This is a genomic window from Brevundimonas sp. Br13 (genome assembly GCF_055391505.1).
Genome location: NZ_AP044008.1, coordinates 1048754 through 1103596 on the forward strand (window position 1 = coordinate 1048754; position 54843 = coordinate 1103596).

Here is a 54843-nt window from a genome sequence, read left to right on the forward strand (position 1 = left end):
GGATGCGGGCAACTACACCGTGACCATCCCCGCTACGGCCCTGGCCGACATCCTTCAGCGTGCGATCACCGCCAATGTGTCTGCGTCTAACAAGACCTATGACGGCACGACGGCGGCCGCGGGAACGGTGACATTGAACGGCGTGCTCGGCGGTGACAGCGTCGGCGCCACCGCCGGATCCTTCGCCTTCACCGACGCCAACGCCGGAACCGGAAAGACCGTGACGGTCAGCGGCGTCGGCCTGACCGGCGCCGATGCTGGCAACTATACTCTCACCGTGCCCGCATCGACTCTTGCGACCATCCTTCGACGGTCGATCACCGTGTCCGCCGACGCGGTTTCCAAAACCCAGGGCGCGCCGGATCCCGCGCTAACCTACGCCGTCACTACCGGCAGTCTTGTAACCGGCGATGCGCTGACCGGCGCGCTTACACGGTCCCCAGGCGAGGCGCCAGGCGCCTACGCCATCACCCAGGGAAGCCTTGCGGCCTCGGCGAACTACCAACTCACATTCATCGGCAACAGCTTGACGATCACGGCAGTCCCGGTCGCTCCGACCACGCAAACAGCGACCGTTCAGGAAATCCAGGGTCTCGTCGCCTATCTCGCCTCGTATGAGACGCCAGGCAGCCGCGAGGGTGCATTGAGTGTCGTAGACGAGCGCGGCGACTGCAATGGCGACCGGGGGACAAGCGACTGCGCGATTGACCCAACACGCTGACCCTGACCGCTGAAGGGTATCCAGGTTCTGCGGGATGCCTAGTCTGTTATTTTTATAGCGTCTCATGAGCGGCGCCTGTGGTGACACCGTCATGTTGCGCGGCCTTGCGGTGGCGGCTTTAACCTGGGACAGGGTCTTGCCGATCGCCCATCATTCAGGCGTGGCCGGGCTTATCCCACGACAGCCTTAACTTGGCCCGACAATGTCTGTTGACGATTACATACCCCGCCCACTCGGGAAAATCCTTATTGCGTGCAGGGTCTTTGGGTGAAACTGTCAGGCTAGGAGGAAACCTGACATGCACGACGGCGCCCGACTCGCCGCGCCAGAAGATCGACCCCTCGTCTGTGGCGATCCTGCGACCTGCGCAGGTCACCGCCCGGACGCGAACTGCGGCGACTGCGGCAAGGGCGACGCCGGCAACACCCTGGGGCTGACGGTTGCGATCCTGGCGCGGCGGTGGGCCGCCCACCTGGACGAGGTTTTGGCCGAAGCCGGCTTCGGCGTCGGCCAGTTGGCCGTGCTGACGCTGTTGCAGAACCGGCCTGCCGGCCTGACCCAGCGCGAGGCCGCCGACCTTTTGGCTGTGTCAGAGGCGGTCATGTCCACCCGCACGGCCGCCCTGCTGTCGGCGGGGTTGGTGAGCCGTCAGACCCTGATCGGCGACCGACGGGCGCATCTATTGCAGATCACCGCCGAGGGACGGTCGGCCCATGACGTCTGGTCTAAGTGCCTGTCCTGCGTTCAGGAGCAGATTCTCGAGTCTGTCGGCGCCGAAGACTTGGCCGTGACCCAGAGAACGCTCGAAAAGATCGGCGCGGCGGTCGAACGGCTGTCTGAGCAGGAGGGGCGCAAGCTCAAGCCCGCCCCGCGTCGACGCCCGCCCGCTGCGTCCGGTCCCAGGGCCTGATCGGCTGAAAATCCAAGCGAGCGCTTGACTGACGCTTTGGCCGGAACCGCTGCGCGGCGCCGGCCGAACGATCGGGTTCTAGAACTCTTCCCAGTCCGCCTCGACGCTCTGGGCGGCGGCGGTCTGACGGCCGGCGACGGCGGCCAGCTTCACCGGCGCGGGACGGGGCGGCGAGGCGGGGCGAGCGGCGGCGAGCGGGGCGGCGGCGAGCAAGTTTGATCCGGCGCCCAGGCGGAACCGCCCGATCATCGAGGCGAGGTTCTCGGTCTCCTGGCGAAGCGAATGGGAGGCGGCTGTCGACTCCTCCACCATCGCCGCATTCTGCTGGGTGACCTGGTCCATCTGGTTCACGGCGGTGTTGACCTCGGCCAGGCCGGTCGACTGTTCGCGCGCCGAGGTGGCGATTTCGGTGATCAGGCCGTCGATCTCGGCGACCCGGTCCACGATGACGGCCAGGGCCTGGCTGGTTTCGCCGACCAGTTTCACCCCCTTGCCCACCTGACTGGTGCTGCCGGCGATCAGACCCTTGATCTCTTTCGCCGCCTCAGCCGACCGCTGGGCCAGGGCTCTAACTTCAGACGCCACGACGGCGAAGCCGCGACCGGCTTCGCCCGCGCGCGCCGCCTCGACCCCGGCGTTCAGGGCCAGAAGATTGGTCTGGAAGGCGATTTCGTCGATGACGCCGATGATCTGGTTGATTTCGCCAGAGGAGCGCTCGATCTCGGCCATGGCGCCGATCGCTTCTTCCATGACGGCGCCGGACCGTTCGGCGTCGCCGCGCGCCCCGGCGGCGACGGTCGCGGCCTGCTGGGCGTTGGCGGCGCTGCGCTGGACGGTGGCGGTCAGCTGATCCAGAGCCGCGGCGGTCTCCTCCAGACTGGCGGCCTGCTGTTCGGTGCGGCGCGACAGGTCGTCGGAGGCCACGCCGATCTCGTCGGCGCCGGAACGGATGGCGCCCGCCGTCTCGCCGACGCTTTTCATCGTCGCCTGCAAGGCGTCGACCGCCGCGTTGAAGTCGGTTCTCAGCTTGTCCAGTTCAGGGATGAAGGCGGTGGTGATGCGGCGCTCCAGGTCGCCCTGGGCCAGGGCGGTCAGGGCGTCGCCGATCTGTTCCACCGCCTCGACTCGACGGGTCACGTCCACGGCGACCTTGACCACCTTGGCCACCTTGCCGTCCGGATTGACGATGGGGTTGTAGGAGCCCTGGATGATGACGGCCCCGCCGTCCTTGCGGACGCGCCGGAACTCGCCGGACTGGAACTGGCCGGACGACAGGGCGGCCCAGAACTGGCTGTACTCAGGACTGTCGCGATAGGCCGGCTCGGCGAAGATGGCGTGCTTGCGCCCGACGATCTCTTCTAACTGATAGCCCATGGCGTCCAGGAACAGGCGGTTGGCGTTGACGATGGTCCCGTCCAGGGTGAATTCGATCATGGCCTGAGATCGGCCGATGGCCTCGATCTGGGCCGCATAGTCCTCGCTGGCGAGCCGATAGCGGGCGTCCGCCCATTCCACGACGAAACCGGCGGCCTTGCCGCCCTGTTTCAGCGGCGTGACCAACAGGTCGAAGGCGCGACCCCCGACCCGGATGGTGGCCGAATGGGGTTCGCTCAAAGTCGCCAGCATCCGCCGCTGGTGGGCCGGGTTCTTGTGGAAGACGTCGATGTTGGAGCCGACCAGCCGATCAACGCTGAAGTTGGGCAGGTCTGACCGTAGCTCGGCTTCCGCCTCTTGCAGAAGATTGCGAACCGCCGGGTTCAGATAGGTGATGTTCAGGTCCTTGTCGGCCAACATGATGTTGGTGCGAAGAGCCTCTACAGCCGTTTCCAGCATGCCGCTCGCCGGCTTTTTCCCCTTGGCCCACATATCCGCTCTCGATGCTGCGGGCGTTCGTCGCCCTTTGGCTGCAGCGTTAGTGCTCACTCATTACTGGAAAGTGTACGGAATGTTTATCTGAACCCAACATCGCTGTGCTTTTCGGGGATACTAGTACTTTTACTTACAAACGAAGTTAAACTGGTAGTGGCATAGCGGCATCGACCAAGGTTGTAAAAGCTTCGGGCGCGAAGCATCGTATAGCGAAGCGGTAATGTGGGTCTGGGAAAAGGCGGCAAAGAAGAGAAAGCCACCCGAATGCGTAAGCTGTTCAATCGACCGCAGGCGGAAAGCGAGGAGCTCTTGGAGCTTCGCGCCATCGTCGCGGCCGTTCATTTGTCCCAGGCGGTGATTGAGTTCGATCTCGACGGCGTGGTGCTCGACGCCAACGCCAACTTCCTTGCGGTGCTCGGCTATGAACTGTCCGAGATCAAAGGCCGGCATCACCGGATGTTCGTCGATCCGGCCGAGGCCCGCTCGCCGGCCTATGCCGAGTTCTGGAAACGGCTGAACGCCGGGGAATTCGTCGCCGACAAGTTCGTCCGTTACGGCAAGAACGGCAAGCGGGCGGTGATCGAGGCGTCGTACAATCCGATCTTCGACGTCAACGGCAAGCCCTATAAGGTGGTCAAGTTCGCCATTGACGTCACCGCCGTCGAAGAGGAGCGCGAACGCCGCGCCGAGGCTGATCGTCAGGCGGCGGCCGTTCAGGCCATGGTGGTGCGAAATACGGGCCAGGGCCTGTCGGCCATGGCCTCGGGCGATCTGTCCTATCGGATCGAAGAGGATTTTCCGGGCGAGTACGCCGCTCTGCGCGAGAACTTCAACCGCGCCATGGCGGCGCTGGACCAGGCGATCGCCGTCATCGGCGGCAACGCCGAGACCATGCAGTCCGGCGCCAAGGAAATCAGTTCAGCGGCCGAAGATCTGTCCCGTCGCACTGAACGTCAGGCGGCCAGCCTGGAAGAGACGGCGGCCGCCCTGGATCAGATTACGGCCACCGTCCGCCGGACGGCCGAGAACGCCCAGGAGGCCGACAAGGTGGTCAGCCAGACCCGCGCCCAGGCCGAAACGGGCGGCGCCGTGGTCCAACGGGCGGTGGACGCCATGGGCGAGATCGAACGCTCGTCCGACCAGATCAGTCAGATTATCGGCGTCATCGACGAGATCGCCTTCCAGACCAACCTTCTGGCGCTTAACGCCGGAGTCGAGGCGGCGCGCGCCGGCGAGGCCGGGCGGGGCTTTGCGGTCGTGGCCTCAGAGGTGCGGGCCCTGGCTCAGCGGTCGGCGGACTCGGCCAAGGAGATCAAGACCCTGATCTCCGCCAGCGGCGCCCAGGTCAAATCCGGCGTCGTCCTGGTGCGTGAAACCGGCGAGGCCCTGACCGGCATCGCCGGTCGGATCGTCGAAGTCACTCAGCTGATGAGCGAGATTCGCGGATCGACCCAGGAACAGGCGGTCGGCCTGGCCGAGGTCAACACCGCCGTCAATGAAATGGACCAGGTGACCCAGCAGAATGCGGCCATGGTCGAGGAGTCGACGGCCGCCAGCGTGGCCCTGAGCCGCGAGGCCGCCGAACTGGCCCAGCTGGTCGGCCGGTTCACCACCAGCCAGGACGGCGGCTCCAGCCGACCTGCGCCGCTGCAAGAGGCCCATGGCCGGATCGCCGCCTTCGCGGCCGACCGCCCTGCGCCCCGACTGAAACTCGCCGCAGGCGGAGGCCGACAGGCCGCCGTTCACTCCGAATGGGAGGCCTTCTGATGTCCATGGCGCATACTCAAACTGACGCCTTTTCCGTCAACCGCGCCGGCTCCGGCCGTCGTGAGATGGTCGGTTTCCGGGTCGGGGACCAAGCCTTCTGCATCGACATCACCTCGGTGCTGGAGATCCGGGGCTGGACCCCCGCGACGCCCGTGCCCCAGTCGCCCCATTATATGAAGGGGGTGGTCAATCTGCGCGGCAGCGTCCTGCCGATCATCGACCTGGCCGCGCGCCTGGGCCTGCCGACGACCGAACCCTCGGCGCGTCACGCCATCATGGTCGCCAACTGCGGCGGACGGACCGTGGGCCTGCTGGTCGAGGGAGTGTCCGACATCGTCGAGCTGGACGACGCCGACCGCCAGGCGACGCCGGACATGGGCCATGGCCAGGGTGGGGTCGTCGCCGGAATCTTCGCGGTGGACGGCGCCATGCTCAGCCTGCTGGACCTGGACAATCTGCTGCCGCCGGACCGCAGCCGTCCCGCCGACGAGGCTTTCGATGCGATCGCCGCAGCTTGAGATCCCGGCCGCAGACGCCTCCTGGCCCCCGTACGGCGTGGCGGCCTGGCTGGCCGATGAGGTCGATGAGCGCGATCTGAGCCCTGTCATGCCGGACGGCTGCGACAGGGCCGGCATGGTCTCGGCCCTGCTTCAGATGGCCCTGTCGGTGTCTGAAGAGGGCGCGCCCTGGGCCGACGACGTCTGCGTCCTTCTTCTGTCGGGATGGGGCGCCTTGCAAACCGCCGCTTCGGCCAACGAAACCGTCTGACGGTCGCCGGAGAGCCGGGTGATCGAATTCGCCCCATGCACGTTGTCGTCCGACCAGGGACGAAGACGGGCGAGGCGGCGACATGGCGAACGGATTGGAAGCCTATCGGGCCAAGCGCGACTTCACCCGCACCCCCGAACCGGCCGGAAAGACCAAGGCCGGACGCAAGGGCCGGCTGACCTATCTGATCCAGCGCCATGCGGCGACCCGGCTGCATTACGACTTCCGCATCGAACATGACGGGGTCCTGAAGTCCTGGGCCGTCACCAAGGCGCCGTCGCGCGATCCGGCGGTCAAACGACTGGCGGTGGAGGTGGAGGACCACCCCCTGGCCTATGGGACGTTCGAGGGGACCATTCCTTCCGGCAACTACGGCGCCGGGACCGTCCAACTGTGGGACCGCGGCGAATGGGAGCCGCAGGAGCCCGACATAGAGGCGGCGCTGAAGCGCGGCTCGCTGAAGATGATCCTGCACGGCGAGCGGCTGAGCGGCGGCTGGGCCCTGGTGCGGCTGAAGTCCGATCGCGGCAAGCCGTCCAAACGCAACAACTGGCTGCTGATCAAGGAGAAGGACGAGGCGGCCGTGCCCGGCGAGGGCGACGCCAATATGGAGATCGACGCCTCCGTCGCCAGCGGCCGGAGCCTGGCCGAGATCGCCGAGGGCAAGACCCAATGGACCGCCTCTCGCCCCGTCGCGCGCAAGGGCCCCAAGCCGCCGAAGGCCAAGCCGCGCGAAGCCGACCTGGCCCAGCCGCCCGCCTTCCAGCCGATCCAGCTGTGCAAGGTGGCGGACCATCCGCCCGGGGGCGCCGGCTGGGTGCATGAGATCAAGTTCGACGGCTATCGCATCCAGATCGCCGTCGGCGGCGGGCGGGCGCGCCTCTACACCCGTCGAGGCCATGACTGGACCGACCGCTTTCCCGAACTGGCGGCCGATGCGGCCCAGTGGCCCGACGGGGTGGTGGACGGCGAACTGTGCGCCCTGACCGAGGACCATACGCCGGACTTTTCCGCCCTTCAGGCCGCCATAGCCGACGGAAAGACCCACGACCTGGTCTATTTCGCCTTCGACCTGCTGAAGGAAGGGCGGGACGATCTGACGGCCCTGCCCCTGTCGCACCGCAAGGCGCGGCTCCAGGCCCTGATCGACCGGATCCCGGCCAAGGCGCGGGGGAGGGTGCGCTATGTCGATCACTTCGCCTCCACCGGCCAGGCGGTGCTGGACAGCGCCTGCCGGATGGATCTGGAAGGGGTGATCTCCAAGACGCTGAACGCCCCCTATCAGCCGGGCCGGTCCTCGACCTGGGTCAAGTCCAAATGCCGCGGCAGGGACGAGGTCGTCATCGGCGGCTGGTCGTCGGAGGGCGGTACGCGCTTTCGCTCCCTCCTGGTCGGCGTGGCGGAGGAGGAGGGGCTGCGTTACCTCGGCCGGGTCGGGACCGGCTATTCCGCCCCCCTGCTGAAGACCCTGCTGCCGGCCTTGAAGGGGGCGGCGGCGGAGACCTCGCCCTTCGTCGGCAAGGGGGCGCCGCGCGGCGGCAAGGACATCCACTGGCTGCGGCCGGTTCTGGTGGCCGAGCTGGAACACGGCGGTCTGACCGAAGGCGGCTCCCTGCGCCATGCGGCCTTCAAGGGGCTGCGCGAGGACAAGCGGGCTCAGGAGGTGGTCGATGATCCGCAACCGCCGTCGCCGAAACAGGCGGAGAAGGCCGCGCCGACGCCGCGCCGAACGGGCAAGGACAAGGTGGTCGTCGCCGGCGTCACCCTGTCCAGCCCGGACAAGGTTCTGTGGCCCGCCGCCGGCGGCCGCCCGGCGATCACCAAGACGGACCTGGCCCGCTACTATGAACAGGCGGCCGAACGGATATTGCCCCATGTCGCCGACCGGCCGGTGTCGATCATCCGCGCGCCCGATGGGATCGAGGGCGAGACCTTTTTCCAGCGCCACGCCATGCCGGGGTCGAACCCGCGGCTGAAGCTGATCGACGTGCATGAGCGCAAACCCTATGTCGCCGTGATCGACGTCGGGGGCCTGGTCGCCGTCGCCCAGTCAGGCGGGCTTGAGCTGCACCCGTGGGGCTGTCGGCCCGGCGATCCGGAGACGCCCGAACAGGTCACCTTCGACCTCGATCCCGACGAGGGGTTGGATTTCGAAGCGGTCATCGCGGCGGCCAAGACGGTGCGAAAAACGCTGGAGGCCAAGGGGCTGAACCCCTTCGTCAAGACGACCGGCGGCAAGGGGCTGCATGTCGTGGTTCCGATCCGCTCGGACGGCCGCAGCCGGATCGAATGGGACCGATGCAAGGCCTTCGCCAAGGCCGTGGCCGAAGAGGTGCGCCGCGCCGATCCCGACCGGTTCACCACCACCCTGGCCAAGAAGGCGCGCGGCGGAAAGATCTTCATCGACTATCTGAGGAACGGTCGGATGGCGACGGCGGTCGCCCCCTGGTCGGTGCGGGCGCGGCCGGGCGCAGGCATCGCCTTCCCCCTGTCCTGGGGGCAGGTCAAGGCGGGCCTGGACCCCCGGGCCTTCACCCTTCACGACGCCCCGGCCCTGCTGAAGAAGTCCGATCCGTGGAAGGATTTCCGGGCCGGAGAGGTCAGCCTGCGGCCCGTGCTGAAGGCGATGGGGCTTTAAGAACGGTGGTGGTGATTAGTGCTAGTGCTAGTGCTGGTGAGCAAGGCATGAGCAGTGGAATTGTCCGCTGGTCCGCGCCCAGACCGCCTCTTGCTCACTAGCACTAATCACTAGCACCCCGCCCCCATCACGCCGCCGTCTTGCGCGTCGTCGGCTTCTTCTTGGCGGCAGCCTTCTTCTTGGGCTTGGCGCTGGTCGCGGAGCCCTTGAGGCTGTTGCGCAGAGCCTCCATCAGGTCGATCACATTGGTGTCGTCGGGCTCGGGCGCCTCGACCACCGACTTGCCGCCCTTCTGCTTGGCCTTGACCATCTCGCGCAGGGCCTCGTCATAGCGGTCCTTGAAGTCGGTCGGGTCGAAGTCCGTCTCCTTCTGGGCGATGATCCGGCTGGCGATCTCGACCATGTCCTTGTCCGCCTTGACCGAGGGAATGTCGTCGAAATAGTCCTCGGCGGGCCGCACCTCGTCATGCGCCCGCAGGGAATAGGCCACCAGCCCCTTGCCGCGCACCTCCAGGGCCAGCTGCCGTTCCCGCCCGCGCAGGACCAGGGTCCCAATCGCGATCTTGCCCGCCGACTTCATCGCGTCGCGGATCACGGCGAAGGCCTCGGCCCCCACGCCCTTTTCGGGCACGACATAGAAGGGGTCGTCCCAGTACAGACGGTCGATCTCGTCCTCGTCCACGAAGCTGTCGATGCAGATGGTGCGGGTGGTCTCCAGCTTGACCTTGTCGAAGTCGGCGTCGTCAAACAGGACATATTCGTCCTTGGCCACCTCATAGCCCTTGACCAGATCCGACCGTTCGATCGGCCCGGTGTCCGGGTCGGTCGGCACCATGCGGATGCGGTTGTTGGTCTCGGGATTGATCAGGTGGAAGCTGACGTGAGCGTTGGAGGCGGTGGCGGTGTAGAGGGCGACCGGACAGGTCACCAGCGACAGTTTCAGATGCCCCTGCCATGTGGGTCTTGCGGCCATGGTGCGTTCCTCGCCTTGGGTTCGGTGACCTAACGCCGCAGGGCTGCGGGCGTTTCCGCGCGGAACCGGCCGGCCTGTCGCACCTTTCCGATGTGAAGCTTGCAGCAAGGGCGGGGCGCATGCGGCCGACCAGACGATCCTGATGAACCAGAGCCTGACCCCCGTCTTGGGCTGGACGCCCTATTGCGGCCCCGCGCCCGCCGCCGGCGACTGGCGCTGGAACCTGGACCCCGTGCTGCTGCTGGTCATGGCCGGGGCGACGGCCCTGATCCTGATGCGGACGCGCGGCCGGTCGCGGGGCCTGGGCCTGGCGGCCATGGCGGTGCTGGGCGTCAGCTTCGTGTCGCCCCTGTGCGCCCTCAGCTCCGCCCTGTTTTCGGCACGGACCGTGCACCACGTCCTGCTGGTCACGGTCGCCGCGCCCCTGCTGGCCGAGATGGCGCCGCGACGGCGATACGGGTCTCTGGCCCTGGCGACCTTCGTCCAGGCGGCGGTGCTGTGGGTGTGGCATGCGCCCGCCGCCTATGGCGCCGCCCTGTCCAGCGACCTGGTCTATTGGATCATGCAGCTCAGCCTTCTGGCCTCCGCCGTCTGGTTCTGGGCGGCGGCGCGGGCGGCCAGCGCGCCTGCGGCCGTGGTCGGCCTGTTGGCGGCCATGCTGGCGATGGGGCTCTTGGGCGCGGTCCTGACCTTCGCCGGCCAGGCCGTCTATGCGCCCCACGCCTATACGACCCTGGCCTGGGGCCTGACCCCGCTGGAGGACCAGCAGGCGGCGGGGCTGATCATGTGGGCGCCGGCGGCGGGCCTCTATCTGCTGGCGGCCCTGTGGCGGCTGGGCCGGATGCTGGGGCCGGACCTTCCCGCCGAGGCCGGGGTGCGTCCGGCGTGATCGAGAAACTCTTCACCCAACTGCTGGAATGGGCGGCGGGCCACCATGACCAGGGCCGCTATTCGCCGGTCGGCATCCTGTTTCACTGGGTCATGGCCGCCCTGGTGATCTTTCAGCTGGGCTGGGGCTGGTGGATGGGGCGTCAGCCGGTCGGCGGTCAGATGCTGGCCGCCTATGATCTGCATTTCGCCGTGGGCGTCCTGATGCTGATCCTTGTGATCGGCCGCCTGTCCTGGCGGCTGCTGGCGCCGGACCTGATCAATGATGCGGACAAGCCGGGGTGGGAGAGCTGGGCCGCCCACGTCACCCACTATGTCTTCTACATCTGCCTGTTCGGCCTGCCCCTGTCGGGCTGGGCCATGATCTCGGCGACGGACCGGACGCGCGAACTGGAGACGCTGGGATTCATCCCCTGGCCCCTGCTGCCGTTCCAGGACCTGTCCAACAGTCAGCTATGGGCGATCGAGGCGGCGGCGGAATGGATGCATTGGGGCCTGGTGGTCACCCTGCTGCTGATGATCCCCATCCACGCCGGGGCCGCCCTCAAGCACCATCTGATCGATCGGGACGACGTGTTTCACGCGATGCTGCCGGTCGTGCCGCTGCGTCGACGGAAGCGGACCCGGTGGCAGAGGCGCTGGCGGGCGCTGGAGAAGCAGGTTGTTCGGACAGCCAAAGCCCTATGGCGCGGACTTCTGGGTCCGAAAGCGGTTTGACGGCGGCGGCCATGACGCCGCGCGGATCGTTGCGGCGTTCGCCCGACTTCCACCGCTCCATCTGTTCGACCAGATAGGGGTAGGGCTGGCCCGCGATCTGAGGATTGCCGCCCAGGCCGGTTCCTTCGCCGTTCAAGCCGTGACAGGCGGCGCAGGCCACCACCCCCCGCGCGGGATCGCCCCTCAGATAGACCGACGGCGCCGGGGCGGCGGCGGCGTTCAGCTCCGTCGGCGGGATCGGCAGTGCGGCGTAATAGGCCGCCACCTCGCGTCGGCTTCTCTGATCCAGGGCCTTGGCGATGCGCGTCATCTGGTCGTCGGCCCTGAGGCCCGAGGCGTAGTCCTCCATCTGTTTCTGCAGATAGCCGACGTGCAGGCCCGCCAGTCGCGGCGCGGCGGCCCCGTCGCCGCCGCCGTCCAGGCCGTGACAGGTGAAACAGGCGTTGGCCGCACCGCCGGCGCCGCCGCTGAGGGCGATGACTTCGCCGTTGGCCGAAAGAACGCGGTCGGTGTCGGTCGCCGCCGCCTCGCATCCGGCCAGCAGCATCAGGAGCATCAGAGGGGCAAGGGGCGCGCGCACCTGCATCCAACCCCCGCCTACGGCCCCGGTTCCGAAGGCGCCGCCCGACGGAGACGCCATGTCGCAGCCGGGGAACTTCCTCCTCCTGCGGGGATTGGTCTGGCGAAGCTTTCGAGGCCTGGCCCGAGGCGATTCAGGGCGGGGGACCGGGCGGCGATGAGATGGGGCGGACAGGGCGAGGCAGGGCGGACCGCCGCCGCGGCTCTGCTCGCGCTCGCCTCGGCGGGCCTTGGCGCCTGCGTCGACAAGGCGGATCAGCCCCGGCCGGTGGCCCAGGGCGATCCGGCGCGCGGCCTGGCGGTCATCGAGGCCGTCGGTTGCGCCGCCTGCCACACGATTCCCGGCGTCGCCTGGCCCGAAGGCCGCAGCGGCGGCGACCTGGCGGGCTTCGGGGCGCGCCCCTTCATCGCCGGGCGCCTGCCGAACCAGCCCGGCGTCCTGACCCGCTGGCTGATCGACGCGCCGTCCTTGGATCCCGGGACCGCCATGCCCCCCATGCCCCTGAACCAAGCCCAAGCCCGCGACGTCGCGGCCTATCTGTATACGCTCGATGAAGACTGAACCGACGCCGGGAACTGCGGGCTGGCCCCCGCCTGTGCTGGATCCGGCCGGCCCCTTCGCCGGGCCGATCGAGGTGGTGGCCTGGGTGCTGTTCGTCATGGCGGCGGTGGTGATGACCGTGGTGCTGATCGCCCTGGGCGTCGCCCTGTTCGGCCCCCGGCGGTGGAAGCGACGGGTCAGCGGCGAGCGTCTGGTCTGGATCGGCGGCCTGGCCTTTCCGATCGTGGTCCTGACCGGCCTTCTGATCTACGGCCTGACCACGACCACGCGGGTCGCCGAGGCGCCGCGACCGGGCGAGATGCGGGTCCGCGTCACCGGCGAGATGTGGTGGTGGCGGGTCGCCTATCTGGACGACCAGGGACGCGAAATCCTTCAGGACGCCAATGAGGTCCATATCCCCGCCGGTCAGCCCGTGGTGTTCGAGCTGGAAAGCGCCGACGTGATCCACAGCTTCTGGGTTCCGCGCCTGGGCGGCAAGACCGACATGATCCCCGGCCGGCGCAACTTCATGCGGCTTCAGGCCGATCAGCCGGGAACATATGGCGGCCAGTGCGCCGAATACTGCGGCGGGCCGCACGCGCTGATGGGGCTGGTCGTGGTGGCCCATGCGCCTCAGGACTTCGCCGCCTGGCGCGCGCGTCAGGCCGGACCGGCCCTGATAGCGGCGGCCCAGGGCGACGCCCTGATCGCGCGCGGCCGCGACGTCTTCGCCGCCTCCGGCTGCGGCGCCTGCCACACCATTCGGGGAACCGAGGCCAATGGTTTGGCCGGTCCCGACCTGACCCATGTCGGATCTCGCCAGACGATCGGGGCGGGCATATTGCCGAACAATCAGGGCACGCTGGCGGGCTGGATTTCGGACAGCCAAGGGATCAAGCCCGGCAACCGCATGCCCTCCTATCCGGTCCTTACGGGCCAGGACCTGCGCGCCGTCTCGGCCTATCTGGACAGTCTGAAATGAGTTCGGAAACCGGGTTCGATCCCGAACTCTACAAACGCTTGCCGACCCGCGACCCCCGCCCCGAGGGCGAGCTGGAGCAGCTGGAACAGGTCTGGTGCGCGCCGCGCAAGCCGTGGGAATGGGTCACGGCGATCAACAACAACTATATCGGCGTCTATTACGTCGGCGCGGCCATGCTGTTCTTCGTGCTGGCCGGGGTTCTGGCCCTGTTGATGCGGACCCAGCTGGCCCTGCCGATGACGGGCTTCTTGGCCCAGGAGACCTACAATCAGATCTTCACCATGCACGGCACGGTGATGATGTTCCTGTTCGCCGTGCCTGCGGTCGAGGCCCTGGGGGTGCTGCTGCTGCCCCAGATGCTGGGGGCGCGCGACCTGCCGTTCCCGCGTCTCAGCGCCTACGCCTTCTGGGCCTATCTGATCGGGGGACTGTGCTTCTTCTGCTCCCTGTTCTTCGGCCTGGCGCCGAACGGGGGCTGGTTCATGTATCCGCCCCTGACCTCCATGGCCTATTCGCCGGGGATCAACGCCGACTTCTGGCTCCTGGGCATCGGCTTCATCGAGATTTCGGCCATCGCCGGCGCCATTGAGATCATCGTCGGGGTGCTGAAGACGCGGGCGCCCGGCATGACCCTGGACAAGCTGCCGATCTTCGCCTGGGCCATGCTGATCTTCGCCTGCATGATCATCATCGCCTTCCCGTCGATCATCCTGTCGACGCTGCTGCTGGAGCTGGAACGCGCCCTGGGCTGGCCCTTCTTCGACGCGGCGCGGGGCGGGGATCCGATGCTGTGGCAGCACCTGTTCTGGTTCTTCGGCCACCCGGAGGTCTACATCATCTTCCTGCCGGCGGCGGGCGCCATGTCCACCATCATCCCGGCCGTGGCCCAGACCCGGCTGGTGGGACACAGGCTGGTGGTCCTGGCCATGCTGGCGACGGGCTTCATCAGCTTCGGCGTCTGGGCGCACCACATGTTCGCCACCGGCATGCCCCAGATTTCGATCAACTATTTCAGCGCGGCCTCGATGGCGGTCAGCGTGCCCGCCGGGGTTCAGGTCTTCGCCTGGATCGCCACCCTGGCGGCGGGGAAGATGCGGTTCAACACGCCGGGCCTGTTCGCCGTCGGGGGGCTGGTGATCTTCGTCATGGGCGGGCTGACGGGCGTCATGGTCGCCATGGTCCCCTTCGACTGGCAGGCCCACGACAGCTATTTCATCGTCGCCCACCTGCACTACGTCCTGATCGGCGGCATGGTGTTTCCGCTGTTCGCCGCCATCTACTATTGGACGCCGATGTCCAGCGCCCGGCCGCTCAGCGAGCGGTGGGGCAAGTGGGTGTTCTGGCTGATGTTCGTCGGCCACAACGTGACCTTCCTGCCCATGCATCTGACCGGGCTGATGGGGATGCCGCGGCGGGTCTACACCTATCTGCCGGATCGGGGCTGGGACCTGCCCAATATGATCTCGACCGTCGGCGCCTTTCTGTTCGGCCTGGCGGTGCTGATCTGGGGGGTGGACATGATCCGCAACTTCCGCCCCTTCGGGCGACGCGAGGCGGGCAATGTCTTCAATGGGCCGGGGCTGGAGTGGCTGCCGGCCGGCCTCTATTCGCTGCGCTCCATTCCGGTGATCAAGAGCCTCTATCCCGGTTGGGAGCAGAAGGGGCTGGCCGAGGACGTCGAGGCCGGCCGCTATTTCCTGCCCGGCGCCCCGCGCGGCGAACGCGAGACCATCGTCACCAGCCCGCTGAACGCCGAACCCCAGTATCTGCTGCAAATCCCCCGGCCCTCCAGCTGGCACGTCTGGGGGGCGGTGTTTACGGCGGGCTTTTTCCTGATCCTGACCATCCAGGCCTATCTGGCTTCGGTGATCAGTGGAATTCTGGCCGTATATTGCATCCTCAAATGGTGCTGGAAGCTGGACCGGCCGGACCGGCGCGAGGGCGGGGCGGCTGTGGTGGACGTCGGGGCGGGCGTGCGCCTGCCGACCTATGTCTCGGGCCCGACCAGCCACGGCTGGTGGGCCATGGTCATCACCCTGATCGTCGCCGGCATGGTCGCGGTAATGGCCGGCTTCTCCTACGTCTTCCTGTGGAGCCGTCGTCCCGATCTGTGGCAGGCGCCGCCGGAGACGGGGTCTCTGATCCAGGTCGTCGGCCTTTGCGCGGCGGCGGCGCTGCTGGCCTGGGCCGCGCTGAGGGTCCTGGCGCTGGACCGGCCGCGCAGCGGGGTGATCGCCGCCGTCCTGATGCTGCTGGCGGGCCTGACGATCGGGGCGGGCTGGGCGGTCGAGGCGTCCGCCTGGTGGGGGGCGGGCCTGCGTCCCCAGGCCAGCGGCCAGGGGGCGACCGTCTTCGCCCTGATCGCCTGGCAGGGGCTGTTCGCGGCCATCTGCGCCATCATGGCGGTCTTCGCCCTGATGCGCTGGGTCTTCGGCCTGCTGTCGGCCCGGAGGCCGGCGACCTATCAGCTGATCGCCCTGTTCATCGGTTTTTCCGCCGCGCAAGGGGCGGCCGCCGCCCTGTTGACCCATCTGTTCCCGGGAGGCTGACATCGGACGCTGGCTGATCCTGACGGGCGGGCTGCTGATCTGGGCGGCCCATTTCCTGGGCGTCTATCTGATCTCGTCCACGGCGGACGTGGTGGCGACGGCAGAGGCGCCCCTGTGGCGCCTGATCGGCGGGGGATTCAGCCTGGCCTGTCTGGCGGGCGAGGCGGGGCTCGCCCTGTTGATCCTGAAAACCCGTCGGGGATTCGAGCCGGCCATCGGCGTCGGCGGCTGTTTCATCGGCGGGGTCGGGGTGGTGTTTCAGACCCTGCCCCTGCTGCTGATCTGAGCCCTTCAGGGCTCCGACCAGCCCTTGACCCTCACCACCGCCGCGCGCGGATCGGCGTCGAACCGCATATAGGCGGTCGCATGGCCGCGGCCGGGCACATAGTCCAGGGTGGCGGTCGCCGTCTGGTCGCCTGCCACGGCCTCGACATCGACCCCGGCGGCGGTTTCGTCGCCGTCATTGACCACCTTGATCTCGGCCACATGGCCGTGGGCGGTGGTCTCGACCCTCTCGATCCGCGCGCTCAGGGTCGCCGGGGCGGCGGGGTGCACGGCCTCCCACACGATCACCCCGACGGCGGCCAGGGTCACCACCCCGCCCAGAGCGGCCATGGCGGTCTGCAAATGCGGGCGGGGCGGGGCGGCTTTTCGGCGCGTGGCTCGGTTCATCGGATCAGACCAGCAGACGGGCGGCGGCCGCGCCGATCGCGGCGGGAAAGCCCAGGACCGCCGTCGCCTGGACCACCCCGGCCAGAGAATGCCCTTCGATCCGCCCAAAGATGAATAGGGCGAACAGGCTGACCCCCAGGGCGATGGCGTAGCCGGGCAGGGTGAAGTGGAAGAAGGCGTGGGCCGGTCGATCCGCCTCTTCCTGACCGGCGAAGCCCGCGCGAAAGACGATGAGGTGCAGCAGCAGGATCGACACGCCCATCAGCCCCAGGACGTTGAGGGCGCCGGCCTTGTAGGCGATCAGGATCATTTCCTCGGTCGGGGCGACGTTCAGGGCGAAGAACAGGGCGCCGGCCGCCATCAGAAACAGCTCCCCGACATAGGAGGCCTGATCCTCCTGGGTCTCGCCGCCGCCGTCGCCGCTCAGCTGGCGGCGGGCCAGCAGGGCGCCCATGGCGCCCGGAACGGCCTGAAGCGCAATCATGCCCAGGGCTTCACGCGGGGGATCGCCCCATCGGACCACGCCGAACAGGCTCAACAGCACGCCGGCGGTCAGGAAGCCGACCGCCAGGGCGACGGCCGTGTCCATCAGATCGTTCACCAGCCCCCGCCGGTCGGAGAAGCCCGCATAATAGGCAAGGCCGTAAAGCAGGGGCAGGCCCGCGACGATGAAGGCCAGCAGCCGGCCCCGGTCCATGGCCACCCCCTGCTCCCACATCTCCATCGTCATCAGCAGGGGGATGCTGAACACCAGGGCGCCCCCGAACGCGCGGCCCAGGTCGCGCAGATAGGCGCGTTCTCGGCTCAGATCGATCAGGGCGGCGGCGCTCATCTTCCGCCAACGTCCGAAGCGGCGCCTTGGCTCCGAACGTCAGGCGTCAGCGCGCGCCCAGCCGCTCCAGCAGATCGGCGGCGAAGCTGGACAGGGTGTCGTCGCGCGCTCCCATGACCAGGACGCGGTCGCCGGGTCGGGCCATTTCGACGATGCGGTCGCCGCAGGCCGCGCGGTCGGGCAGGGCCTCGGCCTGACGGCCCGCCTCGCGCACTCCTTCAGCGATGGCCTCGCTGCCGACGCTGCGGTCGGTGGTGCCGCCGTAATAGACCGGCTCGGGCATCAGCAGGACGTCGTCCTCGCGCATCAGGCCGACGAAACCGTCGATGAACTCCCGTCGCATCAGTTTCAGGGGGCCGAAGCCGTGGGGCTGGAACAGGATCAGCAGACGCCCGTCGAAGGCGTGCAGCGTCTTCAGGGTGGCGGCGATCTTGTCGGGGTTGTGGGCGAAGTCGTCGATGACGGTGACGGCGTTGACGGTCCCGACCACCTCCATTCGCCGCCGAATGCCGGCGAAGCTTTCCAGCGCCTTGACCGCCTCGGCCGTCGAGACGCCCAGGGCCTTGACCGCGCCGAGCGCCGCAAGCGCATTGGCGACATTGTGGGCGCCGGGCACGTTCAGCCTGACGTCGAACTCGCTCCAGCCCTCGATCAGGCGGAACCGCATGCCGGTCGGCTGGGGCTGAAGATCGTGGGCGGACAGGTCGGCCGCCTCCTCGCCCAGGGCGAAGGTGATCGCCTTTCCGGGCGCCAGGTCCTGCGCCAGGGCCGCCGTTTCGGGATTGTCCAGGTTCAGCACCGCCGTGGCCGCCCGCTGGACGAAGCCGCCGAACAGGTCGCGCAGCTCCTCCATCGACTTGTGGTCAAGCGAGATGTTGGAGACGACCGCCACGGTCGGGACGTAACGGGCGATCGAGCCGTCCGATTCATCGACCTCGGACACGAACAGATCCGACCCGCCGATCAGGGCGCTGGCGAACGGATGGTCGGCGTCGGCGAAATTCTTCATCACCGCCCCGTTCATGACGGTCGGATCGCGGCCGGTCTGGTGCAGGATCCAGGCGATCATGCCGGTGATGGTGGACTTGCCGCTGGTGCCCGCCACCCCGATCGAGGTGGGGGCGGCGTTGAACAGTTCGCTGAGCAGTTCGGGGCGGGTCTTGATCGTCGCCCCGACCCGGCGGGCCGCGCCGATGTCGGGCACCGTCTCCTCGACCGCGCCGGTGGCGATCACGATCTGATCGGGCCGGGTGACGCCCGATCCGTCCTGGGGGTGCAGGGTGACGCCGTGGGCGCGCAGCCAGTCGAACTTTTCAGGCGTGCGGCCCTGGTCCAGCGCCCGGTCCGAGCCTTCGATCCGGGCGCCCTGGGCCTGGACGATCAGGGCCAGGGGCAGCATGCCCGACCCGCCGATGCCGCAGAAGAAATAGGAGGCGTCTTGGTTCATGCCCCCTTAGAACAGGGGATCGGGCCGATCCGCCAGAGGCGGACTGCAATTTCGACGAAGAAGACGACGTGACGAGCAACACCTTCAAGATCGGCGTGGTCTGCGCCAGCTCGCGTTTCTCAAAGGAGCGGGCCGAGGCGATCGAGGCCTGGATGGCCCAGCACCATCCGGACCGTGAGGTCTCGGTCGTGTTTCACCCCGCCTGTTTCCTGAAACACGGCCATTTCGCCGGCGACGACCGGGCGCGGGCCGACGCCTTCGTGGAGTTCGCCAACGACCCGCGCATCGACGCCGTCTGGTTCGCGCGCGGCGGCTATGGCTCGTGCCGCATCGCCGAGGCGGTGATCCCCCGGCTGAACGCGGTGGCGCGCAAGAAACGCTATCTGGGCTATTCCGACGCCGGCAGCCTGCTGGCCGGCATGTACAGGGCCGGGTTCGAACATCTGGCCCACGGGCCGATGGCGTCGGATTCGGTGCGGGACGACGCGACGGCCAAGGGCGCCCTGGCCTGGCTGACGACCGGCCGGACGGACTGGATCGAGCCGTCGCTGGCCGGCGACCCCCGACCCGCCGTCGCCTTCAACCTGACCATTATCGACCAGTTGGTCGGCACGGATCTGGAGCCCGATCTGTCCGGGCACGTGCTGATGCTGGAGGAGGTGTCGGAGGCCGCCTACAGGATCGACCGGATGATGTTTCACTTGACGGGTCAGGACTCCATCCGACGTGTTGCAGGAATTCGCCTGGGACGTGTTTCTGATGTCACGCCAAACGATCCCGACTTCGGCCAGACTCCGGAGGAGATCGTTCGCTACTGGTGTTTGAGGTCCGGCATAGAATTTCTCGGGTCGGCTGATATCGGGCATGATGTCGCCAACAAAATCGTGCCCTTCGGCCCCCATAGGTAAAAAGACGGCGCGACGTGAAAGACACAGTCCGGCCATGATCCGCATCACCTCGGTCGGCGCCCTCTCGACACAGCGTGCGAGTGAACGTCAGATGAAGGTCCGCGAGGCGTTAGGACTTCGTTAGCCAAGGCGTTGGGGGACGCTGCGGTTACGCCTTCTGCGATGCGGCGGTTCGTTCGGACCTCGGGGGATGCCCGGACGAACCGCCTGATCGTTCTGCGACAGTCATTCAGTCCTACTTCGCTCATCCAGATACGACATCCACGCTGCTCGTCCGGCGTCGGTCGGGACGACCCGGGTCCGCGGCTTGCGGCCGAGGAAGCCCCGTCGCAGTTCGACGTATCCGGCGTCCTCCAGCCGCGACAGGTGACTGGACAGGCTGTTGTTGGGGACGGCCAGGGCCTGGGCGAGTTCGGTGAAGTCGGCGGCCTCCGCGGCCGACAGATAGGCCATCACCCCGGTCCTTATCGGGTGAGCGAAAGCGGGATCGACGGCGGCGTGTGCAGTCACCTCCGCTTCTCGCGTATGAGAAGAACGGCCGGAACGAAGGCGAGGAAAATCAGGCTGGCGCAGATGATCGGCAGGGCGATCGGAGACTCTAGGCGGGACCAAGCCAAGCCTCCTGCCGCTGCGAAACTCCCGACCGCCACCAGAAAGAGCCATCGCCGATCGCTTGACAGGGCGGTGATCCACCACGCCGCGCCCCAAAGGACCAGTATGATCGACAGCATGACGGGGCTGGTGTGAACGGCGTCGGTAAAGGGCTCGTCGCGTGTGTAGATGCGGAAGACGATATAGGTCACGATCAGCGCCACGAAGCTGGCGGACCATGTCGTGGAGGCTGTTCGGCTAAGGCGAACCCGGTTCGGACCGAGGGTGCGCCAGGCGGTCCAGATCAGGGTTCCAAAGAAGGCCAGGTGGGACGTAATGATGGCCCAACGGCCTACGAAGTTGGAGATTGGTCCTTCGACAGGAGAGCCGGGCTTGGGCAATCCCTCGATCATGACGCCCGCCAGGATCGCCAGAAGCGCAAAACCATAGGCGCCGCCGAATACGGCGATCAGCAACAGGAAGGGCGCCGGTTCTCCACGACCCGCAACCGCCAGTCGTTTGAGGTAGGCGAGATCGTCGTCTTGGCGAGAAGGGGCATCGGTCATGAACTGTCTCCATTGCGACGTGACTACTTTAAATATTAAACTAGTCCAGTCAAGCGCCGCAGCCGTTTGACGAGAGTCGCTTGTGAGCGCTGCGGGCGCTATGGATCGCCGGGTGCGTTTCGACGAAAGATTCATTGATGAACTGAAGGCTCGCCTTCGGCCGTCCGACGTGATCGGGCGGACGGTGAAGCTCAAGCGGCAGGGGCGGGAATATGTCGGCCTGTCGCCCTTCTCGAAGGAGAAGTCGCCGTCCTTCTTCGTCAATGACGACAAGGGCTTCTTCCACGACTTCTCGTCCGGCAAACACGGCGACATCATCTCCTTCCTGCAGGAGACCGAGCGGCTGAGCTTCGTCGAGGCGGTGCAGCGGCTGGCGGGCGAGGCGGGCATGCAACTGCCGGCCGAAGACCCCAAGGAGGCCGAGCGCGAGCAGAAGCGCTTAGGCCTGTCCGAGTGGATGGACCTGGCCCAGAAATGGTTCGCCGCCAATCTGCGCCGCACGCCGGGCAAGGCGGCGCGCGAATATCTTGAGAAGCGCGGCCTGCCCGAGGATCAGTGGGAGCGGTTCGGCCTGGGCTATGCGCCCAATGACCGCGAGGGGCTGAAACAGGCCCTGGTCCCGCGCGGGGCGCGGCCGGCCGAACTGGTCGAGGCCGGGCTGCTGATCGCGCCGGACAGCGGCGGCCAGCCTTACGACCGGTTCCGCGACCGGCTGATCTTCCCCATTCTGGACGCGCGGGGGCGGATCGTCAGTTTCGGCGGCCGGGCCATGAACCCCGACGACCGGGCCAAATATCTGAACGGGCCGGAAAGCCCGCTGTTTCACAAGGGGGCGACGCTCTACGGCCTGCCCGAGGCGCGGCGCATCCTGGGCGCCGAGAGCCGGAACGACCAGCCGATCATCGTGGTCGAAGGCTATATGGACGTCATCGCCTGCCAGCGCGCGGGCCTGCCGGCCGTGGCGCCCATGGGCACGGCCCTGACCGAAGAACAGATGGAGCGGCTGTGGCGTGTCAGCCATGAGCCGGTGCTCTGTTTCGACGGGGATGCGGCGGGCCTGCGGGCCGCCTATCGCGCCATCGAGCGGTCGTTGCCGCTGCTGAAGCCGGGGCGGTCGTTCCGTTTCGCCCTCCTCGGCGGAGGCCAGGACCCCGACGACATCCTGCGCGACAAGGGGGCGCCGGCCCTGCGCCAGGCCCTGGCCGAGACCCATGGTTTCGCCGAGGTTCTGTTCCGTCGCGAACAGGATGTGGAGCCGCTGGACACGCCCGAGCGCAAGGCCGGGTTCAAGGCGCGGCTGCGGGCGGCGGCCGGCGCCATTCAGGACAAGGATCTGGCGGAACAGTATCGCCGCGATCTGTTCGATCGGTTCGACGCCCTGTTTCCCCGCAACCCTCCGCGGGCGCCCTGGACGCCGGGGCAGGGGCGGGGCCGTTTCGGCCCGCCGCCGAAGCTGGGCCAGACGGTCGAGGGGGCCCAGGCCATGCAGTCGCTGTTCCGCGCCGTCAGTCCGGTGGCGGCGGCCCTGGCCTATGCCGCCATCGACGACATCGAGCGGCTGGACGATCATCTGGAAGAAGTCAGCGTCCAGGGATTTGGCGACGCAGCCCTGGAGGGGTTGGCCCAGGAGCTGGTGCGGCTGCGGCTGTCGGGTCAGGCGTCGGACGCGGCCGTGGTGCGGCATCGGCTGCGTGACTCCGGCTTTGATCCGCTGTTGAAAGAGATCGAGAAGGCGGCGTCCAAGTCCGGCGCCTCCTTCCTGTCGTCCGATCTCCCCGTGGCCGAGGCGCGCGCCCAATGGCTGAAGGTGTTCGGCCTGATGACCCATCTCGCCGCCCTGTCGCGCGCCATAGAGACGGCGAAACAGGACCTGGGCCAGGGGACGGGCATCGAGGCTCTGATCCGGCTGAAGGCCGAGCGGGACGCCATCACCCGCTCGTTCGCGGCCCCCGACTTCTGGACGACCCTGGTTTGAGCCGCGCCGATTGGCGGGCTTCACGATCTGGAGTAGTCTCGCCCCATGGATGGCTCCCAACCCGTCAGGATCACGCGCGAAGGCGATCATCAGGTCGTCCACCTGCCGAGCGGCGTCGCCGTTCCGGCGGACGCGGTGGTGCGTCAGGAGGGGGAGCGGCTGATCATCGAGAAGGCCGGGCCGTCGATGGGGTCTTCCGCCCGTCTTCTGGCGGTGCTCGCGACTCTGCAGCCGATCGATGAGCGTCTCGACCCCTTCGATGATCAACCGCCTGAACCGGTGGATCTTTGAGCGGCTATATGCTGGACACCAACGCGGTGTCGGACCTGATGTATGATCCGATCGGCCCCGTCGGTCAGCGACTGGCCCTTCTGGGCCCCGTGGACGTCTGCGTCAGTCTGATCGCCGTGGCGGAACTCCGCTTCGGGACTTGCAAATCCGGTTCTCCCAGGATCGCGATGCAGTTGGAGCGCGTGCTGTCAGGATTGGCGGTGAAGGCCTGGGACGCCCCGGCGGATCGCCTCTATGGGGAGGTTCGCGCGGAACTTCAGCGTTCGGGCCGCTTGATCGGCGCCAACGACCTGCTGATCGCCGCCCACGCCCTGGCGTTGGACTGCATCCTCATCACCGACAATGAACGCGAATTCTCGCGCGTTCCGGGTCTGCGCGTCGAAAACTGGTTGCGCGAGCCGTAGGGCGGCCTTGACTCCGCCGCCTTGCGACGCCATCTGGCGCAATCGGATCATGACGCCTTAGTGCGCGAGGTCGAGAAGGCGGCGGCGAAGTCCGGCGCGCCATTCCTGGCCGCAAATGCGCCCCTCGCCGAGGCAAGGGTCCGATGGTCGCAGGCGTTTGACGACGCCTCGGTCCCGGCGCGAGAGGCGTCGGGGCGGGATGAGGGGGTTCCGTCGGCGGCAGCTGCGCGGGATGCGCTTCGCCGTGTGATCAAAGCCGGGACGATTTGGGAAGACAGCGCGGGCGCGTAACCTTACGCCTCGCCAGGCATTGTATTTTCGCCGGGGTGGACTGATCACCCCTCCGGCCGGAGACAGACTGACTATGAATGCACAGACCGAGACGCAGGACGCCGAGGTTACGACCGACGGGCCCCTGCTCGATCTGACCGACGCCGGCGTCAAGAAATTCATCAAACAGGCCAAGGCGCGCGGCTATGTGACGATGGAGGAGCTGAACAAGGTCCTGCCGTCCGAGGAAGTCACCCCGGACGCCATCGAAGACACCCTGGCCATGCTGTCGGAAATGGGCGTCAACGTCGTCGAGGCCGAGGAGGACGCGCAGGAGCAGCAGTCCACCGACGTCGCCGCCGCCGCCTCCACCGGCGTGGCCGAGACGCCCGCCAAGGCCGCCTATGACCGCACCGACGACCCGGTGCGGATGTATCTGCGCGAAATGGGCTCGGTCGAACTGTTGAGCCGCGAGGGCGAGATCGCCATCGCCAAGCGGATCGAGGCCGGCCGCGACGCCATGATCTCGGGTCTGTGCGAAAGCGCCCTGACCTTTGAGGCCATCATGGTCTGGCGCGACGAGCTGGAGAACAACCGCATCCTGCTGCGCGAGGTCATCGACCTGGACGCCACCTACGGCGTGCTGAACCCTTCGTCCCTGCCGGGCGCCGCCCCGGCTGAGGGCGAAGAGGAAGAAGACGTCGAAGAAAAACAAGTGGCTGAGGATAAGCCGGAGTCCGATGACGAGGACGACGACGACTTCGACGACGGCGGCGGCATGTCGATCTCGGCGCTCGAGGCCGAGCTGCGCGACGGGGTGATGGAGGTTCTGAACGCCATCGCCGCCGACTTCGGCGCCTTCCGCGCGTTGCAGGACAAGTTGGTCCAGGCCCGGCTGAAGGGCGAGACCCTGAGCGCCAAGGACGAAAAGACCTATCAGACCCTGACGACGACCATTTCGGATCGTCTGAAGACGATGAAGTTGAACAACAACCGCATCGAGGCCCTGGTCGAGCAGCTGTATGCGATCAACAAGCGGCTGATCGGTCTGGAAGGCCGGCTGCTGCGTCTGGCCGACAGCTACGGCATTTCACGGCCCGAATTCCTGAAGGCCTATTTCGGCTCCGAGCTGGACCCCACCTGGACCGATCGGATCAAGGATCAGGGCGTGCGCTGGACCAAGTTCAGCGAGAACGAAGCCAGCCAGATCGCGACCATCCGCGCCGACGTCGCCGCCGTGGCCCTGGAGGCCGGCCTGCCGATCGACGACTATCGCCGCATCGTCCAGACGGTGCAGAAGGGCGAGCGTGAGGCCCGTCAGGCCAAGAAGGAGATGGTCGAGGCCAACCTGCGCCTGGTGATCTCCATCGCCAAGAAATACACCAACCGCGGCCTTCAGTTCCTGGACCTGATCCAGGAGGGCAACATCGGCCTGATGAAGGCGGTCGACAAGTTCGAATACCGCCGCGGCTACAAGTTCTCGACCTACGCCACCTGGTGGATTCGTCAGGCGATCACCCGCTCGATCGCCGACCAGGCGCGCACTATCCGTATTCCGGTGCATATGATCGAGACGATCAACAAGATCGTCCGCACCAGCCGCCAGATGCTGCACGAGATCGGCCGCGAGCCGACCCCGGAGGAGCTGGCCGAAAAGCTGGCCATGCCGCTGGAGAAGGTGCGCAAGGTCCTGAAGATCGCCAAGGAGCCGATCAGCCTGGAGACCCCGATCGGGGACGAAGAGGATTCGCACCTGGGCGACTTCATCGAGGACAAGAACGCCGTCCTGCCGATCGACGCCGCCATCCAGTCGAACCTGCGCGAGACCACCACCCGCGTCCTGGCGTCCCTGACGCCGCGCGAGGAACGGGTGCTGCGCATGCGCTTCGGCATCGGCATGAACACCGACCACACGCTGGAAGAAGTCGGCCAGCAGTTCTCGGTGACGCGCGAACGGATCCGTCAGATCGAGGCCAAGGCCCTGCGCAAGCTGAAACACCCCAGCCGGTCGCGCAAGCTGCGGTCCTTCCTGGACAGCTGAAGACGATCAGGGGCGGCGCCGAAAGCGCCGCCCCTTTTTCGTTCAGCGGGCGGGCTCGACCAGGGCTGCGACGATGCGCCGGACCAGGGGCAGGATCAGCAGCAGGACCGGGAAGGCGATCAGCCAGGACAGGCCCCAGGCCTGCATCCACGCGCTGGGAAAGGCCGGGGCGAAGCCCAGGGTTCGAGCGGTGGCGATGGCTGAGACCACAAAGGTCATGATCAGCGACAGGATCAGCGGCATGACCAGTCCGGCGTAACGCGCGGGCAGGCGTCGGAACCGGACGACGGCGGGATGAGGGTGCATGGTTTGCGTCTCTCTTTAAACTCAGGTCTTCGGCGCGGGCATCCGCCGGACGAACCGGCCCCGGCCGAAGACCGGGATGGATGCGTTGCCTGACGTGAGACGCTTACGGCCGCCGAGGCGACGTGCGCTCTGTAGCAAGGTTGAGAGTGTTTCGCAACAATGGCGGCGCGGTCCCTCGCCCGCCGTTTCAAATAGAGGACCGGATGGGCCGCAAACACGTCAATCTGGGCACGGCGCCGGCCAAGGCCGATCTGCCGCAGAAGGTCTGCGCCGCCTGCGGCCTGCCGTTCGTCTGGCGCAAGAAATGGGCGCGGGACTGGGATCGGGTGCGGTTCTGTTCCGACCGTTGTCGGGCCAAGGGCGTGTCGGAAGAGCGGCGATAGGCGGCTCTCCGCCTCGTGACCGGCGGACCCGGCGGGAATCGGCTAGGACCGGAGCCATGTCCTCGTCGCCTCGTCTGATGCGCCTTTGCGCCGGCCTTTCGGTCCTGCTGGTCTTGGCCGGCTGCGTCCGGCGCGCGCCGGAGCCCTTGCGGCCGTCGCCCTATCCGGGCCAGACGGCGGCGCCTCTCGTCGGGGGGCTGATCGACCGGCCGATCGACGGGGGCACCCAGGCGGCGGTGGTGCGCGAAGGCTCCGAGCTGGGGCGGTGCATGGCCCAGCTGACCGCGGCGCGGGTGCGGTTCAGCCCCGTGCCGGATCGGCAGAACTCGGCCGTCTGCGGCCTGAGACAGGGCGGGGTGCTGGGGCCGGACCTGGGGACGGTGGCGCGGATGGCGCCCGGCGACGTCGAGATGACCTGCCAGACCGCCCTGGCGCTGAGCGTCTGGCGGCGTCAGTCGCTGGAACCGGCGGCGCGCGAGATCCTGGGGTCGGACGTGGTCCAGATCGACCATATGGGCGCCTACGCCTGTCGCAATGTGAACAACGGCGTGGGCTCCAGCCGGATCAGCGCCCACGCCCAGGCGGCCGCCCTGGACTTCGCCGGGGTGCGGCTGAGGGACGGGCGGCGGATCACGGTGACGAAGGATTGGAGCGGCGATGCGCCCGAGGCCCGATTCCTGCGCCGTATCCGCGACGACGCCTGCCGCATCTTCGGAACGGTGCTGAGCCCAGACTACAACGCCGTCCATTTCGACCATCTGCATCTGGAAGCGACCGACACACGTTTCTGCCGCTGAGACGGCGCCGAGTCGGGCCGTCGGCCGGGAGAGGCGCATGGCGAAACGGTTGAAGGTCTTCACCTGGTCGGACGGGTTTCACGCCTTCACGGTCGCGGTCAGCTCGCGGCCCAAGGCGCTGGAGGCCTGGGGCTCCAAACAGGATCTGTTCGCCACGGGCCTGGCCAGCGAACTGAGCGGCGGCCCCGACTATGAGGCGGCCTTAGCCGCTCCAGGCGAGGTGATCGAACGCGGCCTGGCCATCGACGTCGGCAAGATCAAGAAGGCGGCCGGACCGAAGAAGGCCGCCGGTCCGTCCAAGGCCCGGCGCGCCAAGATCCAGCGGCTGGAAGCCGAGCTTGAGACCCTGGACGCCGAACATCAGCAGGCGATGGCGGATCTGGCGGATCGGCTGAAGGCCTTGGAGGACGAACAGGCCGAGCGGGAGCGGACCCATGCAAAACGCCGCAAGGCCCTGACGGCGGCCCTGAAGGCGGCGCGCCGCTGAGCCCCTATGACTGGAAGATGGTTTCGAAACCGCCCCACATCATCCGCTTGCCGTCGAAGGGCATGTCCATCTCGGCGAAGCCGGGGTCGGTCTCCATCTGCGCCCAGCAGGCGTCGGCGGTGGCGCGGTCGGGCCAGGTGACCCAGGAGAAGACCACCACCTCGCCCGGCTCCAGCTTTACGGCCATGGGAAAGCTGGTCAGCTTGCCGTCGGGCACGTCCTCGCCCCAGGTCTCGACCTGGGACAGGGCGCCGTATTTCTGAAACAGGGGCCAGGAGGCCTGGGCGGACTTGACGTAGCGCGCCTTGTCCTCGGATTTCACGGGGGTCAGGAAGCCGGTCACATAGGTCATGGGGTCGTCCTTTGCTGAGGGTTCAGAGGTCGGCGACGGCGCGTTCCAGGGCCGCGACGTCGATCTTGATCATCTCCATCATGGCCTGCATGGCGGCCTTGGCGCGGGCGGGATCGGGGTCGGTCGTCAGTTCCACCAGGCGCCGAGGCGTTATCTGCCACGACAGGCCCCAACGGTCCTTCAACCAGCCGCAGGCGTTCTCGCGGCCGCCGTCAGCGGTCAGGGCGTCCCACAGCCGGTCGGTTTCGGCCTGATCCTCGGTCATCACCATGAAGGAGACGGCCTCGGTGAAACGGAAGTTCGGCCCTCCGTTCAGGGCCAGATACTCACGGCCCGCCAGGACGAACTGCACCGTCAGGACCGAACCGGCCGGGCCGGACGGCGTGTCGACCGGCGAGCGGTTGACGGCGGTGATACGGCTGTCGGGCAGAAGCGACACATAGAAGGCGGTGGCGGCTTCCGCCTCGCCGTCGAACCACAGGCAGGGAACGATCTTGTCGGCCATCACGCCACGCCCTCGGCCAGTTCGGCCAGTTGATCGGCGACGGCGGCCCAGCCCTGTTCGAAGCCCATGGCTCGGTGCGCCGACATGGCCTTTTCGTCCCAATGGCGGGCGACGGCGGTGTAGAGGGTCGCATCGTCCTCGGCCTCGAAGGTGTCGATGCGGACGAAGTTCATCTCGCCGGCCTGGGGAACCCAGCCCTCGGTGAAGGCGCCGGTCGAGACCAGTCTGCGGCCCGGAACCACCTCCAGGAAGACGCCGGAATAGGGATGACGCTCCCCCTCGGGCGAGGCCATTTCGACATTGGCCCGGCCGCCGACGCGCAGGTCCCAGTCCACCACCGGCGTGGTCCAGGGGCGGGGGCAGAACCATTCGGCGGTGCGTTGCGTATAGACGTTCCAGACCGTTTCCGGCGCGGCCCTGATCAGGCGGCTGATGCGGAGTTCGAAAATCTCGGACATGACGATCTCCGCCTCAGGCCGGCGTCAGGTCATGGGCGGCGAAGGCCTCGGGCCCGGCGGCGACGGCTGTGGGGTCCATCCACATGACCTCCCAGATATGGCCGTCGGGATCGGCGTAGCTGCGGCCGTACATGAAGCCGTAATCCTGGGGGCTGTTCGGGTCGGGCAGACCCCCGGCGCCGGCGGCCTGGGCGACCGTCGCATCCACCGCCGCCTTGTCCTCGCGCGACAGGCACAGCAGCATCTGGGCCGAGACCTGGGCGTCGGGAATGGCCCGGTCGGTGAAGCTGCGCCACTTGTCGTGGGTCAGCAGCATGACGTGGATCACGTCCGACACCACCATACAGGCGGCCGTCTCATCGCTGAACATCGGGTTTTTCGTCGCCCCGACGGCTTCATAAAAGGCGATCGAACGGTCAAGGTCGGCGACGGGCAGGTTGATGAAGATCAGTTGGGTCATGCGGCGTTCCTCTCCCTCTTTGCGGACCGTGCCTTTGGTAGTTAGAATAGTCAATAATGAAGTTAGAAAAAGTAACTGCAAAGCCAGGGCGTCGTTATCATGACGCCTGCGGGGCCGCCCATGGGCTGGATCTGATCGGCGAACGCTGGGCCCTGCTGGTCGTGCGCGAGCTGATGCTGGGCCCGCGCCGGTTCGGCGATCTGAAGAAGGACCTGCACGGCATATCGGCCAATGTCCTGACCCAGAGGCTGGAGGGGCTGGAGGCGTCGGGAGTTCTGCGGCGTCGCAAACTGCCGCCGCCCGCCTCGGTCCAGGTCTATGAGCTGACCGACTGGGGGCTGGAGATCGAGCCGGTCTTCATCGTCCTGGGGCGCTGGGCGGCGCGGTCGCCCCAGCATGATCCGACCCTGCCGATCAGCGCCGTCTCGATCATGCTGTCGTTCAAGACCATGTTCGATCCCGCCCTGGCCGGCGACGCCGCCCTGGTCCTGGGCTTCGTCTTTGAAGACGAGACCTTCCGGGTTGAGATCCGGGACGGCGGTCTGGACGCGCGGCGGGGGCCGATCGACGACACCGCCGTGGTCCTGACCACCCGCCCCGAACTGGTGGCGGCGGCCGTTTACGGCAAGGTTCCGACGGCGGCGCTTGAGGCCGAAGGCGGGCTGAGGATCGTCGGCGACCGGGCGGTCTTCGAACAGTTCACTGGGTATTTCCACCTACCAGAAAAGGTCGGATTGGAAGCGTCGCCTTAGAAGGTTTGGTAAGGCTTGTCCGGTAGTTGCGACGGGTTAACCGCTTTCGGAGCCGGTCGTGTTCAAGTCCTTGTCCATATCCATCAAGCTGATGATCGCGCTCGGGGCGATGATGAGCGCGTGCGGCGTGGCGACCCTGGTCGTCCTGTTCAGCCTGGTGACGCTGCAACGGTCGGACACGGCCGAACGGTCCGCCTATCAGATCAGCGAGGCGGCCACTCTGACCCTGGCCGCCGCCGTCGAACAGCAAAACGCCCTGCGCGCCTATGTGGCGACGGGCCAGGAGACGGCGCGACGGGACTATCTGGCGCGCAAGGCCGCCTTCGACCAGGCGGCCCAGGCCTTGGACGCCAGCGACGCCGATCATGTCTACGCCGCCCAGCATCAGGCGCTGAAGGCCGCCAGCGACGCCTTTCACCAGCAGTCGCAGGGGCTGATAGCCCAGGCCGCCGATCCGGCGACCCGGCTCCAGGCCGAAGCGCGGCTGTTGCAGACGGCGGACCTGAAGGACATTCGCGCCGCCGTCACCGCTGTCGATCAGGCCGCCGATGCGGTGCTGAGTCAGAGAAGCGCCGCCAAGAAGGCGGCTTTCGGACGGGGCTATGCGGCCCTGGTCGTCGGCGGGATCCTGGCCCTGCTGGTCGCCGCCGCCATGACGGTCTGGCTGGTCCGGGCGCTCAGCCAGCCGATCGTCGCCATGACCCGCGCCATGGCGCAGCTGGCCGGCGGCGATCTGAAGGTCTCCATCCCGGCCCAGGAGCGTGGCGACGAGATCGGCCGGATGGCCGCGGCCGTCGGCACCTTCCGCGACAACGCCGTCGAAAAGGCCCGGCTGGAAGCCGAGGCCCAGTCGCAGCGGGCGGTCAGCGAGGCCGAACATCGCGCCAATGAAGCCGAAAAGGCCCGGATCGCCGAGGAGGATCGGATCGCGCTTACGGCCCTGGCCGAGGGGCTGTCGGCCATGTCCAACGGCGACCTGACCTATCGGATCGAAACCGAGTTCGCGCCCAAGGCCGCCCAGCTCAAGTCCGACTTCAACGCCGCCATCGCCCAGCTGCAACAGGCGATGGGCGTCGTCCTGGGCAATGTGGCGGGCATTCGTTCGGGCGCGGCCGAGATTTCCCAGGCCGCCGACGACCTGTCGCGCCGCACCGAACAGCAGGCCGCCTCTCTGGAAGAGACGGCGGCCGCCCTGGACGAGATCACCGCCACGGTGAACAAGACCGCCGCGGGCGCGCGCCAGGCCGCTGACGTCGTCGACGCCGCCAAGGGCGACGCCGAGACCTCGGGCGTCATCGTCCGCGACGCGGTCGAAGCCATGCAGGCGATCGAGTCCTCGTCCAGCCAGATCAGCCAGATCATCGGCGTCATCGACGAGATCGCCTTCCAGACCAATCTGCTGGCTCTGAACGCGGGGGTCGAGGCGGCGCGGGCGGGCGAGGCCGGTCGCGGCTTCGCCGTCGTGGCCTCCGAGGTCCGCGCCCTGGCCCAGCGGTCGGCGGAGGCGGCGAAAGAGATCAAGACCCTGATCTCGACCTCCACCAGCCAGGTGGGCACCGGCGTGACCTTGGTCGGCCAGACCGGCGAGGCTTTGCAACGGATCGTCGACCGGGTGGCCGAGATCGACGGTCTGGTGTCGGAAATCGCCGCCTCGGCCCAGGAACAGGCCATCGGCCTGGCCCAGGTGAATACGGCCGTGAACCAGATGGACCAGGTCACCCAGCAGAATGCGGCCATGGTCGAACAGTCGACCGCCGCCAGCCACGCCTTGGATCAGGAAGCCCAGTCCCTGCAAGCCTCTGCGGCCCGGTTCAAGGTCGGGACCGTGGGTCAGGCCTTCCCCGCCAAGTCCGCGGCGCAACGTCCGGCGGCGCCGGCTCCGGCTTCGGCGCGGGCGTCTACGCCCCATATGGCGGCGGCCTTGAAGACCCTGGGGCGCGGCGGCGCGGCCCTTGCACCCAAGGCTGCGCCCGAAGCCGACGGCTGGGAAGAGTTCTAAGCGGCGACGCGGCTCAGGCCAGGATGTCCAGCAGGGTCGCCGTCATTTCGTCGGCGGTGCGGACCACGGCGGCGTTGGCGCTGAAGGCGGTCTTGGCCTGGAGGCGTTCGACGGTTTCCTCGGCGAGGTTGTCGAGCGGCGCGGTCGCAGTGCGGCGCGCGCTGTCGTCGAACCGCATCTGGGCGCTGGTCATTCCGGCGGCGGCGATGGAAAGCGCTTGCATGATGAAGCTCCAGGCGAGGTGGGTTCGATCGCCAGACTGCGTCTCTCCGGTCAACGTCGCCTGAAGGAACAGGGTGAACGGCGTTTTCCGCCCCGCTTCAGCCTTTATCCGTGTATAGAGCGCCCATCATTCGCCCGGCCTGAGGTCTGTCCTCGGCCGGGCGCGGTCGTTTCGACGACCGCCTCGTCCGTCATTCCAGGTAGCCGATGCCCTTTCCCGCCGTTCACCCCGCGCTCGACCGCGCTCTGATCAACAAGGGCTATGCCGAACCGACCCCGGTTCAGGCCGCCGTGCTGGAAGAGGGCCATGCGGACCGCGACCTGCTGGTCTCGGCCCAGACCGGATCGGGCAAGACGGTGGCCTTCGGCCTGGCGGCGGCGCCGACCCTGCTGGGCGACAGTCCCCAGTTCGGCCCCGGCGGCGCGCCCCTGTGCCTGGCCATCGCGCCCACGCGGGAGCTGGCCATGCAGGTCGCCGCCGAGCTACAATGGCTGTACGCCGACTCCGGCGCCAAGATCGCCACCTGCGTCGGCGGCATGGACGCGCGCCGTGAAGCGCGTGCCTTAAGCTTCGGCGTCCACATCGTCGTCGGCACGCCCGGCCGTCTGAAGGACCATATCGACCGGGGCAATCTGGACCTGTCCGAGCTGAAGGTCGCGGTGCTCGACGAGGCCGACGAGATGCTGGACATGGGCTTCCGCGAGGACCTGGAGCACATTCTGGACCAGGCGCCGGAAGGCCGCCGCACCCTGCTGTTCTCGGCCACCCTGGCGCGCGAGATCGTGACCCTGGCCAAGCGCTACCAGAAGGATGCGGTGCGGATCGACGCGACCGACAAGTCGCGCCAGCACGCCGACATCGAATACAGGGCCTATCGCATCGCGCCCAATGAGATCGAACATGCGGTGGTCAACACCCTGCGCTGGTTCGAGGCGCCGCGGGCCATGGTCTTCTGCTCCACGCGCGACAGCGTGCGGCATCTGCAATCGTCGCTTCTGGAGCGGGGCTTCTCCTCGGTCAGCCTGTCGGGCGAAATGGGCCAGCGCGAGCGGACCGACGCGCTTCAGTCGCTGCGGGACGGTCGCGCCCGCGTCTGCGTCGCCACCGACGTCGCCGCGCGGGGTCTGGACCTGCCCGACCTGGGCCTGGTCATCCACGCCGAACTGCCGATGAACCGCGCCGGCCTGCTGCACCGTTCGGGCCGGACGGGCCGGGCGGGCAAGAAGGGCGTCTCGGTCATGCTGGTGCCCCACTCGCGTCGCCGCAAGGCCGAGCGTCTGATGGACGAGGCGGGGATCGAGGCCGTCTGGTCCGGCGCCCCGACCTTCGACGAAATCCGCAAGGCCGACGAGGATCGGCTGCTGTCGCCCGCCCATTTCGAGGCCGAGGTGTCGGACGAGGACATGATCGTCGCCAAGCGGATGATCGCCGAACGCACGCCGGACGAGATCGCCGCCGCCCTGGTGCGCCTGTTGCGCAAGGAACAGCCGGCGCCGGAAGAACTGTCCGATCCGGGCGCCGATCGCGGGCCGGCCAAACGCGACCGCGCCGCCCGCAACGACGACGGCACGGCCGCCCAGCCCTGGCCCGGCGAACGCCTGGGCGCCGACGAGGTGGTCTGGTTCCGCCTGGACGTGGGCCGTAACAAGAACGCCGACCCCAAATGGCTGATCCCCCTGATCTGCCGCATCGGCGGCATTTCCAAGCCCCAGATCGGCTCGATCCGCACCTTCCCCGAAGAGACCCGGTTCGAGATCGCCAAGACCCATGAAAAGGCCTTCCGCGAGGCGGTCGCCGCCTCGAAGGAAGAGGTGAAGATCACGCCGTCGGAAGCGCCCACGCCGGGGTCGATGAAGGCGTCGCGCTTCGCCGGCAAGCCGCGCGAGGACGGCGACCGCCCCTTAAAGAAGACGCCCTACAAGCGTGCCGAAGGCGGAGAGGGCGACGCCCGTCCGCCGTTCAAGAAGAAGCCCTGGGCGCCCAAGACCGACGGCGCCGCCAATCCGCGGTCGAATGCGGCGGGCGACAAGCCCTTCGCCAAGAAGCCGTTCAAGGCCAAGCCGGGCTTCAAGAAGGACGGGTTCAAGAAGGACGGCTTCAAGGGCAAGCCCAAGGGCTGAGACTTGATTGATCCTGGGCGGAGGCGCACCCTTCGCCCATGAGCACGCCGTCCGAACCCCAGGGCCGATACGCCTCGTTCGAGGCCTTCTACCCCTATTACATCCATGAGCATTCCAACCGGACCTGTCGGCGCATCCACGTCGTGGGCACCGGACTGGTGATCCTGGCCCTTCTCGCCTTCGTCGTGACCCTGAATCCCTGGTGGCTTCTGGCCATGCCCCTGGTCGGCTACGGCTTCGCCTGGGTCGGACATTTCTTCTTCGAGAAGAACAAGCCTGCCACCTTCAAATATCCGCTGTGGAGCCTGATGGGCGACTTCCGCCTGTTCTTCGAGACGGTGTCCGGCAAACGCAAATTCTGACCGCGCGCCCTCGGTTTCGGAAGCTGCGCCTTTCTGGAAAATGGGTTATGCAGAAGGTGCGGCGGGAGGCCGCAGGGAAGGGGAAACGCTTCATGAAACGCATCGCCGCCGCGGCCGTCGCCGCCCTCATGCTCACGCCGGGCGTGGCCCTGGCCCAGAAGTCGGGAAGCCGCCCGGACTTCACCCTGTCGCCCAACTATGGGGAGGTGGAGCTGGAAAGCGGCTTCACCCCCGATCCCTGGACCAAGTCCATCCTGGCCGGCGGTTCCGTGGCCGCCTCGGCCGCCCGTTCGGGCTGCGAAGGTTCGGTCAGCGCCGCGCCGGATCTGCAACTGACCTATGAGGCCGGCGAACTGGACCTGACCGTCCGGGCCACGGCCTCGGAAGACACCACGCTTCTGATCAATACGCCCGACGGTCAGTGGCTGTGCGACGATGACAGCGGCGGCGATCTGAACCCTCAGGTGCTGATCTCCGATCCGCAGAGCGGCCGCTACGACATCTGGCTGGGCACCTATAATGACAAGATGGTCCAGGCGACGCTGGAGGTCAGCGAACTGGGCGGCTCCAGCAGCGGCGGCGGCGAAAGCCCCGATACGGATAAGGAGCCGAACTACGGCTCGGTGCGCCTGCGCACCGGCTTCACCCCCGATCCCCACGAAAAGTCGATCCTGGCCGGCGGCTCGGTCCCGGCCGCCAACGCCAAGGCGGGCTGTGAAGGTTCGGTCAGCGCGGCGCCCGACTATCAGGTCTTCTTCGAGGCGGGAAATCTGGACCTGACCTTCCTGGTCGAGGCGTCGGAAGACACCACCCTGTTGATCAATACGCCGAACGGCCGCTGGTACTGCGACGACGACAGCGGCGGCAGTCTGAACCCCAAGGTCCAGATCACCAATCCGCAGAGCGGCCGCTATGACGTCTGGGTCGGCACCTATGGGGACGACATGGTCCAGTCGACGCTGAAGGTCAGCGAACTGGACTGAGCCTTCGCAAATCCCGCACATGAAAACGCCGGCCCCTGACGGAGCCGGCGTTTTTCACGTCTTGAAGGTGATTTAGCGGGCGGCGCTTTCCCAGGCCGGCGGGCAGCCGTCGAAACGACCGGCGTCGGCGATGGTCAGGGTCCGCATGTTCAGACGGCGCGCCTGGGCCATCGAGCCGCGGCCGTTCCCGGTATAGAGGTCGATCTTCTGACCCTTGATCGCCCCGCCGGTGTCGGAGGCGTACCAATAGCCGTCATGGATCGAACCGTCGGCCAGACGCATCCCCACGGTTTCGCGGATGAAGAGTTTGGTGCGACGCGGAATGACGCGGGGATCGACCGCCACGGTGCGCATGGCGATGGGACGGCAACCCAGGGAATCATTGCCCGTCGCCCCGCCGCCGCCCGCATGATAGAGCCGGGCTGAGGCGCGCCAGTCGGGATCGCCGGCCATCAGCTCGGCCTGTTCCTCGGTCAGGGCCGCAGCCTCCAGATCGGGGGAACCGATGTCGTCCGCCGGGGTTTCAACCCTGGCTGCATCCGCCGCGACAGCGACATTGTAAGGGACTGGCTCGCTCGAAACCGAGGACAGAGCGGTCCACAACAAGGCGAAGGCAGCGGAGGCGCCGATCATCCGATTTGCTCATAGAGGCGCCGGCTCCCAACGCCGCCGGCGCGCGTTTTGTCGCCGGGACTTGTGGCCAGAAAGGGGCGCGGCTCAAAACGCCTTGATGACGACCGATAGGGCTGTCGCCAACAGATAGACTGCAAAGGCTTTTTTCAGGACGCGCCGATCCAGCCGGTGCGCCAGCCGCGCGCCCAGCGGCGCCGACAGGGACGTCATCGTCCCCATGATCACGGCGGCGGGCAGATTGACATAGCCGAGCGACAGGGGCGGGCGGCCCGGCGCGTCCCAGCCGAAGACGACGAAACCGGCCGCCGCCGCCGCTCCGATCGCGACCCCGAAGCCCGAGGCCGTCGCCACCGCCTGGTGGATCGGCCGGCCGAACAGGCTCATGGTCATGCCGCCCAGACTGCCGCCCCCCACGCCCATCATGGCCGAGAACAGGCCGATCAGGCTTCCCAGGACGCCTCGGGACCAGCCCGTCGGCATGTCCTTGCGCAGCACGTAGCGCTCTGGCAGCAGGCCCATCTGGGCCGCCACCAGGATCAGCAGGACGCCGTAGACCAGGGCCAGCCCCTCCATGGAGGTCACGCCGGCGATGGCCGCCCCCGCCACGGCGCCCAGGGCCACCCAGGGCGTCCAGGTCCGCAGCACCTGTTCGTCCACCGCCCCGTGCTTGCGGTGGGCGGCCAAGGATCGCAGGGCGGTGACCACGATGGTCGCCAGCGAGGTGCCGATGGCGGTGTGCAGATCGCCCTCTCCCCCGACGCCCAGGACGGTGAAGGCGTAGAACAGCACCGGCACCAGAACCGTGCCGCCGCCCACCCCGAACAGGCCGGCGATGATCCCGCCGAACAGCCCCGCCCCGATCAGGGCCAGAACCAGCAGGGCGATTTCAGACAGGGGCAGGCCGAACATGCCGCGCCCTTAGCAGGCGCGGGGCGCCTTCACCATCAGAACCGGTAGTTGAGCCCGATCTGCACGACGGGCAGGACCTTGTAGTCGTCGGCGTCGGCCTGAATCTCACGCTCCTCTTCCGCCAGACGATCCTGGAAGGCCGGCTGGTCGGACAGGGTCCCGCCCGAGGCGTTCAGATCGACCTGGGGCGCATCGCCGAAGGCCGCGCCGGCCAGCAGCCGCAAGCCCCAGCGCCCGTCATGGGTGAAGGTGTTGTCGAACCCGAGGCCGACGAAGGGGGCCGTGCTTTCCAGGTCGATGCGGCCGGTCAGGGTTCCGACCTGCTCAGGCGTGAAGACCAGGCCGCCGATATTGACCGGCTCGGTCGGGGTGGCGTTCAGATCGACCTTGCGCGTGCCGAAATAGGCGCCGGCCGAGACGAAGAAGGGGTTCTTGAACGGGTGCAGATCCACGAAGGCGCCCGGCGACTTGAAGTCGATATCGGCCTCATAGTCGATGCCGTCATAGGTGTCGTCGCGGTCCCATTGAAGCGCGTCATAACCGCCGCGCAGCACCAGATAGTCGTTCACGGCGAACTGGGCCTGAAGCCCGGCCCCCGGCGTGCCGACCTGGGCGCCCAGGGCGAAACGGCCCCGTTCCGCGTTTGCAACGGGCGTCTGGGCTGCGGCCTGGGCGGCGGGCAGGAGGGCGGCCGCGGCGGCGGCGGCGAGGGCGATGAACTTCATGGCGGGTTCCGGTCGAAGAGGTTTGACGCTGAAAGGCGCGACGCCCCGGACGGTTCCCAGCTCGGCGTGTTTCAGACCCGGCGTGTCTCAGGCCGCCGCGTCGCGCCGCGCCTCGGCCTCGCGCACCGCCTCGGCGGCGCGGTCCAGAACCTCCAGCCCCGCGCCCGGCCGGATGGCCTCGACCGTCAGGATGCGGCGGAAGGCCCGCGCCCCCGGCCGTCCGTGCATCAGCCCCAGCATGTGGCGCGTCATGGTCGCCAGCCGCACCCCCTCCGCCAGCCGGGCCGCCATATAGGGGCGATAACGGTCCAGGGCCGCAAAGGCGTCGACGTCGACCGTCTCGGCCCCGAACAGGCGCCGATCCGCCTGACCCAGGAGGGCCGGCTCATGATAGGCGGCCCGGCCCAGCATCACCCCGTCCAGCCGCACCCCGTCGGTGTCGTCCAGCAGGGCCTCGGCCTGATCCAGATCGGCGATCCCGCCGTTGATCGAAATGTTCAGCTGGGGCCGCTCGCGCTTCAGCCGGCGCACCAGTCCATAATCCAGGGGCGGCACGTCCCGGTTCTCCTTGGGCGACAGGCCCTGAAGCCAGGCCTTGCGCGCATGGACGATGAAGACCTCGATCCCGACGGCGGCGCAGGCGTCCACGGTGGCGAACAGGCTGACCTGGGGGTCCTGGTCGTCGACGCCGATCCGGCATTTGACCGTGGCGGGCACGGACACGGCCTCCCGGATCGCCGCCATACAGTCGGCGACCAGCGCCGGCTCGCGCATCAGACAGGCGCCGAACCGGCCCGACTGAACCCGGTCCGAGGGACAGCCGACGTTCAGATTGATCTCGTTATAGCCGTAGGCTTCACCGATCCTGGCCGCCTGGGCCAGCGCTTCAGGATCGGACCCGCCCAGTTGCAGGGCGACCGGATGTTCGACCGCGTCAAACCCCAGCAGATGATCCCGATCCCCATGCAGCACCGCCGGCGCCGTCACCATCTCCGTATAGAGCAGGGCCCGCGCGCTGAGGGCGCGGTGAAACGCCCGGCAATGCCGGTCGGTCCAGTCCATCATCGGGGCCACGGACAGCCTACGTGCGTGGGTTATAGGCATGGTTCAGTAATATCAAAACTTTGGTTGGCAGACTGTGCGCTCGATCTTGCGTCGGTTTGCGACGTTGTTTCCGGCTTTTCGACATCTCAGCGCACGCAGGGCGCACACGAAAATGGCGAGGTATTCGAAGCTCCCGTCCGGAACATCGCGGGTCCAGGTCAGGAGGAAGGGTCGCTATATAGGCGAGACCGTCCTCAAACGCGATGATGCGCGGCGGTGGGCGACTGAGGCCGAGGGCCGCATTGGCCGCGCTTAGCGAGGTTCCGTGGCGGCGCAGCCGTTCATTATGCGGAATCGGCTCGGCGATCCCAGTGCCTGGACGGCGCGCGCCCCCTCTCCTCGGGCGTTGGCGGTTCATCGACTGATGAGGCGCGGGACAGCGGCCGTCAGCGCCGTTTCGATCCCTGTCGAGCCGGACGATCCTGATCGGACCCGCGACGCTCGTGGGGAGACAGTCGCGTCCGGTGCATGTCGCAGATGTCCTTTATCCAGGCGTGAACAGCCTTGATCCGTGCACTGCCGTGGACCTCCCGGTGGGTGCTGAGCCAGAAACGACGCTCTATCCAGAGGTCTGGAAGCACGCGTTGGAGGCCGGTCGCCATGAAGCAGGGCAGGACGCCGATTCCCCCGTTCCCGGCGATGATTTCCCTCTGCGCGCGGATGGATGAAGAGGAAAGGACGGGCTTCAAACCCGGTGAAACCTCATCGAGATACCTGAGCTCCGGCGCATAGATCAGATCCTCGACATAGCCGACGATGTCGTGCCCGGTCAGGTCATTGGCGTCCTGGGGCGTCGGGTGTCGCTCGAGATACTCCGGCGAGGCGTAGAGCCCGAGCTGATAGGGCGTCAGCGGCTCCACGACCAGGCGAGCGCTGTCGGGCGCGCTCAGGGTGACGGCCATATCCACTTCGCGACGGCTGGGAGAGAGAAAGCCCGAACTGGCCGCCAGTTCTATCCGGAGATGAGGATGCTGTCGGCGAAGCCCGGAAAGGGCAGGCGCCAGGATGGTGGCGCCGAATCCCTCGGCGGCGCTGATCCGCACGGTGCCCGCAATGCGATCGGGATGGCCGACGCTCGCCGCAGCTTCCATCGCCACCTCGGCCTGGGCGCCCGTTTCGAGGAGGTAGGCGCCGGCGGCTGTCAGCCGAAGGCCGCTTTTGGACCTCACAAGCAAGGTGGCCTTCAGGGCCGACTCCAGCCTCGCGATCCGGCGGCCCACGGTCGCCGCGTCAATCCCGAGCCGGATGGACGCTGTCGAAAGGGAGCCGCTGCGGGCTGCGGCGAGGAACACTCGGAGATCGTCCCAATCAAACATGCGAAAATGCAATCTCAAACACGCAAAAACGCAGTTCAAGTCTGTAGATGAACAGTCTAGGGCTGGGCAAGATAAAAAAGGCAGGAACGCTCATGCGCGACATCAACCATTTCATCGACGGCGCCGTCTTCGCGGGCGCGTCGGGCCGGTTCGGCGAGGTGTTCGATCCCAATACGGGGGCGGTTCAGGCGCGGGTCCAGCTGGCCACGGCCGGCGAGGTCGATCGCGCCGTCCAGGCGGCCCAGAACGCTTTCGAGGGCTGGTCCAGCACCAATCCCCAGCGTCGCGCCCGAGTCATGTTCGACTTCAAACGCCTGGTCGAGGCGAACATGAACGAACTGGCCGAACTGCTGTCCAGCGAGCACGGCAAGGTCATCGCCGACTCCAAGGGCGACATCCAGCGCGGCCTGGAGGTGATCGAGTTCGCCTGCGGCATCCCCCATGCGCTGAAGGGCGAATACACCCAAGGGGCCGGGCCCGGCATCGACGTCTATTCGATGCGCCAGCCGCTGGGCGTGGTGGCGGGCATCACCCCGTTCAACTTCCCGGCCATGATCCCGATGTGGATGTTCGGCGTGGCGATCGCGGTGGGCAACACCTTCGTGCTGAAGCCGTCCGAACGCGATCCGTCGGTGCCGGTGCGGCTGGCCGAACTGATGCTGGAGGCCGGGGCGCCCAACGGCGTGCTGAACGTGGTGCATGGCGACAAGACCGCGGTCGACGCCATCCTGACCCATCCCCTGGTCCACGCCGTCAGCTTCGTCGGCTCGTCCGACATCGCCCACTATGTCTATCAGACCGGCGCGGCCAACCATAAGCGGGTCCAGGCCATGGGCGGGGCCAAGAACCACGGGATCGTCCTGCCTGACGCCGACATGGATCAGGTGATCAAGGATCTGGCGGGCGCGGCCTATGGCTCGGCCGGCGAGCGCTGCATGGCCCTGCCGGTGGTCGTGCCGGTCGGCAAGAAGACGGCGGACGAACTCCGTGAACGGATGGTCGCCGAAATCCCCTCGCTGCGGGTCGGCGTCTCGACCGACGCCGGCGCCCACTACGGTCCCGTCGTCACGGCCCAGCACCGCGAGCGCGTCGCCGGCTGGATCGAGAAGGGCGTTCAGGAAGGCGCCGAACTGGTCGTCGACGGTCGCGACTTCAGCCTGCAGGGGCATGAGAAGGGCTATTTCATCGGCCCGTCCCTGTTCGACCATGTGAAGCCCGAGATGTCGTCCTATCAGGAGGAGATCTTCGGCCCGGTGCTCCAGATCGTCCGCGCCGAAACCTTCGAGGAGGCCCTGGCCCTGCCGTCGAACCACCAGTACGGCAACGGCGTCGCCATCTTCACCCAGAACGGCCGCGCGGCCCGCGACTTCGCCGCCCGGGTCAATGTCGGCATGGTCGGGATAAACGTGCCCATTCCGGTGCCGGTCGCCTATCACACCTTCGGCGGCTGGAAGCGTTCGGCCTTCGGCGACATCAACCAGCACGGCATGGAAGGGGTCCGCTTCTGGACCAAGACCAAGACCGTGACCGCCCGCTGGCCCGACAGCGCCCTGGAGCATTCGGACAGCTCGTTCGTCATTCCGACGATGCGCTGACCCTTCGCCGCCGTCACCCTCGGGCTTGACCCGAGGGCCGGATTGTCCGCGGCTTGTGCGACGACGCGGACGCGCAGACGCTCCGGCCTCCGATCCTCGGGCAAGCCCGAGGATGACGGGGGAGGGGCGGGGAGTGATGACCTATGAACTTCGCCCTTACCGACGACCAACGCGCCATCCAGGATGCGGCCCGCGCCTTCGCCGACGCCGAACTGGCGCCCCATTCGGCGCGCTGGGACGAGGAGAAGCAGTTCCCCGTCGAAGTGATGAAACAGGCGGCCGAGATGGGCTTCTGCGGCATCTATACGGCCGAGGAACACGGCGGCATGGCGCTCGGCCGGGTCGAGGCGGCGCTGATCTTCGAGGAGTTGTCGCGCGGCGATGTGGCGACGGCGGCCTTCATCTCGATCCACAATATGGCGACCTGGATGATCGACCGGTTCGGATCGGACGCTCTGCGCGCGCGGTTCGTGCCCGATCTGGTCGGGATGGAGAAGATCGCTTCGTACTGCCTGACCGAGCCGGGCTCCGGCTCCGACGCGGCGGCGCTGCGGACCACGGCGGTGCGCGACGGCGACCACTATGTGCTGAACGGCTCCAAGGCCTTCATCTCGGGCGCGGGGACCAGCGACCTCTATGTCGTCATGGTTCGCACCGGCGGCGAAGGCCCCAAGGGGATCAGCGCCCTGGTGGTGGAGGCCGGCACGCCGGGCCTGTCGTTCGGGGCCCAGGAACGGAAAATGGGCTGGAACGCCCAGCCGACCGCCATCGTCCAGTTCGACGACTGTCGCGTGCCCGTCGCCAATCTGCTGGGCGAGGAGGGGGCGGGCTTCCGCTACGCCATGGCGGGGCTGGACGGCGGGCGTCTGAACATCGCCGCCTGTTCGCTGGGCGGGGCGCGGCTGGCCCTGGAGACGGCCCAGGACTATGTCGCCACCCGCAAACAGTTCGGTCGGCCGATCGGCGAGTTCCAGGCCCTTCAGTTCCGCCTGGCGGACATGGCGACGGATCTGGAGGCGGCGCGGCTGATGGTGTTGCGCGGCGCCTGGGCCATCGACGCCGACCATCCGGAAAAGACCAAATGGTGCGCCATGGCCAAGCGTCTGGCGACCGACGCCTGTTTCCAGATCGCCGACGAGGCCCTGCAACTGCACGGCGGCTACGGCTATCTGAAGGACTATCCGCTGGAGCGGATCGTGCGCGACCTGCGGGTCCACCGCATCCTGGAAGGGACCAATGAGATCATGCGGGTGATCATTGCGCGGGAGATGGGGCGGGGATGATGGCGGTCGGCGCCGCGATCTGTTATTCTGACCAGAATTCTGATCAGGAATTCGACCATGCGCTCCATCGGGGTTCTCGAGGCCAAGACGTCGCTGTCGGCCTTGCTGGACGAGGTTCAGACCTCAGGCGAGACCATCGTCATCACCCGACACGGGCGACCAGTGGCGCGGCTGACGCCCGAGCCGCGTCGTCGCCGACTGTCCGGCGCCGAACTGGCCGCACGGTCTCAGGCCTTTATGGCCGGGCAGGCGGCGGATGCGGACTGGGCGCAAATGAGCTGGGACCAGTTGAAGGCGATTGCGCGCGATGAAGACCCTGGTCGTTGACGCCTCGGCGGCGGCGTCCTGGCTGCTGGCGAGCCAATCCACGGCTCCAGCGCGTCGTCTGCTGGCGGCGCTGGACGACTATGAACTGATCGCGCCAGATGTCTTTCAGTGGGAAATCGGCAATCTGCTGGTCCGGCAATCGCGGCGCGACGCCGGGTTCGACCTGTCCCAAGCCTTCGCGCGGCTGGACGAGTATGAGATCGGTCTCGCCCCTGTCATGTCCGCTGCCGAGGTGCGGCGGATGGCCTTTCTGGCCCAGGGTCGGGGCTTGAGTCTGTTTGACGCGGCCTATCTGTGGCTGACGCTCGAAAGGGACGCCGGCCTGGCGTCGCGGGACGCCGATCTTCTGAACGCCGTGGCGGACGCCGGCCAGGATGTTCTCGATCTCAGGGAAAAGGAACGTCCATGACCGAAGCCGAAATCATCGCCCGCATCGAGAACGGCGTGGGCCGCATCACCCTGAACCGGCCCAAGGCGATCCACGCGCTAAACCGGCCGATGTGCGAGGTCATGACCCAGGCTCTGCTGGCCTGGCGCGACGATGCGGCGGTCACGTCGGTGCTGATCGACCATGCCGGCGAGCGCGGCTTCTGCGCCGGGGGCGACATCCGCACGCTCGCCGAGAGCGGGGCGGGGGATGCGTCGGAGGCCAGGGCCTTCTTCCTGGCGGAATATCGGTTGAACCATCTGATGTTCGACTATCCCAAGCCGATCACGGCGATCGTGGACGGGATCGTCATGGGCGGCGGCGTCGGGATATCGGAACCCGCCGCCATCCGCATCGCCACCGAGCGGACGACCTACGCCATGCCCGAGACGGGCATCGGCCTGTTCCCCGACGTGGGCGGCGGCTGGTTCCTGCCGCGCCTGCCGGGCCAGACCGGCGTCTGGCTGGCGCTGACGGGGGCGCGGCTGAAGGCGGCGGCCACCATCGAACTGGGCATCCACACCCACTATGTCCCGTCCGATCAGATCGAGGCGTTGAAGGCGGACATAGTGAACGGCGGCGAGCCGATCGCGGTCGCCGAACGTTACGATTTCCGCATTCCGCCGGGCCTTTCGGACCACCGCGCGGCCATCGACCGGCTGTTCGCCTTCGACACGGTCGAAGAGATCTTCGCAGCCCTGGAGGCGGACGGTTCGGACTGGGCCCTGGCTCAGCTGGCGGTTCTGAAGACCAAGTCGCCCCAGTCGTTGAAGGTCTCGCTGCGCCAGATCCGCACCGGGGCCAGGCTGACCGCCTTCGCCGACAATATGGCGATGGAATACGCCCTGGGCGGCCGGATGGTGCGGACCCACGACTTCCAGGAGGGTGTCCGCGCGGTGATCGTCGACAAGGACAATGCGCCGAAATGGTCCCCTGCGGACCTGTCGGGCGTTACCGAGGCGACGCTGGCCGCCCTGTTCGCGCCTCTGCCTGAACATGAACAATGGACGCCGCTGCCCTGACAGCGTCCCCGCTTTCGCGGGGATGAGCGGGCGACAATAGGGAAAGAGACCATGACCAAGATCGCCTTCATCGGCCTGGGCAATATGGGCGGGGGCATGGCCGCCAACCAGGCCAAGGCCGGCCACGCCGTCGCCGCCTTCGACCTGTCGCAGGCGGCCCTGGACAGGGCCGCCGCCGCCGGCTGCACGCCTGCGGCTTCGGTCGCCGAGGCCGTGCGCGACGCCGAGGTGGTGATCACCATGCTGCCCGCCGGCCCCCATGTGCATAAGGTCTATGCCGAACAGATCATCGGGGCGGCGCCGTCCAGCGCCCTGCTGCTGGACTGCTCCACCATCGACGTGGAGACGGCGCGCAAGGTGGCGGGCCTGGCCAAGGCGGCCGGCTACGCCTTCGCCGACGCGCCGGTGTCGGGCGGGACGGCGGCGGCCGATGCGGGAACCCTGGCCTTCATGGTCGGCTGCGACGAGGGCGATTTCGCCCGGGTCGAGGCGGCGCTGGAGCCGATGAGCCGGATCACCATCCGCGCCGGCGATCACGGCGCGGGCCAGGCGGCCAAGATCTGCAACAACATGCTCCTGGGCATATCCATGCTGGGCGCGTGCGAGGCGATCGCCCTGGCCGAAAAACTGGGCCTGGACCCGGAGCGCTTCTTCGAGATCGCCTCCAAATCCTCGGGCCAGTGCTGGAGCGTGACCAGCTATTATCCCTGGCCCGGCCCCGTACCCGCCGCCCCGTCCAACCGCGGCTATCAGGGCGGATTCGCCACCGCCATGATGCTGAAGGATCTGAAACTGGCCCAGGACGCGGCGGCCAAGTCCGGCGCCTCCACCCCCCTGGGCGCCCAGGCCGAGGCCCTCTACGCCCTGTTCGACGGCCTGGGCCACGGCGGCCGCGACTTCTCGGCCATGCTGCAGATGCTGCGCGGACGGCTGGACGCGCTGGAGGCCCAATGATGGCCGACACCCCGGCCCCAGGCGCTGAATGCGCTAAAACGGCCCTATGCCCGAGCTTTCGGTCAAGGGCTGCTGGCAGGGGTGCGATCCGGGCGGGTGTTCATAGACATCGACATGCGGGTTCTCGCTGTCGGGCCTGCACATCTAGAACCGCTTGCCCAGGGTGATCTCGATGCGGCGGCCGACGGGGTCGCGGCTGTCGCGGCCGTAGCCGGGGGCGGGGGCGCCGTCGGCGAGGCGGGCGGAGGGGCGTTCGTCGGTCAGGTTCTGGATCGACAGCTCCAGCCGCGCCCCTTCCGCCCGTCGCCCGGACACGTCCCGGAAGAGGCGATAGGTCGCCTTCAGGTCCAGGCGGGCGAAGTCGCTGATCCGCAGGTCGGCCGGGCCGTCTTCACCGATGGTCGCCCGGCTGCGATAGCCCGCCGTCCACCGGCCGGTGACGTCGATCTTCAGCGGCCCCTTCATCCGGCTGAGCGTCCATCCCAGGTCCTGGCCGGACACGCCGCCGCCGTCACCGGCCAGACGATCCAGGACCGGCAGGCCCCGGCCCAGCTCGGTCCGGTCGGTCAGCCGCCAGGTGTGAAACAGGCTGACCGTCCAGGTCGCGGCGGAGGCCTCCGGATCGACCGGCGGGTTCAGGCTCAGACTGGTGGTCAGAGACCGGGTCTCTGAAGCCGTGGCGTTGAAGGGGCGCAGGTCGATCCGAACGAGACGGCCCGACGCATCGCGCAGGAACCGGTCGGGATAGGCGGCCTCGGTCTGTGGCGTCGGCTGAAGAGTCGACGAAATCCCGTCGCGCGCGCGGGCCAGGGACAGGCCCTGGTTGAAGCCGACGCTCCAAGGGGTGAAGGGGCCCAGCGACAGGTTGAGAGCCGCGCCTTCGGACCGGGCGACGGTCAGGTCGGGATTTCCGCCGACCAGGGTCTGGACCTCGACCGCCTCACCGGTGCGGAAGTCATAGACGACGGCGTTCGGGCCCTGGCGCTGCGGGGCGAAGCGGTCCAGGTCGCTGGGCGCGGTCAGGGTGCGGTTCCAACTGGCGCTGAGGCTGACCTTGTCGCGCGGCTGCCAGGCGGCGCCCAGGTCCAGACTGTTTCCGCCCCCGGCGTCGGTGTCGCGGCCCCCCGCGCCCAGGCTGACGGACAGGCCGCCCAGGCTCACGCCCCCGATCTTGAGGGTCTTCGCCTCGTCCTCCAGACCAGGCGGCGGCGCAGGCTGGGACAGGGGAACGGTGATCTGCCCCTGCCAGGCGGAGGCCGTCGTGGCGCGCCGGTCCGCCTCTCCCACAGCCTCCGTCCGGGTTCGGTTCCGGTTCGCATCGGCGGACAGATTGACGGCGATCGGGCCGGCGCCCAGGCCCGGCAGGCTGCGGTTCAGGGCGACCGCGCCGCTCCAGCTCATCAGGTCGGTCTGGGAAGGCGTCGGGCCTTCGGCCTTTACGACATCGGCCGTGGCGAGGAGATTGACCTGGGCGATCCAGTCTAGAACCGAACCGCTGAGGCCGCTGCGCACCTCCCAACGGCGGGTGTCGGTGGAGAGAACCGTCAGGCCGTCGGCGTCCCGCGTGGTCGATCGGCTGGAGGTCTGGCTCGCCGAGGCGTTCAGGCTGGCGGCCCAGTCGCCCAGGCTGCGGTTGAAGGCGGCGTTGGCCGAAAGGAACCGGCTCTCGGGCGTCAGGCTGACGTCCGCGCTGTCGGGGTGATCACGCAGATAGGCCGGGCGATCGTCGGCGAGAAGGGCAGAGACGTCGCGCAGGGTCAGGGTCAGGTTGGTGATGTTGCGGTCCTGGAGCCGGGACTGGCGCGCCGTGGCGGAAAGCTCGCGGAATCCTCCGGCGGTCGGAGCGGCCGCCGTCAGGGCGCCGTCGCGGCTGGCGAAACTGCGCTGCAGGACCAGGTTGAAGACCCGGCCGGAGGGAGAGCCGCCGTATTCCGCCGCCGAACCGGCCGGCAGGACCTCCAGCCGCTCCAGGGCGTCGGACGGCAGGTCCAGAAAGACGGACGGGTCCGGCATGCGGACGCCGTTGATGATGACCACGGGCGGCTGGCCGGGGCTGAACTGACGCGCGGCCTGGCCCAGGACGTCGCCGACGCTGCCGCCGGCCAGGGCGTCGATGCGGGCGGCGTCATATTCATACTGGGGCGGGGTGCGCGCCGCCCCTCGCCGGGCGGCCACCTCCACGTCGGGCAGGACGGTCACCGGGGGCGGATCGGCCTGCGGCGCCGGCGTCGCCTGGACGGCGGCGGCGCTGAACCCGGCGAGCGTGAGACAGAGGGAGATCACAGGGACAATCTAGGAGCGAGCCGGACCGCGCGGAAAGAAAAAAGGCCGGGCGTCGCAGACGCCCGGCCAGGCTTTCAGGTTTAGGATCCGGGGACCAGCCGAGCCTAGAGGATTTGCAGACCCGGAATACGGATCGAGCCGCTGACGATGGTGCAGTTGCGACCGCCGGCGTTCACGGGGGGCAGGACGTTGTTGTTGAAGGTCGCCGTGCTGGTCGCATTGTTCCAGGCGACCACCACCGTGCCGTAGCAGGGATCGTTGGCCACGGTGTTGGCGCCGATGGTCAGGGCGATCGAGGTGGTCGATCCCGGCACCACGGCCGCGCTCCAAGCGCCGGACGGCGCAACGGCCAAGCAGGCGATGCCGCCGGGCGAGATGCTGCGAGTCGGGATGGGCGCGCTGGTCGCGCTCAGCGGGCTTGCGGTGATGGAGACGTTGCAGGTGACGCTGATCGTTTGCGACAGGGTCACAGAACCCGATCCGGATACGCTGCCCGAGCTGGGCGAGAAGGATTGGGCGAAGCTGGGGGAAGCGACGGCGACGGAAGCGAGCGCCGCAGCGGCGATGGAAAGCATCTTGATCATGGTAGTCCTCCCTTTGAGTGGGTCCTTGGTTGGACCCGTTGAGCGTGTGTTCACCCGCTAGGGGCGATGTACTTACAACGCGGAAGGTAGGTCGGAGTCAAGGAGAAATACGTATATTTTTCAATGATATAAAACGACATAAGGCCGTCCTGTCGGCGTCTCTTGACGTCGGGGACGGCCTTACAGGGTGGCCGGGAAGACCGGCCTGACGTCAGCCTCAGAACGACTTGGTCAGCCGCACGGCGAACAGCCGCGGGTCCAGGGTGAAGACATTGGTCGTCAGCCCGGTGTCGTCCGAGTTGGTGAAGGCGTCGACGATGGGCGCATCGTCGAAGACGTTCTTGACATAGGCCTGGAGCTTCAGGCCCCGCGCCTCATTGGTCAGGGACACCGACAGGTTCAGATTGTCCCAGCCCTCCAGCCGGTCGTATTCGGTGTTGTAGACGCGGAAGAAGCTCTCGCCCTGGCGATAGTAGTCGCCGCGCAGCGTCAGGTCCCAATCGCCCAGGAACCAGCTGTACTGGGCCCCGATGTTGGCGGTCCAGTTGGGCGAGTTGGGCAGTTCGTTGCCGCCCAGGTCGGCTTCGAACCCCCGTCCGCCGTTCGGCGCCTCGGTCAGGGGATCATAGGTGAAGCCGTACAGGGCCCAGAAGGGAAGGATGGAGTTGAAGTTGGGGTTGAAGGTGCCGAACCGCGACGAGCCGGCGCACAGGGCGCTCAGCGCCAGATTGGCCGCGTCGGGTCCGAAAGCGCTGTTGAGGATGGTTTCAGCATAGGCGCGCGGGGCGATGCAGTTCGACGGCACCTGGATCCAGGGACGGATGGTGATCCAGTCGGGGTCGCCTTGGGTGCGGTCCATGACGTTGATGGACCGCTCGCCGTCGGCGATGCGGGACTTCAGATAGCCGAGATTGCCGTCGATCTGGAAACTGGGCGTCGGCCGGTAGACCGCTTCAAGCTCCAGACCCCAGATTTCAGCGTCGAAATTCTCATTCAATGAGATGCGATCGACGATCTGGGAAACCTGATAGTCCTTGTAATCATAGTAGAAGCCGGTCGCGTTCAGCCGCAGCGCCCCGTCCATCAGCGTATTCTTGGCGCCGATTTCGAAGGCGTTGACGTATTCGGGATCAAAGGTGCTGGCCAGGGGCTGGTACTGGACGACCTTGGGGTCCAGCTCCAGGCGAGGCGGATTGGTGCCGCCCCCCTTATAGCCGCGGGAGAAGGAGGCGTAGACCAGGGTGTCGTCGGTGAAGGACAGATCGGGTGTCCAATCCAGCACGATCCGGCCGGTGACCGCCTCCCACTTCTGTTCGATGTCCGGCAGGGCGTAATAGCCCCGACGCACGAATCCGCCCGACCCCGGACCGGACCCGCCGCCGAGCGGCGCGCCCAGCAGCAGCTGGCTGGGATAGGGTGTCGTGTCCTTGCGGTCCTCGGTATAGCGCAGGCCGGTCGTCAGCCGCAGTTCCGGCGTCAGGTCCCAATAGCCCTCGCCGAAGACGGCCCAGGAGCGGGTGTGGACGACGTTCTTGCTGCGGAAATAGTTGTGACCTTCGCCGTTGATTTCGCTCAGCGGATTGGGGTCGACATAGACGCATTCGAACACGCGATCGTCATCGCAGGGTACGGTCTGCGAACTTCCGTCCGGACCCAGCTCGAAGTTGTAGAAATATTCGGCGAGGTAGGAGAAGGTGTTGTTGAAAACGTAGTAATCGTCCTGCGACTTGAAGTCCAAATAGTTGGCGCCGAGGCTGAAGTTGAAATCGCCCGCCATGTCGGACTGAAGGCGGAACTCCTGATACCATTGTCGATTGTCGGACTGGCTGATGTCGGCCGACAGGATCCGGTTTGACGGCCCCAGTTGCGGATCGGTGTAGACGCCGCCGGGCGCGGCCGGCGACGGAATCAGGTCGCCGAAGAAATCGAACACCTGGCTGCTGTCCGAGAAGGCGGGGTTGGAGACGTAGCGCGCATAGTCCTGCGACGCATAATAGTCGTCCTTGGCGTAGGCGGTCTGTGAGAACAGGGTCAGGGTGTCGGTCAGGTCGAATTCGAGATTGACCTGGACGACGTCGTTCTCGGCCCGGAAGACGGGATCGTAGTTGGTGGCGATCTCACGCAGGTCTCGCGACTGCACGACGCCCTCATAGGGGTCGAAGCCCTGTGGGATCGGATAGACGCTGGCGCCGTTTGCGTCGAAGCCGCCCAGGCTGAAGAAGCCGGACAGCAGCCGGATCGGCCCGAAGGAACCGCCGTTGGGCGCGCCATAGGCGGCGTCGGAATACAGTGAACCCGGCAGGCAGCCCTGGCTCAACTGATCTTGATTATATGGTGTGGTGATGGACGCCGATCCGACCTGGGTCGGACCCGGATCGGTGGTGCACAGCTGTTTGCCGGTGCGGGAGCGGTGGTCGTCTTCCTCGAAATGCTCCCAGATCGCATTGGCGCGGAACCGCGCGGTCGGCTCCCACCGGGCCGACAGACGGGTGGTGAACAGGTCGCGGTCGTTCACATGGGTGTCGTTGAAGCTGTTGTAGTCGAAGCCGTCGCGCTGGGTGAAGCCGAAGGCGCCGCGCACGGCGAACGTATCGCCGAAGGGGACGTTGAGCATGGCCTGGCCGCGCCGGCTGTCATAGTTGCCCAGTTCCCCGCCCGCGAAGCCTTCGGACCGGAACTTGGGCAGTTCGGGGAACATGTTGACGACCCCGCCGGTGGCGTTGCGGCCATATAGGGTGCCCTGCGGCCCGCGCAGCACCTCTACCCGGGCGACGTCCAGATACTCCTGCTCGAACAGGCGGTTGCGGATCAGGGGGGTGTTGTTGAAGCTGACGGCCACGGCCGGGTCGCTGGAGGCCGACACCGCTTTGGTCCCGATCCCGCGGATCGAGAAGTTGTACATGCTGAAGTTGGATTTCGAGAAGGCCACGTTCGGCACGGCGCGCAGCAGTTCCGATCCCCCCTCGATCTGGCGCGATTCCAGGGCCTCGGCCGACAGGGCCGAGACGGCGATGGGCACGTCCTGAACGGACTGTTCGCGCTTTTGGGCAGTCACGATGATGTCGTCCACCACGGCGGGAGACGCCTGACCGGCCTGCGGCGCTGGAGCTGCGGGCGGCGTCGTCTGGGCCAAGGCGGGGGCTCCAGCCATCAGCAGGGCTGTGGCGGAGACCGAGAGCGCAAGGCGCGCGCGAGTGCGGACGGCTGAAACCATGTGATCCTCCCTGAGCACGCCGACCGGAGACGGCGTCCTGATGTGCGTTTCCTCCCGCCTGATGTTTCCGCTCGGCGGGGCGGGGCCACCGGCGGTTGTCGCCAGCTTCGCACTACTCACTCTCATGTCAATACCTATTGACAATTGTGTCGGTTGACGGCCATCCGCAGACGGTGTGATTTCGGACTTTCGGCGAGGGCTGAGGGCGCGGATCGGGAGAGGGCGCGATGGACTGCGACGCCATAATCGTCGGGGCGGGGCTGGCTGGACTGGTCGCTGCGAACGAACTGGTCCAGGCCGGGCGCAAGGTGGCGGTGGTGGATCAGGAGAACGCCGCCAATCTGGGCGGCCAGGCCTATTGGTCCTTCGGCGGCCTGTTTCTGGTCGACAGTCCCGAACAGCGGCGTCTGGGGGTGCGCGACAGTTTCGACCTGGCCTGGTCCGACTGGCGCGGCAGCGCCGGCTGGGACCGGCTGGACGGCGCCCTGGCCGAGGACGAATGGGCCGCCCGCTGGGGCCGGGCCTATGTCGAGTTCGCCGCCGGCGAAAAGCGCGACTGGCTGCGGCGACACGGAATCCGGCTGACGCCCATGGTGGGCTGGGCCGAGCGGGGCGACGGCCGGGCCGAGGGGCACGGCAACTCCGTCCCGCGCTTCCATGTGGCCTGGGGCACGGGCACGGGCGTCAGCGGCCCATTCGCCGCCCGCGCCCTGGAGGCCCAGGCCCAGGGTCGGCTGACCTTCCATTTCCGCAGTCGGGTGGATCAGCTGATCGTCGAGGCGGGCCGTGTGACCGGCGTGTCGGGCGTCCGCCTGGCGCCCAGCGAGGCTCCGCGCGGCGCCCCTTCCAGCCGCGAGGTCGCGGGCGATTTCACCCTGCGGGCGCCGTCGGTCCTGATCGCCACCGGCGGCATCGGCGGGAACCACGACAAGGTGCGCCGCTTCTGGCCCGAGCGGCTGGGGCGGCCGCCGCGGACGATGGTCACGGGCGTGCCCGCCTATGTGGACGGACGGGGGTTGGATATCGCCGAGGCGGCGGGCGCCCGGCTCGTGAACCGCGACCGGATGTGGCACTATGTCGAGGGTCTGCGGAACTGGAACCCGATCTGGCCCGGACACGGCATCCGCATCCTGCCCGGCCCCTCGTCCCTGTGGCTGGACGCCCTGGGGCGGCGGCTGCCTTTCCCCGCCCTGCCGGGCTATGACACCCTGTCCACCCTGCGCTATCTGCGCACCACGCCGGACTTGGCTGAGCACGACCATTCCTGGTTCATCCTGACCCAGTCGATCATCGAAAAGGAGTTCGCCCTCTCGGGCTCGGAGCAGAACGGCGACATCACCTCGGGCGACTGGCTGCGGGTGCTGAAGACGCGGCTGGGCAAGGGCGCCTCGCCCGAGGTCGAGGCCTTCAAGGCCAGGGGGGCGGACTTTGTGGTGGCCCAGGATCTGGAGACCCTGGTCGCGGGCATGAACGCCCTGACCCCGACGCCCCTTTTGAAGAGGGAGGCGGTGCGGCGTGTGGTGGAGGCGCGCGACGCGCAGATCGCCAATCCTTTCGCCAAGGATCTGCAGATCCAGGGCGTGCACAACGCCCGCCGCTATCTGGGCGACCGGCTGGCGCGGGTGGCCCGGCCGCACCGTCTGCTGGACCCGGCCGCCGGCCCCCTGATCGGCGTCAAGCTGAGCGTCCTGACGCGCAAGAGCCTGGGCGGGTTGCAGACAGATCTGGACAGCCGGGTGTTGCGGGGCGACGGATCGGTGTTGGAGGGTCTCTATGCGGCGGGCGAGGCGGCGGGGTTCGGCGGCGGGGGCGCCCACGGTTACAACGCCCTGGAGGGCACCTTCCTGGGCGGCTGCCTGTTCACCGGACGGGCGGCGGGACGGGCCATGGCGGGCTGATCTAACGCAGCCGGGTCCAGGTCTGGGTGCGGCACAGAAGGGGGGCGATACAGCCGCGCACCGCCAGTCGGCCGCCTTCCATCAGGGTCAGGGTTCCGCGAGAGGCGCGCTGGCCGCTGTCCGGGTCATAGAGGGGGCCGCCGGACCAGGTCGTGGGGCCGCCGGTGAAACCGTCCAGAACGCGCAGCCCCCTGAGCGGCCGGCTCCGCAAGTCCGGGTCGCGGTTGCGCACATCGGTCTGATCGGGGTTCCGACGCAGGGGGGCGGCGTCCACCACTCGGCCGCACAGGGCGGCGCCGCAGCGGTTGATTTCGACCACCCCGCCCTGGGCGGCGGTGCGCCACCGCCCAAGCAGCGGATTGTCCTGGGCCGAGGCCGGGGCGGCGGCCATCACCACTCCGGTCAGGACCCCGCCGGCCAGGGTCAGGGCGGCGGGCCAGGTCGGGCGACGCATCAGCCCCGGACCAGCAGGCGGTTGCGGAC

Annotated in this window: 55 protein-coding genes and 1 pseudogene (2 of these 56 only partly in view); 32 read left to right on the forward strand and 24 right to left on the reverse strand. The window is 67.7% G+C overall.

Annotation, left to right across the window (positions count from 1 at the left end; translation table 11 throughout):
• Window positions 1–721 carry the final stretch of a beta strand repeat-containing protein gene (locus ACZ5M6_RS05190; RefSeq protein WP_464159837.1) on the forward strand. The gene continues 3476 nt to the left of window position 1, outside the view, so only the last 721 of its 4197 coding nucleotides appear in the window; its start codon lies off the left edge, out of view; its stop codon occupies window positions 719–721.
• Between the two features lie 298 nt (window positions 722–1019).
• Window positions 1020–1631 (forward strand): MarR family winged helix-turn-helix transcriptional regulator, encoded by a 612-nt coding sequence (locus ACZ5M6_RS05195; RefSeq protein ID WP_464159838.1) that lies wholly within the window; start codon window positions 1020–1022, stop codon window positions 1629–1631.
• A gap of 78 nt (window positions 1632–1709) precedes the next feature.
• Here the strand turns inward: ACZ5M6_RS05195 and ACZ5M6_RS05200 are convergent, their stop codons facing one another.
• A complete protein-coding gene (locus tag ACZ5M6_RS05200) occupies window positions 1710–3464 on the reverse strand; it encodes a methyl-accepting chemotaxis protein (RefSeq protein WP_224762151.1) in 1755 nt (584 codons plus the stop codon).
• 300 nt (window positions 3465–3764) lie between these two features.
• On the opposite strand from ACZ5M6_RS05200, the gene ACZ5M6_RS05205 reads away from it, so the two are divergent.
• From ACZ5M6_RS05205 to ligD, 4 genes are all read left to right on the forward strand, one after another.
• Window positions 3765–5267: a methyl-accepting chemotaxis protein gene (locus ACZ5M6_RS05205; RefSeq protein WP_183217938.1), complete on the forward strand. Its 1503-nt coding sequence runs from the start codon at window positions 3765–3767 to the stop codon at window positions 5265–5267.
• 5 nt (window positions 5268–5272) lie between these two features.
• Window positions 5273–5785: a chemotaxis protein CheW gene (locus tag ACZ5M6_RS05210; protein ID WP_287397006.1), complete on the forward strand. Its 513-nt coding sequence runs from the start codon at window positions 5273–5275 to the stop codon at window positions 5783–5785.
• Window positions 5766–6035 carry a hypothetical protein gene (locus ACZ5M6_RS05215; RefSeq protein WP_464159839.1) on the forward strand — a complete coding sequence of 90 codons (270 nt, stop codon included), beginning with the start codon at window positions 5766–5768 and terminating at the stop codon, window positions 6033–6035. Before ACZ5M6_RS05210 ends, ACZ5M6_RS05215 begins: the two co-directional genes overlap by 20 nt.
• A gap of 82 nt (window positions 6036–6117) precedes the next feature.
• Window positions 6118–8673 carry a DNA ligase D gene (ligD, locus tag ACZ5M6_RS05220; protein ID WP_464159840.1) on the forward strand — a complete coding sequence of 852 codons (2556 nt, stop codon included), beginning with the start codon at window positions 6118–6120 and terminating at the stop codon, window positions 8671–8673.
• Between the two features lie 127 nt (window positions 8674–8800).
• On the opposite strand, the gene ku is transcribed toward ligD, so the two are convergent.
• Window positions 8801–9646, reverse strand: coding sequence for a non-homologous end joining protein Ku (gene ku / locus ACZ5M6_RS05225; RefSeq protein WP_464159841.1), 846 nt, complete (start codon window positions 9644–9646; stop codon window positions 8801–8803).
• A 142-nt stretch (window positions 9647–9788) separates the two neighbouring features.
• On the opposite strand from ku, the gene ACZ5M6_RS05230 reads away from it, so the two are divergent.
• On the forward strand, window positions 9789–10535 hold the full coding sequence (locus ACZ5M6_RS05230; RefSeq protein ID WP_464159842.1) for a cytochrome c oxidase assembly protein: 747 nt from the start codon (window positions 9789–9791) through the stop codon (window positions 10533–10535).
• The gene (locus ACZ5M6_RS05235; RefSeq protein ID WP_464159843.1) at window positions 10532–11251 is read left to right on the forward strand and encodes a cytochrome b; all 720 of its coding nucleotides are present in this window, start codon (window positions 10532–10534) and stop codon (window positions 11249–11251) included. The genes ACZ5M6_RS05230 and ACZ5M6_RS05235 overlap by 4 nt, the downstream gene beginning before the upstream one ends.
• A 46-nt stretch (window positions 11252–11297) precedes the next feature.
• On the opposite strand, the pseudogene ACZ5M6_RS05240 reads toward ACZ5M6_RS05235, so the two are convergent.
• A pseudogene (locus ACZ5M6_RS05240) lies at window positions 11298–11891 on the reverse strand (c-type cytochrome); the annotation flags it as partial.
• Between the two features lie 96 nt (window positions 11892–11987).
• Between ACZ5M6_RS05240 and ACZ5M6_RS05245 the strand changes: the two are divergent.
• The 4 genes from ACZ5M6_RS05245 to ACZ5M6_RS05260 all read left to right on the forward strand — a co-directional run bounded on the left by ACZ5M6_RS05245 (window position 11988) and on the right by ACZ5M6_RS05260 (window position 16188).
• Window positions 11988–12392 (forward strand): c-type cytochrome, encoded by a 405-nt coding sequence (locus tag ACZ5M6_RS05245; protein ID WP_464159844.1) that lies wholly within the window; start codon window positions 11988–11990, stop codon window positions 12390–12392.
• On the forward strand, window positions 12382–13353 hold the full coding sequence (gene coxB / locus ACZ5M6_RS05250; protein ID WP_464159845.1) for a cytochrome c oxidase subunit II: 972 nt from the start codon (window positions 12382–12384) through the stop codon (window positions 13351–13353). The genes ACZ5M6_RS05245 and coxB overlap by 11 nt, the downstream gene beginning before the upstream one ends.
• Window positions 13350–15902: a cbb3-type cytochrome c oxidase subunit I gene (locus tag ACZ5M6_RS05255; RefSeq protein ID WP_444572453.1), complete on the forward strand. Its 2553-nt coding sequence runs from the start codon at window positions 13350–13352 to the stop codon at window positions 15900–15902. The genes coxB and ACZ5M6_RS05255 overlap by 4 nt, the downstream gene beginning before the upstream one ends.
• Before the next feature lie 91 nt (window positions 15903–15993).
• A complete protein-coding gene (locus ACZ5M6_RS05260) occupies window positions 15994–16188 on the forward strand; it encodes a hypothetical protein (protein ID WP_224764354.1) in 195 nt (64 codons plus the stop codon).
• Window positions 16189–16193: 5 nt separating this feature from the next.
• Here the strand turns inward: ACZ5M6_RS05260 and ACZ5M6_RS05265 are convergent, their stop codons facing one another.
• From ACZ5M6_RS05265 to ACZ5M6_RS05275, 3 genes are read right to left on the reverse strand one after another with little or no spacing between them, the layout of a single operon-like run.
• Window positions 16194–16574, reverse strand: a complete 381-nt coding sequence (locus ACZ5M6_RS05265; protein WP_444572451.1) for a hypothetical protein — start codon at window positions 16572–16574, stop codon at window positions 16194–16196.
• 4 nt (window positions 16575–16578) lie between these two features.
• A complete protein-coding gene (locus ACZ5M6_RS05270) occupies window positions 16579–17406 on the reverse strand; it encodes a TIGR02587 family membrane protein (RefSeq protein ID WP_464159846.1) in 828 nt (275 codons plus the stop codon).
• 46 nt (window positions 17407–17452) lie between these two features.
• Window positions 17453–18853 carry a UDP-N-acetylmuramate--L-alanine ligase gene (locus tag ACZ5M6_RS05275; RefSeq protein ID WP_464159847.1) on the reverse strand — a complete coding sequence of 467 codons (1401 nt, stop codon included), beginning with the start codon at window positions 18851–18853 and terminating at the stop codon, window positions 17453–17455.
• Between the two features lie 68 nt (window positions 18854–18921).
• Between ACZ5M6_RS05275 and ACZ5M6_RS05280 the strand changes: the two genes are divergently transcribed.
• Window positions 18922–19761, forward strand: a complete 840-nt coding sequence (locus ACZ5M6_RS05280; protein ID WP_464159848.1) for an LD-carboxypeptidase — start codon at window positions 18922–18924, stop codon at window positions 19759–19761.
• A 225-nt stretch (window positions 19762–19986) separates the two neighbouring features.
• Here the strand turns inward: ACZ5M6_RS05280 and ACZ5M6_RS05285 are convergent, their stop codons facing one another.
• Window positions 19987–20271, reverse strand: a complete 285-nt coding sequence (locus ACZ5M6_RS05285; RefSeq protein ID WP_054764786.1) for a transcriptional regulator — start codon at window positions 20269–20271, stop codon at window positions 19987–19989.
• Entirely contained in the window at window positions 20268–20918 is a 651-nt protein-coding gene (locus ACZ5M6_RS05290; protein ID WP_464159849.1) for a hypothetical protein, read from the reverse strand. The genes ACZ5M6_RS05285 and ACZ5M6_RS05290 overlap by 4 nt, the downstream gene beginning before the upstream one ends.
• Before the next feature lie 112 nt (window positions 20919–21030).
• Here ACZ5M6_RS05290 and dnaG point away from each other — a divergent pair, with 112 nt between their 5' ends.
• The 4 genes from dnaG to rpoD all read left to right on the forward strand — a co-directional run bounded on the left by dnaG (window position 21031) and on the right by rpoD (window position 25899).
• Complete coding sequence (gene dnaG / locus ACZ5M6_RS05295) at window positions 21031–22893, forward strand: DNA primase (RefSeq protein WP_464159850.1); 1863 nt, start codon at window positions 21031–21033, stop codon at window positions 22891–22893.
• A 45-nt stretch (window positions 22894–22938) separates the two neighbouring features.
• On the forward strand, window positions 22939–23184 hold the full coding sequence (locus tag ACZ5M6_RS05300; protein ID WP_054764788.1) for a hypothetical protein: 246 nt from the start codon (window positions 22939–22941) through the stop codon (window positions 23182–23184).
• 8 nt (window positions 23185–23192) lie between these two features.
• Complete coding sequence (locus tag ACZ5M6_RS05305) at window positions 23193–23588, forward strand: PIN domain-containing protein (protein ID WP_231681408.1); 396 nt, start codon at window positions 23193–23195, stop codon at window positions 23586–23588.
• A gap of 364 nt (window positions 23589–23952) precedes the next feature.
• Window positions 23953–25899: an RNA polymerase sigma factor RpoD gene (gene rpoD / locus ACZ5M6_RS05310; RefSeq protein WP_152949546.1), complete on the forward strand. Its 1947-nt coding sequence runs from the start codon at window positions 23953–23955 to the stop codon at window positions 25897–25899.
• Between the two features lie 42 nt (window positions 25900–25941).
• Here the strand turns inward: rpoD and ACZ5M6_RS05315 are convergent, their stop codons facing one another.
• Window positions 25942–26205: a DUF2798 domain-containing protein gene (locus tag ACZ5M6_RS05315; protein ID WP_054764792.1), complete on the reverse strand. Its 264-nt coding sequence runs from the start codon at window positions 26203–26205 to the stop codon at window positions 25942–25944.
• A gap of 203 nt (window positions 26206–26408) precedes the next feature.
• Here ACZ5M6_RS05315 and ACZ5M6_RS05320 point away from each other — a divergent pair, with 203 nt between their 5' ends.
• Genes ACZ5M6_RS05320 through ACZ5M6_RS05330 form a run of 3 tightly spaced genes read left to right on the forward strand, consistent with a single transcriptional unit; the run spans window position 26409 to window position 27872 of the window.
• Window positions 26409–26588 (forward strand): DUF2256 domain-containing protein, encoded by a 180-nt coding sequence (locus ACZ5M6_RS05320; protein WP_152949548.1) that lies wholly within the window; start codon window positions 26409–26411, stop codon window positions 26586–26588.
• 56 nt (window positions 26589–26644) lie between these two features.
• Window positions 26645–27385, forward strand: a complete 741-nt coding sequence (locus ACZ5M6_RS05325) for an extensin-like domain-containing protein (RefSeq protein WP_054764794.1) — start codon at window positions 26645–26647, stop codon at window positions 27383–27385.
• A 37-nt stretch (window positions 27386–27422) separates the two neighbouring features.
• Window positions 27423–27872 (forward strand): hypothetical protein, encoded by a 450-nt coding sequence (locus ACZ5M6_RS05330; RefSeq protein ID WP_152949550.1) that lies wholly within the window; start codon window positions 27423–27425, stop codon window positions 27870–27872.
• Window positions 27873–27876: 4 nt separating this feature from the next.
• On the opposite strand, the gene ACZ5M6_RS05335 is transcribed toward ACZ5M6_RS05330, so the two are convergent.
• Genes ACZ5M6_RS05335 through ACZ5M6_RS05350 form a run of 4 tightly spaced genes read right to left on the reverse strand, consistent with a single transcriptional unit; the run spans window position 27877 to window position 29647 of the window.
• Window positions 27877–28224 (reverse strand): DUF1428 domain-containing protein, encoded by a 348-nt coding sequence (locus ACZ5M6_RS05335; RefSeq protein ID WP_054764796.1) that lies wholly within the window; start codon window positions 28222–28224, stop codon window positions 27877–27879.
• A 22-nt stretch (window positions 28225–28246) separates the two neighbouring features.
• A complete protein-coding gene (locus ACZ5M6_RS05340; RefSeq protein ID WP_152949551.1) occupies window positions 28247–28729 on the reverse strand; it encodes a VOC family protein in 483 nt (160 codons plus the stop codon).
• Window positions 28729–29187 carry an SRPBCC family protein gene (locus tag ACZ5M6_RS05345; RefSeq protein ID WP_054764798.1) on the reverse strand — a complete coding sequence of 153 codons (459 nt, stop codon included), beginning with the start codon at window positions 29185–29187 and terminating at the stop codon, window positions 28729–28731. Before ACZ5M6_RS05345 ends, ACZ5M6_RS05340 begins: the two co-directional genes overlap by 1 nt.
• A gap of 13 nt (window positions 29188–29200) precedes the next feature.
• The gene (locus tag ACZ5M6_RS05350; protein WP_054764799.1) at window positions 29201–29647 is read right to left on the reverse strand and encodes a VOC family protein; all 447 of its coding nucleotides are present in this window, start codon (window positions 29645–29647) and stop codon (window positions 29201–29203) included.
• 56 nt (window positions 29648–29703) lie between these two features.
• On the opposite strand from ACZ5M6_RS05350, the gene ACZ5M6_RS05355 reads away from it, so the two are divergent.
• Both ACZ5M6_RS05355 and ACZ5M6_RS05360 read left to right on the forward strand, forming a co-directional pair.
• Window positions 29704–30399, forward strand: coding sequence for a winged helix-turn-helix transcriptional regulator (locus tag ACZ5M6_RS05355; protein ID WP_191558194.1), 696 nt, complete (start codon window positions 29704–29706; stop codon window positions 30397–30399).
• 91 nt (window positions 30400–30490) lie between these two features.
• The gene (locus tag ACZ5M6_RS05360; RefSeq protein ID WP_464160100.1) at window positions 30491–32398 is read left to right on the forward strand and encodes a methyl-accepting chemotaxis protein; all 1908 of its coding nucleotides are present in this window, start codon (window positions 30491–30493) and stop codon (window positions 32396–32398) included.
• Window positions 32399–32411: 13 nt separating this feature from the next.
• Here the strand turns inward: ACZ5M6_RS05360 and ACZ5M6_RS05365 are convergent, their stop codons facing one another.
• Window positions 32412–32621, reverse strand: coding sequence for a flagellar basal body rod C-terminal domain-containing protein (locus ACZ5M6_RS05365; protein ID WP_191555173.1), 210 nt, complete (start codon window positions 32619–32621; stop codon window positions 32412–32414).
• Between the two features lie 206 nt (window positions 32622–32827).
• On the opposite strand from ACZ5M6_RS05365, the gene ACZ5M6_RS05370 reads away from it, so the two are divergent.
• From ACZ5M6_RS05370 to ACZ5M6_RS05380, 3 genes are all read left to right on the forward strand, one after another.
• Complete coding sequence (locus tag ACZ5M6_RS05370; RefSeq protein ID WP_201463767.1) at window positions 32828–34741, forward strand: DEAD/DEAH box helicase; 1914 nt, start codon at window positions 32828–32830, stop codon at window positions 34739–34741.
• A gap of 38 nt (window positions 34742–34779) precedes the next feature.
• Window positions 34780–35103, forward strand: coding sequence for an Mpo1-like protein (locus ACZ5M6_RS05375; protein WP_201463768.1), 324 nt, complete (start codon window positions 34780–34782; stop codon window positions 35101–35103).
• 92 nt (window positions 35104–35195) lie between these two features.
• Window positions 35196–36086, forward strand: coding sequence for a hypothetical protein (locus tag ACZ5M6_RS05380; RefSeq protein WP_191558197.1), 891 nt, complete (start codon window positions 35196–35198; stop codon window positions 36084–36086).
• Window positions 36087–36158: 72 nt separating this feature from the next.
• Here ACZ5M6_RS05380 and ACZ5M6_RS05385 read toward each other — a convergent pair whose 3' ends face one another.
• The 5 genes from ACZ5M6_RS05385 to ACZ5M6_RS05405 form a co-directional block, all read right to left on the reverse strand.
• Window positions 36159–36719, reverse strand: a complete 561-nt coding sequence (locus tag ACZ5M6_RS05385) for a 3D domain-containing protein (RefSeq protein WP_082382608.1) — start codon at window positions 36717–36719, stop codon at window positions 36159–36161.
• Window positions 36720–36803: 84 nt separating this feature from the next.
• Window positions 36804–37628: a sulfite exporter TauE/SafE family protein gene (locus ACZ5M6_RS05390; protein WP_054764804.1), complete on the reverse strand. Its 825-nt coding sequence runs from the start codon at window positions 37626–37628 to the stop codon at window positions 36804–36806.
• 35 nt (window positions 37629–37663) lie between these two features.
• Window positions 37664–38353, reverse strand: coding sequence for a hypothetical protein (locus ACZ5M6_RS05395; protein ID WP_152949558.1), 690 nt, complete (start codon window positions 38351–38353; stop codon window positions 37664–37666).
• A gap of 87 nt (window positions 38354–38440) precedes the next feature.
• A complete protein-coding gene (dusA, locus tag ACZ5M6_RS05400; protein WP_464159851.1) occupies window positions 38441–39457 on the reverse strand; it encodes a tRNA dihydrouridine(20/20a) synthase DusA in 1017 nt (338 codons plus the stop codon).
• A 386-nt stretch (window positions 39458–39843) separates the two neighbouring features.
• Complete coding sequence (locus ACZ5M6_RS05405; protein ID WP_054764807.1) at window positions 39844–40773, reverse strand: LysR family transcriptional regulator; 930 nt, start codon at window positions 40771–40773, stop codon at window positions 39844–39846.
• Between the two features lie 92 nt (window positions 40774–40865).
• Between ACZ5M6_RS05405 and ACZ5M6_RS05410 the strand changes: the two genes are divergently transcribed.
• The 6 genes from ACZ5M6_RS05410 (at window position 40866) to mmsB (ending at window position 46381) form a co-directional block, all read left to right on the forward strand.
• Complete coding sequence (locus ACZ5M6_RS05410; protein ID WP_348684623.1) at window positions 40866–42368, forward strand: CoA-acylating methylmalonate-semialdehyde dehydrogenase; 1503 nt, start codon at window positions 40866–40868, stop codon at window positions 42366–42368.
• 143 nt (window positions 42369–42511) lie between these two features.
• Complete coding sequence (locus ACZ5M6_RS05415; RefSeq protein ID WP_464159852.1) at window positions 42512–43651, forward strand: isobutyryl-CoA dehydrogenase; 1140 nt, start codon at window positions 42512–42514, stop codon at window positions 43649–43651.
• A 57-nt stretch (window positions 43652–43708) separates the two neighbouring features.
• The gene (locus ACZ5M6_RS05420) at window positions 43709–43978 is read left to right on the forward strand and encodes a type II toxin-antitoxin system Phd/YefM family antitoxin (protein WP_082382609.1); all 270 of its coding nucleotides are present in this window, start codon (window positions 43709–43711) and stop codon (window positions 43976–43978) included.
• Complete coding sequence (locus ACZ5M6_RS05425; RefSeq protein WP_054764810.1) at window positions 43959–44387, forward strand: type II toxin-antitoxin system VapC family toxin; 429 nt, start codon at window positions 43959–43961, stop codon at window positions 44385–44387. The genes ACZ5M6_RS05420 and ACZ5M6_RS05425 overlap by 20 nt, the downstream gene beginning before the upstream one ends.
• Window positions 44384–45427: an enoyl-CoA hydratase/isomerase family protein gene (locus ACZ5M6_RS05430; protein WP_464159853.1), complete on the forward strand. Its 1044-nt coding sequence runs from the start codon at window positions 44384–44386 to the stop codon at window positions 45425–45427. Before ACZ5M6_RS05425 ends, ACZ5M6_RS05430 begins: the two co-directional genes overlap by 4 nt.
• Before the next feature lie 51 nt (window positions 45428–45478).
• On the forward strand, window positions 45479–46381 hold the full coding sequence (gene mmsB / locus ACZ5M6_RS05435) for a 3-hydroxyisobutyrate dehydrogenase (RefSeq protein ID WP_152949563.1): 903 nt from the start codon (window positions 45479–45481) through the stop codon (window positions 46379–46381).
• Window positions 46382–46525: 144 nt separating this feature from the next.
• Here mmsB and ACZ5M6_RS05440 read toward each other — a convergent pair whose 3' ends face one another.
• The 3 genes from ACZ5M6_RS05440 to ACZ5M6_RS05450 form a co-directional block, all read right to left on the reverse strand.
• Window positions 46526–48664 (reverse strand): TonB-dependent receptor, encoded by a 2139-nt coding sequence (locus ACZ5M6_RS05440; RefSeq protein WP_464159854.1) that lies wholly within the window; start codon window positions 48662–48664, stop codon window positions 46526–46528.
• 104 nt (window positions 48665–48768) lie between these two features.
• The gene (locus ACZ5M6_RS05445; RefSeq protein WP_183218000.1) at window positions 48769–49248 is read right to left on the reverse strand and encodes a hypothetical protein; all 480 of its coding nucleotides are present in this window, start codon (window positions 49246–49248) and stop codon (window positions 48769–48771) included.
• 217 nt (window positions 49249–49465) lie between these two features.
• Window positions 49466–52462, reverse strand: coding sequence for a TonB-dependent receptor (locus tag ACZ5M6_RS05450; protein WP_464159855.1), 2997 nt, complete (start codon window positions 52460–52462; stop codon window positions 49466–49468).
• 227 nt (window positions 52463–52689) lie between these two features.
• On the opposite strand from ACZ5M6_RS05450, the gene ACZ5M6_RS05455 reads away from it, so the two are divergent.
• The gene (locus ACZ5M6_RS05455) at window positions 52690–54360 is read left to right on the forward strand and encodes an FAD-binding dehydrogenase (RefSeq protein WP_464159856.1); all 1671 of its coding nucleotides are present in this window, start codon (window positions 52690–52692) and stop codon (window positions 54358–54360) included.
• 1 nt (window position 54361) lies between these two features.
• Here the strand turns inward: ACZ5M6_RS05455 and ACZ5M6_RS05460 are convergent, their stop codons facing one another.
• Both ACZ5M6_RS05460 and ACZ5M6_RS05465 read right to left on the reverse strand, forming a co-directional pair.
• A complete protein-coding gene (locus ACZ5M6_RS05460) occupies window positions 54362–54814 on the reverse strand; it encodes a DUF2147 domain-containing protein (protein ID WP_464159857.1) in 453 nt (150 codons plus the stop codon).
• Window positions 54814–54843 carry the 3' end of a Coq4 family protein gene (locus ACZ5M6_RS05465; protein ID WP_311734615.1) on the reverse strand. Its footprint extends 756 nt past the window's final position, so the window shows 30 of its 786 coding nt (coding positions 757–786); its start codon lies beyond the right edge, outside the window; it ends in the stop codon at window positions 54814–54816. Before ACZ5M6_RS05465 ends, ACZ5M6_RS05460 begins: the two co-directional genes overlap by 1 nt.

Coding starts and splice junctions, on each gene's coding strand:
- ACZ5M6_RS05195 (WP_464159838.1), top strand. CDS start 1,020: ATGCACGACGGCGCCCGACTCGCCGCGCCAGAAGATCGACCCCTCGTC.
- ACZ5M6_RS05200 (WP_224762151.1), bottom strand. CDS start 3,464: ATGCTGGAAACGGCTGTAGAGGCTCTTCGCACCAACATCATGTTGGCC.
- ACZ5M6_RS05205 (WP_183217938.1), top strand. CDS start 3,765: ATGCGTAAGCTGTTCAATCGACCGCAGGCGGAAAGCGAGGAGCTCTTG.
- ACZ5M6_RS05210 (WP_287397006.1), top strand. CDS start 5,273: ATGGCGCATACTCAAACTGACGCCTTTTCCGTCAACCGCGCCGGCTCC.
- ACZ5M6_RS05215 (WP_464159839.1), top strand. CDS start 5,766: ATGCGATCGCCGCAGCTTGAGATCCCGGCCGCAGACGCCTCCTGGCCC.
- ligD (WP_464159840.1), top strand. CDS start 6,118: ATGGCGAACGGATTGGAAGCCTATCGGGCCAAGCGCGACTTCACCCGC.
- ku (WP_464159841.1), bottom strand. CDS start 9,646: ATGGCCGCAAGACCCACATGGCAGGGGCATCTGAAACTGTCGCTGGTG.
- ACZ5M6_RS05230 (WP_464159842.1), top strand. CDS start 9,789: ATGAACCAGAGCCTGACCCCCGTCTTGGGCTGGACGCCCTATTGCGGC.
- ACZ5M6_RS05245 (WP_464159844.1), top strand. CDS start 11,988: ATGAGATGGGGCGGACAGGGCGAGGCAGGGCGGACCGCCGCCGCGGCT.
- coxB (WP_464159845.1), top strand. CDS start 12,382: ATGAAGACTGAACCGACGCCGGGAACTGCGGGCTGGCCCCCGCCTGTG.
- ACZ5M6_RS05255 (WP_444572453.1), top strand. CDS start 13,350: ATGAGTTCGGAAACCGGGTTCGATCCCGAACTCTACAAACGCTTGCCG.
- ACZ5M6_RS05265 (WP_444572451.1), bottom strand. CDS start 16,574: ATGAACCGAGCCACGCGCCGAAAAGCCGCCCCGCCCCGCCCGCATTTG.
- ACZ5M6_RS05270 (WP_464159846.1), bottom strand. CDS start 17,406: ATGAGCGCCGCCGCCCTGATCGATCTGAGCCGAGAACGCGCCTATCTG.
- ACZ5M6_RS05275 (WP_464159847.1), bottom strand. CDS start 18,853: ATGAACCAAGACGCCTCCTATTTCTTCTGCGGCATCGGCGGGTCGGGC.
- ACZ5M6_RS05290 (WP_464159849.1), bottom strand. CDS start 20,918: ATGACCGATGCCCCTTCTCGCCAAGACGACGATCTCGCCTACCTCAAA.
- ACZ5M6_RS05300 (WP_054764788.1), top strand. CDS start 22,939: ATGGATGGCTCCCAACCCGTCAGGATCACGCGCGAAGGCGATCATCAG.
- ACZ5M6_RS05305 (WP_231681408.1), top strand. CDS start 23,193: ATGCTGGACACCAACGCGGTGTCGGACCTGATGTATGATCCGATCGGC.
- rpoD (WP_152949546.1), top strand. CDS start 23,953: ATGAATGCACAGACCGAGACGCAGGACGCCGAGGTTACGACCGACGGG.
- ACZ5M6_RS05315 (WP_054764792.1), bottom strand. CDS start 26,205: ATGCACCCTCATCCCGCCGTCGTCCGGTTCCGACGCCTGCCCGCGCGT.
- ACZ5M6_RS05320 (WP_152949548.1), top strand. CDS start 26,409: ATGGGCCGCAAACACGTCAATCTGGGCACGGCGCCGGCCAAGGCCGAT.
- ACZ5M6_RS05325 (WP_054764794.1), top strand. CDS start 26,645: ATGTCCTCGTCGCCTCGTCTGATGCGCCTTTGCGCCGGCCTTTCGGTC.
- ACZ5M6_RS05330 (WP_152949550.1), top strand. CDS start 27,423: ATGGCGAAACGGTTGAAGGTCTTCACCTGGTCGGACGGGTTTCACGCC.
- ACZ5M6_RS05335 (WP_054764796.1), bottom strand. CDS start 28,224: ATGACCTATGTGACCGGCTTCCTGACCCCCGTGAAATCCGAGGACAAG.
- ACZ5M6_RS05340 (WP_152949551.1), bottom strand. CDS start 28,729: ATGGCCGACAAGATCGTTCCCTGCCTGTGGTTCGACGGCGAGGCGGAA.
- ACZ5M6_RS05345 (WP_054764798.1), bottom strand. CDS start 29,187: ATGTCCGAGATTTTCGAACTCCGCATCAGCCGCCTGATCAGGGCCGCG.
- ACZ5M6_RS05350 (WP_054764799.1), bottom strand. CDS start 29,647: ATGACCCAACTGATCTTCATCAACCTGCCCGTCGCCGACCTTGACCGT.
- ACZ5M6_RS05355 (WP_191558194.1), top strand. CDS start 29,704: ATGAAGTTAGAAAAAGTAACTGCAAAGCCAGGGCGTCGTTATCATGAC.
- ACZ5M6_RS05360 (WP_464160100.1), top strand. CDS start 30,491: ATGATCGCGCTCGGGGCGATGATGAGCGCGTGCGGCGTGGCGACCCTG.
- ACZ5M6_RS05365 (WP_191555173.1), bottom strand. CDS start 32,621: ATGCAAGCGCTTTCCATCGCCGCCGCCGGAATGACCAGCGCCCAGATG.
- ACZ5M6_RS05370 (WP_201463767.1), top strand. CDS start 32,828: ATGCCCTTTCCCGCCGTTCACCCCGCGCTCGACCGCGCTCTGATCAAC.
- ACZ5M6_RS05375 (WP_201463768.1), top strand. CDS start 34,780: ATGAGCACGCCGTCCGAACCCCAGGGCCGATACGCCTCGTTCGAGGCC.
- ACZ5M6_RS05380 (WP_191558197.1), top strand. CDS start 35,196: ATGAAACGCATCGCCGCCGCGGCCGTCGCCGCCCTCATGCTCACGCCG.
- ACZ5M6_RS05385 (WP_082382608.1), bottom strand. CDS start 36,719: ATGATCGGCGCCTCCGCTGCCTTCGCCTTGTTGTGGACCGCTCTGTCC.
- ACZ5M6_RS05390 (WP_054764804.1), bottom strand. CDS start 37,628: ATGTTCGGCCTGCCCCTGTCTGAAATCGCCCTGCTGGTTCTGGCCCTG.
- ACZ5M6_RS05395 (WP_152949558.1), bottom strand. CDS start 38,353: ATGAAGTTCATCGCCCTCGCCGCCGCCGCCGCGGCCGCCCTCCTGCCC.
- dusA (WP_464159851.1), bottom strand. CDS start 39,457: ATGCCTATAACCCACGCACGTAGGCTGTCCGTGGCCCCGATGATGGAC.
- ACZ5M6_RS05405 (WP_054764807.1), bottom strand. CDS start 40,773: ATGTTTGATTGGGACGATCTCCGAGTGTTCCTCGCCGCAGCCCGCAGC.
- ACZ5M6_RS05410 (WP_348684623.1), top strand. CDS start 40,866: ATGCGCGACATCAACCATTTCATCGACGGCGCCGTCTTCGCGGGCGCG.
- ACZ5M6_RS05415 (WP_464159852.1), top strand. CDS start 42,512: ATGAACTTCGCCCTTACCGACGACCAACGCGCCATCCAGGATGCGGCC.
- ACZ5M6_RS05420 (WP_082382609.1), top strand. CDS start 43,709: ATGCGCTCCATCGGGGTTCTCGAGGCCAAGACGTCGCTGTCGGCCTTG.
- ACZ5M6_RS05425 (WP_054764810.1), top strand. CDS start 43,959: ATGAAGACCCTGGTCGTTGACGCCTCGGCGGCGGCGTCCTGGCTGCTG.
- ACZ5M6_RS05430 (WP_464159853.1), top strand. CDS start 44,384: ATGACCGAAGCCGAAATCATCGCCCGCATCGAGAACGGCGTGGGCCGC.
- mmsB (WP_152949563.1), top strand. CDS start 45,479: ATGACCAAGATCGCCTTCATCGGCCTGGGCAATATGGGCGGGGGCATG.
- ACZ5M6_RS05445 (WP_183218000.1), bottom strand. CDS start 49,248: ATGATCAAGATGCTTTCCATCGCCGCTGCGGCGCTCGCTTCCGTCGCC.
- ACZ5M6_RS05450 (WP_464159855.1), bottom strand. CDS start 52,462: ATGGTTTCAGCCGTCCGCACTCGCGCGCGCCTTGCGCTCTCGGTCTCC.
- ACZ5M6_RS05455 (WP_464159856.1), top strand. CDS start 52,690: ATGGACTGCGACGCCATAATCGTCGGGGCGGGGCTGGCTGGACTGGTC.
- ACZ5M6_RS05460 (WP_464159857.1), bottom strand. CDS start 54,814: ATGCGTCGCCCGACCTGGCCCGCCGCCCTGACCCTGGCCGGCGGGGTC.